Genomic DNA, 55,395 nt, shown 5'->3' on the forward strand with positions numbered 1-55,395 from the left:
CGTTAATATACTCCATCATCCCATACTGTATTGTACTCAAGCAGGAACCGCTATATAATTATCCCCATGTCATTCTTAGGGGCAACCTTCTTTGATCCTGATACATTACCAGTTGCTCTGAAAGTCGTATACCTGTTACCGTTTAGCTACGGCAGCATCGGACTGCGTGTAGTTGCTGATTTACCCTTGTCCCAGTTTCCTTCGTACAGCATACCGATTTTGCTGGTGATCGCGATCGCTCTTTCTCTGTGGGGTGGTTATAAATTCGCTCATCAACAAAATTAAAGCCTTGATCACAACCTGTGCTTTAACTGTTGGATTTTCTGTAAAACTTTTTCTTGATGCTGCGTAAGCTTGATCCATCGGGGTAGGCGACTGGCAAGACTGCCATTGTGCCAGCCTAATGTGTCATCTGGCAAACGTTCTCGCAACCTTGATTGAACATAGCTTTCCAGAAAGTTCAAATGTGCTTCATTATACGCCCAAAGCACCTGACCGCAACAAGAGGTTTGTAGCCACAGGGGCAAGCCAAAAAAATGGTCTAATATTCCATAGCTGGAATTCCTTTGAGCCATGTAATTGTTTTGCCACAATAACAGTGCAGGTTTTCCTTTGGCAGCATTTGACTGTTGTTTTGTATAGCTACAATGCTGACAGCTAATTCTTTTGATTGAACCCAGACTTGATTGCTCAGAGTTTACAGTTAATATTTTGGCAGTGCGTAGGCGCAGCCTGCCGTAGGCATCGCATTGTGGACAACGAACTAAAATTTCTTCCTCAAAATCAGAAAGCCGTTTGCCATAGTCTCTAAACCTTATAACCATTTCAGATACGCACTTATACCGTTTGTGCAACAAATTCCAGAATTTATGCTGATCCGCTCTGCTACAACAACTGACGTACCCGCAGTTTTACCAATGGTTGCCAAAATTTGTGCTTTGCATGAATCTTGGGATTCCGCTAAATATGGTTTTCTAACCCATCCAGAACAGCGTTATGAACAATGGTTGACGCGTTTAGCAAATAGCGAGCGCAGTATATTTCTAGTATCAGAAAATGAAGGGCAACTTGTAGCTTTTCTGGTGGCAACAGTTGAGCGAGAAATACCAATTTATCGGTTACAGGAATTTGCTTTTATTCATGATATCTGGGTTGAGCCGGAATATCGCCAAAAGGGAATCGCGCGGCAGATGGTAATGCTAAGTGTTGAACGCTTTCATCAGATGGGTGTCAAGCAAATCCGTTTAGATACAGCAGCTGCTAACGAGGCTTCACGGCGGTTATTTGCATCTTGTGGTTTTCGATTCAGCATTATTGAAATGCTGATTGAATTGAGTCATTAGTCATTAGTTATGAGCAAATGACTAATGAACGCCACTTGCTTTAACGGGGGGAACCCCCGCAACGCAGTGGCTCCTAATGACTAACTAGCTAACAGAGTTTTTTCTAGAGAAGTCCAACGGAAAGCGCGATCGCCACCTCTCTCAATGACTACTCTTACTCGTGGTTCTAGCTGAGGCAAATTCGTTAAATACTCAAGTTCCTCATTGGAAAGAATATGCCCTTCAATAATCCACAAGACCAGCCCCTTTGACTTTGGTGGTAGCTGTTCTAAATGAGAATTGAGAATTGGTGGCAGATAGTACACATAACCTACTGCGGCACCGCTACCATTACTTTTTTTGCCAAGATGAGGAGGTCTGACTCCATGAATTCTTGTGAGATACGCAGCTACGTCGCCCAGTCCCTTGGCAGTAATGTGGAGGGTGGTATAGCCAGCGGCGCGTAGTCGGCGCTGATATCGACCTTCATAACCCCCTTCCAGAGGTACATACACTCCAAGAGCGCCAAATTTTTCCAGATCGCGGATTAAACCGTTGCCAGTGGTAATTAGTGCCATAGATTTTCGTTTTATCCCACTTAGATATCTCTATTATTTACCCTGAATCGATAGATTAAGTTAAAGCATTTTCTTTGGGCATGGGGCATTGGGGATGAGGCATAGTTATTTTCCTTGTCCCCTTGTCCCCTTGTCTCCCCCCCAATCCCCATTCCCCAAAAATAACTCTATAAACTACTGGACAAACATAAATAAATAATTTATATTATTAGATTGTGACCAAACACGCAAATTAGGTGTCCTTTTTAGTGTGATTCTGAGGTAGTTTTAGCATCAAAAGCTGATGACTTAATCCAAATAGGATAATCTAACTCAGATTGATCATAGACTGGTAAACTAAGAAAGGTTTCAGGTCAACATTGGAGCTTATGGAAGAATAACCAAAGCTAATCCTAAGCTCCAGAGTACATTTACTCCTGTGCCTCTGAAAAAACGGGCAAAATCTTAAACAATAGTTTAAGGTGTTTAAGGAAGTAAAAACTGAGCAGCAATGTTGGTTTCATGGCATTACCTCAGTCTCAGTTAAGGGATACTGGGCGGTAAAAACCGCTTAAGTCCAACTGCAACACGGCAGTAGCCAACCTCCGGGAAGCCGCCCTTCGGGCGTGTACGAATCGGAAAACCCGCCGACAGCGCTGCCTCCAGAAAGTGCCAGAGCAATTGCTTGGACGAAAGCATTGCTGCACACAGCTTTAAGCTGTAGCGCCTTGCATTGATTCCAGAAGTTACTCCTTCCCAATGGGAAGGGACTTGTGGCTGTTCTGGTGATCTAGTGAGTGAATCTGTTTAGCTTCACCAAGCAGTACGGACACGGTTTGTTGTGTCCCAAAGCATTTGGAGCGGTTTATTTAAACCATTCCAAATTTCGCAGGCTAACCCAGCCTAAACTGATGCGTACAAAGCGTGTCCTCTAGAGTCCAATTCCAAGGTCAGCAAGTAGAAAGGAGAACCAGTTACTGTGTCTGTAGGTATTCTCGGCACCAAGCTGGGCATGACTCAAATATTTGACGAAGCAGGAGTAGCCATTCCTGTGACTGTCATTCAAGCAGGGCCATGCACCGTTACACAAGTTAAAACGAAACAAACCGACGGTTACTTTGCCATTCAAGTAGGTTATCGCGAAGTTAAACCAAAGGCACTGAACAGACCACTACTGGGTCATTTGGCAAAATCATCTGCCCCAGCATTGCGTCACTTAAATGAATATCACACCGAAAGTTCTGGTGATTATGCTTTAGGTCAACAGATTAAAGCAGATATTTTTAGTGCGGGTCAAATTGTCGATGTAGTCGGCACAAGCATCGGTCGCGGCTTTGCGGGAAACCAGAAGCGTAACAACTTTGGTCGCGGGCCAATGTCACACGGTTCCAAAAACCACAGAGCGCCCGGTTCTATTGGTGCTGGTACAACACCAGGTCGTGTCTATCCAGGTAAGCGGATGGCAGGGCGTTTAGGTGGGAAACGCATCACAATCCGCAAGCTGACCATAGTGAGAGTTGACCCAGAACGCAACTTATTGCTAATTAAGGGAGCCATTCCTGGTAAACCGGGTGCTCTAGTAAGTGTTGTGCCTGCAAACATAGTGGGATAGTCAAAAGTCATTAGTCAAAAGTCATTAGTCAAAAGTCATTGGCTAAGGACAAATGGCAAAAGACCAATGACGACAAATGACAAAGGACAGATAACAAAGATGGTTGAAAGCGTAGTTAAAAATTGGCAAGGAGAACAGGTCGGTGAGACGACCTTCGAGTTGCGCGTTGCCAAGGAACAAACAGCGTCTCATATTGTACACCGCGCCTTAGTACGGCAATTGACCAATGCTCGTCAAGGAAATGCCAGTACAAAAACTCGTTCTGAAGTTAGGGGTGGCGGCCGTAAACCTTGGCGGCAAAAAGGTACTGGTCGCGCTCGTGCAGGCTCTATTCGTTCACCACTGTGGCGTGGTGGTGGTGTCATCTTTGGGCCAAAACCCAGAGACTTCAACCTCAAGTTGAACCGCAAAGAGCGACGTTTAGCACTGCGGACAGCATTTGTAAGCCGCATTGACGACTTGATAGTAGTAGAAGAATTTAGCACCGAGCTATCTCGCCCGAAGACTAAAGATTTAGTCTCAGCGCTTGCCCGTTGGGGAGTAGTACCAGAAAGCAAGTCACTGTTAATTTTGTCTGAAATTGCGGATACAGATAACGTTTATTTGTCAGCCCGCAACATTGAAAATTTAAAACTAATTGCAGCCGACCAGTTAAATGTTTTTGATTTACTGCACGCTGACAAGATTGTAGTTACGGCATCAGCCCTAGAAAAAATTCAGGAGGTCTACAGTGCCTAGCTTTGACCCCCGCGACCTTGCCGACTTAGTGCGTCGCCCAATTGTCACCGAGAAAGCGACCATCTTGATGGAGCAGAACAAGTACACCTTTGAAGTAATTCCAAAGGCATCTAAGCCAGAAATCAAGGCTGCGATCGAAGACTTGTTTCAGGTCAAGGTTGTAAAAGTCAACACCATCCTACCACCGCGTAAAAAGCGGCGCGTTGGTAAATTTATTGGTTATAAACCCCAATATAAGCGAGCCATTGTCACCCTCGCACCTGGGGATGAAGACAAGATTAGACAAGTTCTATTCCCAGAAGTCTAGGAATTTTAGATTTTAGATTTTAGATTTTAGATTGAGGAGTTTACTGAATAAGTCCCAAAGATGGTCACAATTAGTTAAACACTCATTAAATCCAAAATCCAAAATTCAAAATCCAAAATTAAGTAAATCCAAAATCCAAAATCCAAAATAGATTATGGGTACTCGTTCTTATCGCCCTTATACCCCCAGCACTCGCCAAGTTACAATCTCTGACTTTGCGGAAATTACCAAAACCGAACCAGAGAAATCCCTAACTACCTCGAAGCATCGCGCCAAAGGTCGGAATAATCACGGACGGATTACTAGTCGTCGCCGGGGTGGCGGACACAAACAGCTTTACCGGATCATCGATTTTAAAAGGGATAAACATAATATTCCTGCCAAAGTCGCAGCGATTGAATACGATCCTAACCGCAATGCCCGAATTGCCCTTTTGTATTACCAAGATGGCGAAAAGCGGTACATCCTCCACCCCAACGGGTTAAAAGTTGGAACAATAGTTATTGCTGGGCCTGAGGCTCCCTTTGAAGATGGTAATGCCTTACCGCTCTGGAAGATTCCCTTGGGTACTAGTGTTCACAACCTAGAACTGACTCCTGGTAAAGGTGGTCAAATCGTGCGTGCTGCTGGTGCTAGCGCCCAAGTCGTGGCAAAAGAAGGTAATTATGTAACTCTGAAGTTGCCTTCAGGAGAAGTCCGCTTGATTCGACGCGAGTGCTACGCCACCATTGGGCAAGTAGGCAACACCGATGCAAGAAACCTGAGTGCAGGTAAAGCCGGACGAAATCGCTGGAAAGGTCGCCGTCCTAAGGTTAGAGGTAGCGTCATGAACCCAGTTGATCACCCACATGGTGGTGGTGAAGGTAGGGCACCTATCGGTAGATCTGGGCCTGTTACACCTTGGGGTAAACCCACATTGGGTGCGAAGACACGCAATCGCAAGAAACTCAGCAGCAAATTGATTGTGCGTCGTCGCCGTAAGTCTTCTAAACGCGGTCGCGGTGGTCGTGAATCATAGAATTTTAGATTTTGCGAAAAGTCGGAGCGGAGGTTTCCTCCGATCTGAACTTTTCAAGACAGATTTTGGATTTTAGATTGGGGTCTACTTGTGAACATTGAAAATTTGTGAAACTTGAAAAGACAGCTAATTATCCAAAATCCGAAATTCTAAATCCTAATTCCTAAATCCTAAATCCAAAATTGAACTATGGGTCGTTCTCTAAAAAAAGGTCCTTTTGTTGCGGATCATCTCCTAAAGAAAATTGAAAAGCTCAACGACAACAACAGAAAAGAAGTTATTAAAACTTGGTCACGAGCTTCGACAATTTTGCCCCTAATGGTAGGTCATACCATAGCTGTTCACAACGGACGCCAACACGTTCCAGTTTTTGTAAATGAACAGATGGTAGGACACAAATTGGGGGAATTTGCCCCAACACGCACCTACAGGGGTCACGGAAAAAGCGACAAAAAAGCAGGTAGGTAGTTATTAGTCATGAAGTCATTAGTCATTAGCTAAAGACAAGTGACAAATGACCAATGACAAATGACAAAATTGGAGAAAATTATGGCTAATGATACTACTGAAGTAAAGGCGATCGCCCGTTTTATCCGCATCTCGGCCTATAAAGTGCGTCGGGTACTCGATCAAATCCGGGGGCGATCGTACCGAGAAGCGCTAATTATTCTGGAATTCATGCCCTATCGCGCCACTGAACCCATATTGAAGGTTCTCAGAAGCGCTGCTGCCAATGCCGAACACAACGCTGGGTTAGATCGGACTCAACTAGTGATTACTAAAGCTTATGCCGATCAAGGGCCGCCGTTGAAGCGGTTCCAGCCAAGGGCGCAAGGTCGAGCTTACCAAATTCGCAAGCCGACGTGTCATATTACTGTGGCTGTTGCAGCCGCCCCAGAAAAATAAGCTTTTTTTACACGAATAAATTGCGTAAAGTAAGAAATTTTAGAGGAAGCATTCGTGGGACAGAAGATTCATCCAGTTGGTTTTCGCCTGGGTATTACACATGAACATCAATCCCGTTGGTTTGCTGTTCCTGATCGCTATCCAGAACTTCTCCAAGAAGATTACAAACTCCGTCAATACATAGAACAAAAGCTGGGTAGACAGGCTCAAAACAACGCCGGAATTTCCGAAGTACGGATTGAGCGCAAAGCCGACCAAATCGACTTAGAAGTACGCACAGCTAGACCAGGCGTAGTAGTTGGTCGTGGTGGACAAGGTATCGAATCCTTACGTACCGGACTTCAAGGACTGTTGGGTAGTAATCGCCAAATTCGGATTAACGTAGTTGAAGTTCAACGAGTTGATGCTGATGCCTACCTAATTGCCGAATACATTGCTCAACAATTGGAACGCCGGGTTTCCTTTCGGCGGGTAGTGCGACAGTCAATTCAACGTGCCCAACGCGCTGGTGTCCAAGGTATTAAAATCCAAGTCAGTGGTCGGCTCAACGGTGCAGAAATTGCCCGGACAGAGTGGACTCGTGAAGGTAGAGTACCTTTACATACCTTACGGGCTGACATTGACTACTCTTATTGCACGGCAAAAACTGTTTACGGTATCTTGGGCATCAAAGTATGGGTGTTTAAAGGAGAAATTATTCCTGGACAGGAAGAAACTCCGCTACCACCCGCAAGCCGCGATCGCGAACGCGATCCCCGTGATCGTGATCGTGAACCCCGTCGTCGTCAGCAACAACGTCGTCGCCAGCAATTTGAAGACCGTTCAAATGAAGGATAAATCGTCATTAGTCATTAGTCATTAGTAAATGGCAGATGACAAATGACAAATAGACAAGTGACAAATGACAAATGACAAACCATGTTAAGCCCTAGAAGAACTAAATTCCGCAAACAACAGCGCGGACGCATGCAGGGACTAGCCACTCGTGGCAGCACCCTCAACTTCGGTGATTTTGCACTCCAAGCGCAAGAACCTGCTTGGATTACCTCGCGGCAAATCGAGGCTTCTCGTCGGGCAATGACCCGTTATATTCGTCGGGGTGGACAAATCTGGATTCGGATTTTCCCTGATAAACCTGTAACCATGCGTCCTGCTGAAACCCGGATGGGTTCCGGTAAAGGTAATCCAGAATTTTGGGTAGCGGTAGTCAAACCAGGGCGAATTTTGTTTGAAATCGGTGGGGTTTCTGAAGAAATCGCCCGTGAAGCTATGCGCTTGGCTTCATTTAAACTGCCCATAAAAACTAAGTTTATTGTGCGCTCTCAACCACAGGAGCAGGAGTAGCTGATGCCTCTTCCCAAGATTTCAGAAGCTAGAGAATTAAGTGACGATAAGCTTTCCGAAGAAATTGTCGCGATCAAAAGACAACTATTTCAGTTGCGCTTGCAAAAAGCCACCAGACAACTAGAAAAGCCCCACCAGTTCCGGCAAATCCGACACCGCCTAGCCCAATTGCTGACAATAGAAACAGAACGCAAACGGGCAGCAAGTCAATCGGCTAAAGAAGAAAAGTAGGAGATTATGGCAGTCAAAGAACGAGTTGGCTTGGTAGTGAGCGATAAAATGCAAAAAACTGTGGTAGTAGCCATAGAAAACCGCGCTCCTCACCCCAAGTACGGCAAGATTGTAGTCAACACCCAACGATATAAAGTTCACGACGAAGAAAATAAGTGTAAAGTAGGCGATCGCGTTCGCATTCAGGAAACTAGACCCCTGAGTAAAACCAAGCGCTGGAAAATCACAGAAGTCCTGAACGTCAAACCCACTTAAACCTCATCGTTGTTAGAAACTAACAACATTCATTACAAGGGAGAATAATTGTGATTCAACCCCAGACTTACCTGAATGTCGCAGATAATAGCGGCGCCCGTAAACTAATGTGCATCCGCATCTTAGGTGGAGGCAACCGCCGTTATGGTTTTATTGGCGATAAAATTATCGCCGTTGTCAAAGATGCTGCACCTAACATGGCTGTAAAAAAGTCTGATGTCGTGGAAGCAGTAATTGTCCGAACTCGTAAAGCTGTATCTCGTGACAGCGGCATGAGTATTCGCTTTGATGATAACGCCGCTGTGATCATCAACAAAGACGGTAATCCCAGAGGCACACGGGTTTTTGGCCCAGTTGCACGGGAACTGCGCGATAAAAACTTTACTAAAATTGTTTCTCTGGCTCCGGAGGTGCTTTAATGGCAACCAAACAGGGTACGCCCAAAGTATTCCACAAAATGCACGTCAAAACTGGCGACACCGTACAAGTGATTGCTGGCAAAGACAAAGGAAAAGTTGGCGAAATTACTCAGGCACTTCCCCAACTGAGTAAAGTTATCGTCAAAGGTGTCAACATTAAAACCAAGCACGTCAAACCCCAGCAAGAAGGGGAATCAGGGCGAATTATTACCCAAGAATTCCCGATTCATAGCTCCAACGTGATGCTTTATTCCACCAAGCAAAACGTTGCCAGTCGTGTTTGTTATACCTTTACATCAGAAGGCAAAAAAGTCAGAAAACTCAAGAAAACTGGCGAGATTCTGGATAAATAGTTAGAAGTTAGGAATTAAGAGTTAGGAATTAAATTTAACTCATAACTCATAACTCATAACTCATAACTCATAACTTTGTTCCCTGACCAAGCCCAGGGATATCAGGACAAAAAAATTATGCCGACAACAAGACTCAAAAGCTTATATCAAGAGACAATCGTCCCCAAACTGATCAATCAGTTTCAATATACCAACGTTCATCAAGTACCGAAGTTGGTAAAGGTTACGATTAACCGAGGTTTGGGTGAAGCAGCTCAAAATGCGAAGTCACTAGAGGCATCCATTAACGAAATTGCCTTGGTAACAGGTCAAAAACCAGTGGTGACACGGGCGAAAAAGGCGATCGCTGGCTTTAAGATTCGTCAAGGTATGCCTGTGGGGATCATGGTTACTCTCAGAGCCGAACGGATGTATGCTTTTTTCGACCGACTAGTTAGCCTGTCATTACCCAGAATCCGAGATTTTCGTGGCGTTAGCCCTAAAAGCTTTGACGGACGCGGTAACTACACTCTAGGTGTAAGAGAACAGCTAATTTTTCCAGAAGTCGAATACGACAGCATCGATCAAGTCCGTGGGATGGATATTTCCATCATCACGACAGCAAGAAACGACGAAGAGGGACGCGCCTTACTTAAAGAATTAGGAATGCCCTTTCGCGATCAATAAGTTCATCTATAGAGGGAACGATGGCGGCTAACGACACAATTGCAGATATGCTGACGCGCATCCGCAATGCCAACCTGGCGCGGCATCAAACTACACAAGTGCCAGCTACAAAAATGACCCGGAGTATTGCCAAAGTACTACGGGAGGAAGGCTTTATTGCTGAAATTGAAGAAGCAGAAGAAGGGGTAAAACACAATCTGGTGATTTCCCTGAAATACAAGGGTAAAAACCGTCAGCCTCTGATCACCGCCTTAAAGCGAGTGAGTAAGCCTGGCTTACGTGTTTATTCCAACAGAAAAGAATTACCAAGGGTACTAGGTGGCATTGGCATTGCCATTATTTCTACATCCAGTGGGATTATGACTGACCGCGAAGCGCGGCGTCAGAACTTGGGTGGCGAAGTGCTTTGTTACGTTTGGTAGTCATTGGTCATTAGTCATTTGTCATTAGTCATTAGTGAAAGACAAAAGACAAAGGACAAAGGACAAATAACAAAGGACAAAAAGTCATGTCTCGTATTGGTAAACGTCCAATTACTATTCCCGCCAAAGTTCAAGTGGCGATCGATGGTACGAATATTGTGGTGAAAGGGCCGAAAGGAGAACTTTCTCGCACTCTCACAGCTAATGTCTCAGTCTCCCAAGAGGGAGAAATATTACAGGTAAATCGTCGGGATGAAACTCGTACCTCAAAGCAGCTGCACGGCTTGAGCCGCACTTTAGTTGCCAACATGGTCGAGGGAGTTTCCCAAGGTTTTCAGCGCCGTTTAGAAATTCAAGGTGTTGGTTACCGGGCACAACTTCAAGGGCGTAACCTAGTTTTAAATATGGGTTTCAGCCATCAGGTGCAAATTGTTCCCCCAGATGGAATTCAGTTTGCAGTAGAAGGTACCACTAACGTCATTGTCAGCGGCTATGACAAAGAAATCGTAGGCAACACAGCCGCAAAAATCCGTGCCGTTCGTCCACCAGAACCTTACAAAGGTAAAGGCATTCGCTATGCCGGTGAAGTGGTTAGACGGAAAGCTGGTAAGACTGGTAAGGGTGGTAAGAAGTAAAAATGAAACTTACTCGTAGAGAATCAAAAAACCGTCGCCATCGACGCGTTCGTGGCAAAGTTATTGGCTCCCCAGAACGTCCGCGTTTAGCGGTATTTCGTTCTAATGAGCATATTTATGCCCAGTTAATTGATGATACTCAGCATCAAACTATAGTGGCAGCATCGACTGTAGAACCAGAGTTGAAATCTAGTTTAACCTCATGTGCAAACCGCGACGCATCGGTGCAAGTTGGTAAGCTGATCGCAGTGCGATCGCTAGAAAAAGGCATCACCAAAGTAGTCTTTGATCGCGGTGGTAACTTATATCATGGTCGTGTCAAAGCACTAGCTGATGCAGCACGCGAAGCTGGTTTAGATTTCTAAAGTCATTGGTCATTAGTCATTAGTCATTGGATAAATGACAAAAGACAAATGACAACTGACCCTTCGGGTGACGCTCCTACGTCGCTATCGCTTCGCTAACGCCAGTTACTCATGCGGGAAACCCCCAAGACCGCACTGGCTCACAAATGACGTTCACCAGAGCATAAATTATGGCAACAGAGCGTAAAAGTAGAACAAAGCGTGCCAAAAAAGAAGAAACCACTTGGCAAGAGCGGGTAATCCAAATCCGACGCGTGAGTAAAGTGGTCAAAGGTGGTAAAAAACTCAGCTTCCGAGCGATCGTTGTCGTCGGTAACGAACGCGGTCAAGTTGGTGTCGGAGTAGGCAAAGCCTCAGATGTAATTGGCGCCGTCAAAAAAGGCGTAGCCGACGGCAAAAAACACCTCATTGATATCCCAATCACCAAATCCAACTCCATCCCCCATCCCATTGATGGTGTAGGTGGCGGTGCAAAGGTGATTATGCGTCCAGCCTCACCTGGTACTGGGGTAATTGCTGGTGGAGCTGTACGAACTGTGTTGGAATTGGCAGGAGTTCGTAACGTCTTAGCCAAGCAACTTGGCTCCAACAATCCGCTCAATAATGCTAGAGCCGCAGTCAATGCCTTATCTACACTGCGTACTCTTTCTGAGGTCGCCGAAGATCGCGGTATTCCTATTCAAAATCTCTACATCTAAGTGGTCATTTGTCTGTAGTCCCTAGTCCTTTGCTCTTAGCTATGACGACAAATGACCCTTTGGGTGATACTCCTACGTCGCTACTGCTTCTCTAAAAGACGTGCAAGGGACGCTAACGCCAGTTGCTCATGAGGTGAAACCCCCAGACGCTCGTAAGCGTTGCGTTAGGGACTGTGCGTAGCGTCTGACTCGCTCTTTGTGGCGCTATCGCTTTTAGCCTCTCCCCAACTCCAAAAGACGCTCCTTCGCGTTGGGAGAAGACCGCACTGGCTCACAAACGACAAATGACGCCACTTGCTACAAGCCGGGAAACCCGTCCAACGCAGTGGCTTACAAATGACAAACGACAAATGACAACTTGATAACTTATGAGACTCCATGATGTTAAGCCCCAAAAAGGCTCAAAGAAACGCAAGAAGCGTGTAGCTAGAGGTATTTCTGCCGGTCAAGGTGCTAGTGCTGGTCTAGGTATGCGAGGTCAAAAATCTCGTTCTGGTAGTGGTACTCGACCAGGTTTTGAAGGTGGTCAACAGCCATTGTACCGCCGCTTGCCTAAGCTGAAGGGCTTTCCGATTGTGAATCAGAAGATTTACACTACGATTAATGTAGAGAAGCTAGCCTCCCTTCCCGCTAATACGGAAGTAACTTTGACCTCCTTGAAAGCGGCAGGTATCCTGACTGCTGTCAAGGGACCATTGAAAATTTTAGGTAACGGGGAATTGAGCACTCCGCTCAAGGTACAAGCGGCAGCTTTCACAGGTACAGCTCGGAGCAAAATTGAGGCAGCTGGGGGGAGTTGTGAAGTCTTATGAGTGAGCCGGAACAGCGCACTTAAATGCAAGCCAACTCGCTGTCAGCGCCTGGTTCACTATAAAGGTAGCACTCTATGATCAGTCGAGATAAAGCCCCAACGGCTCAAGAAACTTTTATGCAGATGGCACAAGCAGCCGGGCTTAGAGGTAGGCTGCTTGTCACTGTCGGTATTTTAATTTTGGTTCGCCTGGGTATCTTTTTGCCCATACCAGGAATTAATCGAGAACGGTTTCATGAAGCCATTTCGGGAAATAATTCCGTATTCGGTTTATTGGATATATTTTCAGGACGCGGACTTTCAACTTTAGGCGTCTTTGCTTTAGGGATTTTGCCCTTCATTAATGCGTCTATTATTATCCAATTACTCACTGCGGCAATTCCATCTTTAGAAAATTTACAGAAAAATGAAGGCGAAGCGGGTCGGCGGAAAATATCGCAAATTACCCGCTATGTAACTGTATGTTGGGCAATTATTCAAAGTACAGCTTTCTCGGCATTATTCCTCCAGCAATTTGCCTTAAACCCAGGCCCAATCTTCGTTGCTGAAACGGCGATCGCTCTGACTGCTGGTTCCATGTTCGTAATGTGGGCATCAGAACTAATTACAGAACGTGGAATTGGAAATGGAGCATCCTTGTTGATTTTTGTCAACATTGTTGCGTCATTACCAAAAGCTTTAGGCGATACTATCGACTTGGTGCAAGTCGGCGGTCGGGAAACAGTTGGCCGCGTGATAGTACTGATCTTAGTTTTCCTGGCAACCATTGTTGGTATTGTGGTTGTGCAGGAAGGAATGCGCCGCATCCCGATTATTTCGGCTCGTCGCCAAGTAGGTCGTCGAGTTTTGGCAGAGCAACGTAGCTTTTTACCCTTGCGGCTAAATCAAGGCGGCGTAATGCCAATTATTTTTGCCGCGGCCATCCTCAGTTTGCCACTGCTGATAGCCAATTTCGCCAAGAATGCCGAATTGGCAAATATAATTAACACTTATCTCAGTCCAAGCGGTTCTAGCTCCTGGGTGTATGCTTTGGTCTACATGATTTCGATCATTTTCTTCAGCTACTTCTATTCTTCGTTGATTCTCAACCCAGTAGATGTGGCGCAGAACTTGAAGAAAATGGGTTCTAGTATTCCTGGCATTCGTCCCGGTAAGGCAACTAGCGAGTATATTGAGCGGGTGTCAAACCGACTCACTTTTTTGGGTGCGATCTTTTTGGGACTGGTTGCTATTATCCCAACCGGTGTGGAAAGTGCTTTAGGTGTACCCACCTTTAAAGGACTGGGTGCTACCTCTCTGTTAATTCTAGTTGGTGTGGCGATTGATACGGCAAGACAAATCCAAACTTACGTGATCTCTCAGCGCTATGAAGGAATGGTGAAACAATAGTGACGCGACTAATCTTCTTGGGACCGCCTGGAGCTGGTAAAGGAACACAAGCTCAAACGTTGGCTGAACACTTGAATATTCCCCATATTTCTACTGGTGAAATATTAAGACAAGCCATGAAAGAGCAAACTCATTTGGGAATCAAGGCTCAAAACTATGTAAATAGCGGTGAGTTAGTACCCGATCAGCTAGTGCAGGACTTGGTACAGGAGCGCCTCAGTCAACCAGATGCAAAAAATGGTTGGATTCTTGATGGTTTTCCCCGGAAAGTGACGCAAGCGGCTTTTTTAGAAGAATTGCTGCAAACAATACATCAGAGTGGCGAAAGGGTAGTCAATCTAGATGCACCTGATGAAGTTGTGATCGCACGTTTGCTAGCTAGAGGACGAAAAGATGATACCGAAGAGGTGATTCGTCGTCGATTAGAAGTGTACCGCTCTGAAACTGCACCCTTAATTGATTATTACGGCGATCGCCAAAAACTCCTAACAGTAAATGGCAATCAGTCCCAAGAAGATGTCACTGGTGAACTCCAAAAGGTAATCGCTTCCTGAAAAGCAAGGGGAGTAGAGAATTCACCACTCACCACTCCCCCTACCAAGAAGCAGATCAATTTTAGCTAAGATATATTAATAAACTGTTGATATTTTTCTTAAAATGTGTTTGTTTGCAGATGAAGTGCTGCAACTGAACAAAAGATTGTTGAGTTGAGGAAAAAACAAATTGTCTAAACAAGATTTGATTGAAATGGAAGGCACGGTTACAGAGTCTTTGCCCAATGCGATGTTTCGCGTTGACTTGGACAATGGCTTTAACGTGCTGGCACATATTTCCGGCAAGATTCGCCGCAATTATATCAAGATTTTGCCCGGCGATCGCGTCAAGGTAGAGTTAACCCCCTACGATTTGAGTAAAGGCAGAATTACCTATCGACTACGAAAGAAGTAAGTATATGTAGAGAATTATACCATAAAACCATTTTCTTGACTGTTTACTAGTCAATTAACTGGATTAATTTCCCTAGAAATGCTATGATTTTATATTTGGAGTCAAAGAATAAAAGGCATGAAAGTTAGAGCCTCAGTCAAGAAAATCTGTGAAAAATGTAACGTGATCAAACGTCGTGGTCGCGTCATGGTGATATGCGTGAACCCCAAGCACAAGCAACGTCAAGGATAACGCTCTTACCAACAGAGCCAGCTGTAACACGCATATCATCATTAAAACAAAACGAAAAGACGCGATTAATCACGTTTTTCTAACCAACAGTAATTGCGAGAACAATAGGGAGAGTTCATTGTGGCACGTATTGCCGGAGTAGACCTTCCACGCGATAAGCGCGTCGAGATCGGTCTGACTTACATCTACGGAATTGGGTTATCACGCTCTCAAGAAATTATAGCGGCTACTGGTGTGAACCCAGACACCCGCGTTAAGGACTTAAGTGATACCGATGTGACAGCCCTGCGAGGGGAAATAGAAAGCAACTATCAAGTTGAAGGCGACTTGCGGCGCTTGGAGTCTTTGAACATCAAGCGCTTAGTTGACATTGGTACCTACAGAGGGCGTCGTCATCGCATGGGCTTACCAGTCAGAGGCCAAAGAACTCGCACAAATGCCAGAACCCGTCGAGGAAGAAGGCAGACAGTGGCTGGGAAGAAGAAGGCTCCAGGGAAATAATTTTGCAACGCTTGCTAATCCGAGCAAGTTTTACCTTAAATCAACTAAACAAGTATGGCGAGACAACCAACTAAAAAATCCGGGAGCAAGAAGCAGAAACGGAATGTACCCAGTGGGATGGCCTACATCCAGTCTACTTTCAACAATAGCATTGTCACCATTACCGATCAAAATGGAGATGTCATCTCCTGGGCTAGTGCTGGTTCTAGCGGTTTTAAGGGAGCAAAAAAGGGAACTCCCTTTGCAGCGCAAACCGCAGCTGAAAGTGCAGCCCGTCGAGCTATTGATCAAGGAATGCGCCAAATTGAGGTAATGGTCAGTGGGCCAGGAGCAGGTAGAGAAACCGCTATCCGGGCACTTCAAGGAGCAGGACTGGAAATTACACTGATTCGGGATATTACCCCGATTCCTCACAATGGTTGTCGTCCACCCAAGCGCCGTCGAGTTTAAACACCAAGACTTGGGCAGTGAGGACGAAAAGTTACAGCCAGCAATGACCGCTTGGGCGTCTAACGTGCAAAGTGTCATTGGGTGAAAGCTTGGGCGACCAGAAGCGTGTCAGATTTTCCCGCCGGGAAAGCTGTTCAACTTCCGGCTACCCAAAATATATTAATCAATTTTGGATTTTAGATTTGCGATTTTAGATTGAACCCGACTACAAGGGTGCGGGGCTTCGTGGATTTTAAGTTGATGATTTAAAATTTGTTGTGCCTACAAGAGGCGGAGCATGAACCAAAGAAGCAGAATCCAAAATCCAAAATCCAAAATTGGCAATCAATTCAGGAGGCAATTGATTTGTCTGCTAGCAGCACCTTAGAAAAAGGGAGGCTCATCCGTGGCGCAGTTTCAAATTGAATGTGTAGAGTCGAATACCGAGGAAAGCCGGAACCATTACAGTAAATTTGTTTTGGAACCTCTAGATCGCGGTCAAGGAACAACTGTTGGCAACGCACTGCGGCGGGTTTTACTGTCTAATCTAGAAGGTACAGCAGTAACAGCAGTGCGGATTGCAGGCGTTTCACATGAGTTCGCCACAGTTCCGGGCGTGCGGGAAGATGTGCTGGAAATCCTCATGAAAATGAAGGAAGTTATCCTGAAAAACTATTCTTCGCAGCCCCAGATTGGTAGATTACTCGTTAGCGGTCCAACAACAATCACTGCGGCGCATTTTGATTTGCCCAGTGAAGTAGAAGTCATCGATCCGACCCAGTATGTAGCCACCATCGCTGAGGGTGGAAAGCTGGAAATGGAATTTCGGATCGAGAAAGGCAAAGGCTATCGCACCGTTGAGCGAGGACGTGAGGAAGCCACATCGTTGGATTTTCTCCAAATCGACTCGATATTTATGCCGGTGCGAAAAGTCAACTACAGTGTTGAAGAATCTCGTGGGGAAGGCTTGATTCCAAAAGACCGACTACTGTTGGAAGTTTGGACAAATGGTAGTATTTCCCCCCAGGAAGCACTATCTTCGGCCGCGGCAATCTTGGTAGATTTATTCAACCCGTTGAAAGACATCTCCCTAGAACCAACAGACACAGGTTCGGATATTCCAGACGACCCAACTGCCCAGATACCCATCGAAGAGTTACAACTTTCTGTGCGGGCATATAACTGTCTCAAACGGGCACAAGTTAACTCTGTGGCAGATTTGTTGGATTATACCCAAGAAGACCTCTTAGAAATTAAGAACTTTGGGCAGAAGTCAGCAGAAGAGGTTGTGGAAGCTTTGCAGCGACGCTTGGGTATCACCCTGCCAATGGAAAGAGGCTCTAAACACCCTTAAGAAAAACCGTTCATAATTCATAGTGCATAATTATGCGTCACCGTTGTCGCGTCAAAAAACTCAGTAAACCAGCCGATCAACGCCGTGCTTTACTGCGATCGCTCGCCACCGAGCTGATCCGTCATGGTAAGATCACCACCACTTTAATTAGAGCGAAAGTTCTCCGAAGTGAAGTGGAAAAAATGATTACCCTAGCCAAAAATGGCTCCTTATCAGCACGCCGGGAAGCTCTTGGCTATATCTTCGACAAACAACTGGTTCACGCTCTATTTGAGCAAGCTCCGACTCGATATGGTAGTCGTCAGGGCGGTTATACCCGCATCCTGCATACCGTACCGCGTCGGGGTGATAATGCAAAAATGGCAATAATTGAATTGGTTTAAGTCATTAGTGAGCCAGTGCGGTCTTCTCCCAAAGGGAGAGGCTAGCGCCAAGGGGGTTTCCCCCATGAGTAAGTGGCGTTAGCGAAGCGATAGCGACGTAGGAGCGTCACCCGAAGGGTCATTGACTCTTGACCAATGACAAAGGACGAAATCTGTATGTTAGAAAGCCACCAGCCTACACAAACTCATCGAGTAGCCTTGGTAATCCAATACCTGGGCACTCATTTTCATGGCTGGCAACGGCAAAAAAAACAGCGGACAGTCCAAGAAGAGATAGAAACAGCGCTCGCTACTATTCTTGGGCATCATGTGACACTACACGGTGCCGGACGAACCGATTCTGGAGTTCACGCTGCTGCTCAAGTAGCCCATTTTGAAGCAACGGGTTTAATTCCGCCTCACAAGTGGGCAACAATCCTAAATAGCTATCTGCCGTCAGATATATTAATCAGGGCTTCAGCTAGTGTAGATAACCGTTGGCACGCTCGCTTTAGTGCAGCCTATCGACGGTATCGCTACACAATATACACTGAAGATCGACTTAACTTGTTTGTAAGACCCTTCAGTTGGCATTATTATTATGCACCCCTGGATGAATCTTTAATTGAAGCTGCCCTGAAACCTCTCTTGGGAAAGCATCACTTAGCTGCTTTTCACCGTGCAGGCTCAAAGCGATCGCATTCTTGGGTAGAGGTGCAAGCAGCAGAGTGTCGTCGCAGTGGGCCATTTATCCATATTGAAATACAGGCAGATGGATTTTTGTATGGCATGGTACGGCTGTTGGTAGGGATGCTGGTACAAGTAGGTTCTGAACAACGAACACTTTCTAGCTTCACCGAACTCTGGAAAGAACAACGCCGGGAAGAAGTGAAATATGCCGCACCGCCTCAAGGCTTGTGCTTGTTGCGAGTCGGCTATCCAGATTTTCCCTTTCCAAAAGAGATTTGGTACGACAGCTTGCCAAAGTTCGTCACTAGTCAAGAGTCATTAGTCATTGGTCAGTATAGACGCGATTAATCGCGTCTATACAATGGTCATTAGTGAATAACAAAGGACAAAGGACAACTGACAAATGACAAAAGACAATTGACTAATGACAAATTAAAAATGACAAAGGACAAATGACAAATGACAACAAGTAAAACATACCTTCCTTCTCAAGCATCGCTTGAGCGTGAGTGGTACATAGTAGATGCCACCGATAAACGCCTCGGTCGCCTCGCCAGCGAAATCGCCCAGGTATTGAGAGGCAAAAAGAAACCCGAATATACACCCCACCTAGATACAGGTGACTTCGTAATCGTCATCAATGCCGAGAAAGTAGCAGTCACAGGCAAAAAGCGCACTCAAAAGCTTTACCGTCGCCATTCTGGTCGTCCTGGTGGGATGAAAACGGAAACTTTCGCTAAGTTGCAACAGCGCATACCAGAGCGGATTTTAGAACAAGCTGTTAAAGGTATGCTACCTAAAAATAGCCTGGGTAAGCAGTTGTTCACTAAGCTGAAAGTCTACGCTGGGCCCACACATCCCCATGATGCTCAAAAACCTAAAGAACTAAAAGTTAGTACAATTCCTGGAGAAGAAAATTAATGGTAGTAGCAGACGCCAATAGCGGTCGCGCCGTATACTGGGGTACTGGCCGTCGTAAGAACGCAGTAGCACGGGTACGCTTGGTTCCAGGCAGCGGTCAACTGACTGTGAACGGTAAAGATGGAAACTTGTATTTCCAATTTAACCCCAACTACCTGGGAGTCATCAAAGCACCCCTGGAAACTCTGGGATTAGAAAACGAATATGACATTTTGGTGAAAGCAGAAGGCGGCGGCTTGACCGGACAGGCTGATTCTGTGCGTTTGGGAGTTGCTCGTGCTTTGTGCCAGCTAGACCCAGACAACCGCCCACCTTTGAAAACCGAAGGTTATCTGACTCGTGATCCCAGAGCAAAAGAGCGGAAGAAATATGGTTTACATAAAGCTCGGAAAGCGCCTCAGTACTCTAAGCGTTAGGGAATTGGGCATTGGTGAAGAAGGTGATAGGTTACAGGGGACAGGTGATAGTTTTCTGTTAGCTGTAACCTGTTCCCTTCTCCCTTCTTCTAGCTGCAATTGAAACCTGAAAGTTATAATAGATATAGATTCAACACAAAAAAACAATGGCTAAATCTGATATTCACCCCAAGTGGTATCCAGACGCTAAAGTTTACTGCAACGGTCAAGTTGTTATGACCATTGGCTCTACCAAGCCAGAATTGCACGTAGATGTTTGGTCTGGAAATCACCCATTTTACACCGGCACTCAGAAGATTATTGACACCGAGGGTCGAGTAGAGCGCTTCCTCCGCAAGTACGGCATGAGCAGCACTCAAACATCTGGCGACGACCAAAACAAAAAGTAGCGGGTTGGCTCTGCTGTTAACGACGGCCCTGCATCAGCTGGGTCGATTTTGATTTATATGCTCGAGCCAATTTGTTATTTTTTTAAGGAGCGATCGCACTGGTCATGGCTGAATCATACTTACTGGACAAACTAAAATCCGTTGAACAAACCTTTAATGAATTAACACGTCGTCTTGGCGACCCCGATACCGCTAGCAATCCTGATGAATATCAAGAAATTGCTAAGTCTCGTTCTTCTTTGGAAGAGGTAGTTGATACTTATGAAATTTGGAAAACAGCCCAAGAAGACTTGATCGGAGCGCGTCAGGTTTACAAAGAATCTGCAAGTGACCCAGAGTTGCAAGAAATGGCAGCACTGGAAGTAAAGGAGCTTGAACAAAAAATAGAATATTTAGAGACTCGCTTAAAAGTCTTACTGCTACCACGCGACCCCAATGATGAAAAGAATATCATGTTGGAAATTCGCGCTGGTACTGGTGGCGATGAAGCAAGTATTTGGGCTGGCGATTTGATGCAGATGTACACCCGCTATGCTCAGACTCAAGGTTGGAAAGTTTCTCTAGTGAGCGAATCTCGAGGAGAAATGGGTGGCTGGAAAGAGGTCATTCTCGAAATTAAAGGTAATGACGTTTACAGCCAGTTAAAGTTTGAAGCTGGAGTGCATCGTGTGCAGCGCGTGCCGGCAACTGAATCTGGGGGACGAGTTCATACTTCCACAGCCACCGTGGCGATTATGCCAGAGGTGGATGATGTGGAAATTCACATTGACCCCAAAGATATTGAAATGACTACAGCTCGTTCTGGTGGTGCTGGTGGGCAAAACGTCAACAAGGTGGAAACAGCCGCCGACTTGATGCACAAACCGACAGGAATTCGGATTTTCTGTACAGAAGAACGCAGCCAGTTGCAAAACAAAGAACGGGCGATGCAAATTCTGCGGGCGAAGTTGTATGAGATGAAGTTACGCGAACAACAAGAGGCTGTAACTTCCATGCGGCGATCGCAGGTTGGTACTGGATCGCGATCGGAAAAAATTCGCACTTACAATTATAAAGATAACCGCGCTACTGATCATCGGTTAGGTCAGAATTATTCCCTTAACCCTGTTTTAGAAGGTGATTTAGAGACACTTATCCAATCTTGCATATCTCTAGACCAGCAAGAACGTCTCGCGGAGTTAGCGACTTCTGCCGCTAACTAATTTTTGCTGTTAAAAATACTGTAAAACCACTTGTTGCGCCGTTACTTTTAACACACACAGGTGGTTTTCTAATATCGCGTGGAGTGCATCTTCCATTTCACTGGGATAATTGTAATAGGCAAATTCATACTTCATGACGTAATTTAGCTTCGCCCATTCCTTCAGGTTTTGACAGGTATGAATTAGCTTTTCTGCTTCTTGTTGCCAACGCGCAAAAATCCGGTAGCTGTAAAAGCTGCTGCACACGTTACCTTGATTATCCCAGTAGGAAATACATACCTGATGCTTCAGGCGATGGATTTTTTTGATTTGTTTAACATCGTAGCCTTTAGCTTTCAAAGCTTCTTTGGCTTCAGCCTCCGAAATGTGCCACTGTTCTGGTTTAATTTTATTAGTGGCTATAAGGTTTTTACCTTTGCGGCGATATTGATTAACTTTGTATGGCTTGTGAAACATGATGCACCTTTGATATTATTTCTTCGCAGCAAAGTCTGGCTACTAGCACAAGCGCCGTAGCAAACTAAGTTTTTTGGATTGGTTAAAGATAGATGGGTTAGTCTACTAGCTTAATGCCTGTAGTTGCCGATTTACAACCAGAGATATAGTTTAGTACTGAAACACAAGGCTGTCAATATAAAAGTAAACTTGTATTATTGAAAGTAAACTTGTAAATACAGTTGGCTAGCCATATAAGCAGTGAAGATCGAAAGCAAACAAAAACTGATTGAAATCATTAAACTAGCTCGCGGTTCAATGAGTCAGCGAGCGTTTGGTAAGCTTTTGGGAGTATCTGCTACTGCTGTTCAGATGTGGGAAAAAGGTGTGAAGGTGCCAGATACAGAAAATTTGGCTCAAATCGCATCGAAAGCAGGCTACACAATGGAAGAATTAATCAGCTGCATAGATGGCAAGCCAATTCCAGAAACCTCAGATTTGAGTCTGATTCTGAGACAAATCCAGCATATGCCTCTGGGACAAGTGGCTCAAATTGTGCAAGCTGCGGCAGATAGATTGGCTGCTGTGGCTGAAGCATCCGGGGATGAAGCAAAAGCAAGTTGAATATTAAAATAATTCGTAATTCGTAATGACGCTCTCTACGAACGCGAATAGCGTGTCGCAGACAGACGCTAAAAGCGTAGCTTGTCCTCCGCAGGAGTACGCGGACTCGCTAACGCTGCGCTAACGTAATTCGTAATTAAGTTTTTTAAGAGCGATTTAGCGCAAAATCGGATCAAACTAGCTCGTGGTCTTTTGTTGTCAAGATTCAACTCTATGGACAAACTTTTTTTGTATGACCAAGACTTCTATGGCTGGACACAGCAGCAGGCTAAAGCGTTAGAGCAGAGGCTAGTTATGGAACTAGATTGGCAACACCTGCAAGAGGAAATTCAAGCTTTGGGCAGACAGGAGTATCGAGAACTCGTAAGTCATTTGAGTTTATTACTCGGCTATCTCTTGAAGTGGGAGTATCAACCCGAACAACGCGATCGCAGTTGGTTTTTAACAATTCGAGAACAGCGTCGCGCCATCCACAGACATCTGCGACAGAACCCCAGCTTAAAGTCTCGAATAGAAGAAGCCTTGTTAGATGGCTTTGAAGCGGGAGTGGATTTGGCGCTACGAGAAACTAACTTACCATTACGAGCTTTTCCAGAGCATTGCCCCTATTTATTTGATGATGCGATCGCAGACAATTTTCTGTGCGATACTCGTCAAGACTGGGAAGGATAATTCCTGCCATTTTTTTGACGCTCATTTTTTATATGGATACACGTTATATTTGTTAATAAATAATAGAAACTAGTTTTTCAAAATCTTGTAAATCACAGCTTTGCTGTTTTTGAACATCTTGAACATATATATTGTAGTACAGCTTATTTTCTTGAAATTTGAAGAAAGAGCCTACTATGGGTAACTGCTCACCTTTAAGTCTGAAAACTATTCTGTTAAGTTTATATTTTCCGTATTTATTAACAAGATAAACAAAGCTATCAAAACTTCCATTTACAGCTTTTTCAAATTCGAGTATATTTTTATCTAATTTATTAGAACTTTGCAAGATTAAAGCTGGTATATCTTCAAGATTATTGAGAGTATTACTCATAAATACTCCATCTTTTTTTATATAAGCAATAATTTGGTGATAATTGTATAAAATACCAATTTCTGAACAAGATTGTTTTAGGTATCTTTCAATCTGCTTCTCATGATTCCGTAAGTTTTCTTCTTCTCGCTTGACTTCCACAATCATTAGAGGAGGTAAATATGGTTTAAAATATTCATTTTCCGCAGTTTTATATAATTCTATATCATGATTATCAGATTCCACCCTTATATCAATTTTATTTGGGAATAGTCCACTTTGATTTACTAAAAAGTAGAGAAACAATTGCCTAATTTTTTCTTCTGGTCGTCCATCAAGAACAATTTCCCTCCTTCTAATCAAACACTTTGTATATTCTGCATAGTCTATCTTATATATATTTAGTTTTCTGGATATTTCTTCACTTAAGCTAGTCATAGATAGTCAGGTTGGTTTATAAACTGGTTATAGGGATGCAATAATATTGCATCTCTTAGTATTTACCATGCGATTTTAAATTGCTATCTGTCTATTTTTCTCCGAAAAAGCTTAATATTTTAGTAACTAATTCTGCCCAATACTCACCTGCTTTAATCTCTAAAAATGTATTGAGGCTTTGCTCACTTTCAAGTTCGTTCTTCAATGTCCTACATACATTCTTTGTATAGTTCTCACCTGGAAGCTGTACCTTGCCTTTCTCTTTAATTAAAGCCGTCCAGAATTCAGAATCTGCGCTTTGAGGTGATAATTTTCTTCTAGCTTCATATTGAACTTTGACACCTACTTCACTTATAAAATTGTCATAAAATGAGTTAAGTTGTATGACTAATTCAGGAATAAATGTTTTTAAAGATTCATTCGCAGATGTAAGCTCATTAAGGATATTTTCTAATTCCTGTTTTGGTTGTTTGGTAAACTTCTTCAGCATTTCATCTTCATTTCTTCCCTCAGCAAAAACCCTCATATCGTAATATATGTCTATATTTCTTGGCTCATAGTAACCGAAGTTTCTATGGATAGCATGTTTAGTGTTCCATGCCTTAGGATTGGTACGATAATGTTCAACATACTTAGTAACAAAACCTTTATCTGTACCTTGGTCTTTATAATTAAAACTTTGTACTCTTTTACTTAAATCCCGTAAATCCTTTATCTTCTGAATGGCATTTTCAATTGCCTTGATTTCTGCTTCGGTCAAAGCATCACCATTTTTTATTCTCGTAAAGTTTTCTTGGATATTCTTTATTTCACCCAATAAAATATTTCGTCTACGTTCTACTACACCGGCTATGGCTTCAATGAATTCATTTTTATCTGCCTGTACATTTTCATCACTGTAAATATCAGTATTTAGCTTGACTATATCATCACGGTAGTACCTAAAAGCATCATAGAACAAAATGTTTTCCAGGAAAAAATCTAGGTTTAAATTCCTAAATGTAGCTTGAACTTCTTCTTTTCTGATTTGAATTCCTGTATCCCAATCTCCATCACATCCATTCACTTTTTCAGGTTGATTTTTGTGAGGCAATACCAAAGTTATAAATCTATGATGAAAATCTTTGGATTTAGATGTAAGATGATAACCTATTAAATCCCTAATATTAGTTTCAGGAGCATCATTAAAGGGAGTGACAAAGAGACAGATAGTATCCTGATTTTCAATATATTTCTGCAAGTCTTTACGAATTGGATTTTCATCAAGTCCTTTAGTATCTACAACTGAATCGAACTGAGACAAGTTTGATCCAGATAAAACATCATAGCTCACATAAAGATATATTTTTCTCGGAATAGCAAATTCCTCAAGCTCAACATTATTGATGGCAGCAAAGGTATTTTTTATCCATTCTTGCTCATTTTTTTGATTATTAAATTCAATCTTATTCGTAGTTCTAGATTCAAGCTTTGCATTATTCAAAGCAAGTTTTTTTAATTCATCTAATCCTAGCTTATCAAATTCTTCCTTAGCTATATCTATTTCAATTTTCTTTTTTTCTCCATCATTAATTGTTTTATAGTGTAACTTCATTTTTGTAACATTCCTAATAGCCCTTTCAATTTCTTTAGAAATAATTATCTTCTGATCTGCTTGAGGATTGTCTTTATTTGCAATATGTTCGCAAAACTCAAAAATAAGATTTTCCATTTCGTCAACTGCATAAGGCTCTATCTCTATGTAAGTTTTTTCCGCAGCTTTGATAATTACTTCACATATAGTAGTTTTACCTCCTCCCGTTGATAGTAATTCTTTAGTTTCGGTTATATTCCGAGGTTTACCAGCAATAGTTTTGGAAACATTGAAGTCGCTTATTAAGTTAAAAATATGGCAAATAGCTGTGGTCTTTCCTTGACCAATAGTACCTATAAAAGCAATTTTATATTTTTCTATACTAAGAATTTTATCTATTTCATCTAATCGCTCTAACTTGGATTTCAGGTTATTGATGCAAATATGATTAGATATATTAATTTCCGAATGACCTGATATTTTTTTAATTTCTTTCCTCAAATTTTGTTTCAAGGATGCAATTTCTTCTTGCCACGTTATCGTCAACATACTGTTTACCCTTTTTCGATGCTTACTTACTTGATATTTACAGTATGCCCATTATGGTTGAATATCTAACAAAAGCCTCATAAAACCACCAAACGCGCCTATGGCAAGCCTTTAGTCACTTGGATATGAGCAGAGCGATCGCTAATTTTGGCTGAGTTAGAGGTTCTGGTAGAAATACATAACGGCTGCACAAACTAAGTCCGCCTGCATGGACTCCAGCAAGTTGAAACCCACGGAGGTGGGTTTTGTCTGTATAGCTGCGATTTCTAATCGCCAGGGCTAGGATATTTTTACTGGCAGTTAAGGAATAAATGGTTTTAAAATGGTGCAATCTTAAATGATTTATGGGTGCAGCTATGTCGCTACGCAATGAGCCTTTAGATTGGCAAGTTGAATCAAATGATCCTTATATACCAGTTTATCATCAAGGTGATTTGGTGGGATTTTTTAAACCAGATTATGCCAGTGAAGTTATTAAGTTTTTAAATGAGCAAGTAGTTTTAAAGAAAGCCTTAAAAATGGCTTGTACTGATTTAATTAAAAAAATGGGCGGCGATCCGAATAAAGTCAATTATTTAATGGGTAAATATATAATAACTAGTGAGCGTCCCAAGCATGGAACTAGAGCGATCGCTATTCTACTTACTGATCGACAAAAAGAACTTGACTTGAGTAACCAGGAGTTTACTAAATTCTGCGATAGCTTTAAATTATCCCCCGATGAACTGAATAATATTTATGCTGGAGAAGCATTTGATGATAGTTTGTTAGCGCCCATATCACGTATATTAGGGATTGCAAAAGAGCGGTTGCTGGAAGTGCGGGATGGTTCTGAAGAACAAAGTAACATATAAACAGCAAATTAAAATATTCAAATGATATAAAATAGTGAAAACAGACATCATCTTTTATCGGCTGTTTTAAGAATTCCCTGATATCTTTTTTGAACTTATTGGTAATCCTCCAGAATCAGCTAGCCTCTATCAATTTTCATCAGTTGAAATCAAACAAACAGGCTTCAGAATCGATGGTGTATTTCTGCCTACACAAGGAAGCGAGAACCAGATTTACTTTGTGGAAGTGCAATTTCAAGCTGATGGGGAAATTTATTCACGGCTAATTGCAGAAATATGTTTATACCTCCGTCAGAATCAACCATTAAATGACTGGGGTGCTGTGGTTTTATACCCAAACAGGAATATAGATACAGGCGATATCAAACATTACCGTGAGTTTTTCACAAGTGGGCGCGTCAGGCGCATTTATTTGGATGAATTAGGTGAGGCTGCATCGCTTCCAATTGGCATTGCAACTGCTAAATTAGTAATTGCAACCGATGATATAGCGATCGCACAAGCAAGAGAGTTAATAGACAGAACCAAGTCAGAGATAAGCTCACCACCAAAACAGCAGCAATTATTACAATTTATAGAGACTATTTTGGCTTACAAATTTCCCACAATAACTAGGGAGGAGATGGAGCAAATGTTTGGATTAAGCGAGTTAAAGCAAACCAGATTTTATCAGGAAGCTTTTCAGGAAGGTCTTGAACAAGGCATTGAACGAGGCATTAAACAAGGCATTGAACAAGGCATTGAACAAGGTGAGCTTAAAGGTAAACTAAAAGCAGTACCAGGAATGTTGGCAGCAGGGTTGACTGTAGAACAAGTAGCAGAAGCGTTAGATTTGAGTGTCGAAGAAGTCAGACAAGCCGCGCAGTAGGATTCTTCTGATCAAGGAGTAGAGGAATTGGTGGACTACAACATAGGAACTATGAGTTTCAAAGATACAAAAGTTTATCAAGAAGCATTTGAAGAAGGGCGTTTGGAAGGTTTAATGCAATCAGTACCTCGTCTATTAGATTTAGTTTTAACTATTGAGCAAGTTGCGGAGGGATTAGGTTTAACCATAAACCAAGTTCAAAACGCAAAAGCTTATCATGATGCCATGCAAGAAGGAGAGCGTAGAGCCAAATTAAAATTAATACCCACCTTATTAAAATTGGGGGTGACTGTGGAACAAGTGGCAGAGGCATTTAGTTTCAGTGTCGAAGAAGTCAAACAAGTAGCACAAACTCAGCCTTGAGGGGGATGTGGTAAATTTTATGGGTGGCTCAAGTCAAATTTGGTTTGTGGCTTCCAGACTTGATCACGACGAATTTATAGTTAATTTTTGTTAATATTAGAGGCGGTGTTAGTACTTCGTCCTCAACCACCCACTCCCTACCTGAGAGAAACTTAATGCTGCGACTAGAACATATAAGTAAAATTTATCCCACAGGCGAAGTTCTCAAAGATATCAACTGGGAAGTTAAACCAGGCGATCGCATTGGCTTAGTCGGTGTCAACGGTGCTGGAAAATCCACCCAACTCAAAATCATTTCTGGGGAAATTGAACCCACCGCCGGCGAAATTATCCGTCCTAATAGCTTACACATAGCCTACCTCAACCAAGAGTTTGAAGTAGACCCCACCCGCACCGTTAGAGAAGAATTTTGGACTGTCTTCAAAGAAGCCAACGAAGTACAGTTATCTCTGGCGCATGTGCCACAAGAGATGGAAACGGCTACCCCAGAGGAACTGGATCGACTGATCGACAAGTTAGATCGCTTGCAGCGCAAATTTGAAGCCTTGGATGGTTACAACTTAGATGCACGCATCGGAAAAATCTTACCAGAGATGGGGTTTGGGCTAGAAGATGGCGATCGCCTCGTCAGCGCTTTCAGTGGTGGTTGGCAAATGCGGATGAGTTTAGGTAAAATCCTCCTGCAAAAACCCGACTTGTTGCTGCTGGATGAACCGACTAACCACCTGGATTTAGAAACCATTGAGTGGTTGGAAAATTACCTCAGAGGGCTGATTACGCCGATGGTAATAGTTTCCCATGACCGGGAGTTCCTTGACCGCCTCTGCACCCAAATTGTGGAAACTGAACGTGGCGTTTCCAGTAGTTACCAAGGTAACTACTCGGCATATTTGTCACAAAAAGCCGAAAGTCAATTAGCACAACTTAGCGCTTACGAACGCCAACAGAAAGAATTAGAGAAACAACAAACCTTTGTTGATAGATTTCGTGCCAGTGCTACTCGCAGTACCCAGGCAAAAAGCCGGGAAAAGCAACTCGACAAAATCGAGCGCATTGAAGCACCCGTTGGTGGTATGAGAACTCTACACTTCCGTTTTCCCCCTGCACCCCGCAGTGGACGCGAGGTAGTGGAAATTAAAGATTTAACTCATCTTTATGGTGATAAAATCCTGTTTTTGGCAGCAAATCTCCTGATTGAAAGGGGCGATCGCATTGCATTTCTTGGCCCCAACGGTGCAGGAAAATCTACCCTTTTACGCGTGATTATGGGTATGGAACCACCCACAGAAGGTAGCGTTAAATTAGGCGATCACAACGTTCTTCCGGGTTACTTTGAGCAAAATCAAGCTGAAGCCTTGGATTTGAAGAAAACTGTCATGGAAACTATCCATGATGAAGTTCCTGACTGGGATAATCAAGAAGTCCGCACGCTTTTGGGACGCTTCTTATTTAGTGGTGACACAGTATTTAAGGCAGTTGGGGCATTAAGTGGAGGAGAAAAAGCTCGTCTGGCGTTGGCAAAAATGCTCTTACGTCCCGCGAACTTACTAATTTTAGATGAGCCGACAAACCACCTAGATATTCCAGCTAAAGAAATGCTGGAAGAAGCGCTCAAAAATTATGATGGTACGGCAATTGTAGTTTCCCACGATCGCTATTTTATTTCTGAGGTAGCGAACAAAATCGTCGAAATTCGTGATGGTGAATTCCGCGTTTACTTAGGAGATTATCATTACTATCTCCAGAAAATTGCCGAAGAAAAAGAACAGGCAAAGTTAGCTGCGATCGCTGCGGAAAAAGCTGCGAAGAAAGCTGCAAAAGCTTCCACGAAAAGGAAATGAGGGATTGGGTAATGCCTTAGTAGTAGTGCACAAGCGCTACTACTAAGTAATCACTCCTTATTAGCGTTCAAAAAGATCACAGGAAAATTACTAAAAGTTAAAAATATTTCAAAAAACTGCAAGTCCCTCATAAAACAAGTTAATAAGCAAAAATTCACTTGCGGCGTGGATTAGCAGTGGTATCATTCGGGTATTACAAACAGTAAAGGGCAATTTTACTATGACCAAAGCACCTGTTGCTCCTGTGGTGCTAGTCATTTTAGACGGATGGGGCTACTGCGAGGAAACGCGAGGAAACGCTATTGTTGCTGCTAAAACTCCCATCGTGGACAGTTTATGGGCAGCTTACCCGCATACCCTCATCCACACATCAGGAAAAGCCGTAGGGTTGCCAGAAGGTCAAATGGGCAACTCGGAAGTTGGTCATTTGAACATTGGTGCTGGGCGAGTTGTACCGCAAGAACTGGTACGCATCTCTGATGCGGTCGAAGACGGTTCTATTGCCTTAAACCCAGCACTCGTCAAAATTTGCCAGGAAGTTCGTTCTCGGAATAGCAAGCTGCATCTAGTCGGGCTTTGTTCTGAGGGAGGGGTACATTCGCATATCACCCATCTATTCGGACTACTTGACTTAGCCAAGAAAGAGCGAATTCCAGAAGTTTGTATCCACGCCATCACCGATGGTCGTGACACCGCCCCAACTGACGGTGTAAGAGCAATCACACTGCTGCAAGATTATATAGACCGCACAGGAATTGGGCGCATAGTCACCCTCAGCGGTCGCTACTACGCGATGGATCGCGATCACCGCTGGGATCGGGTCAAACGCGCCTATGATGTGATGACTCAAGATAGTGTTGGTAATGGTCTCAAAGCTGTGGAAGTCTTGAAAGCATCTTACGCCGAAGGGGTAAAAGACGAATTTATCAACCCAATTAGAATTGCTCCCGGCGCAATAGAACCAGGGGACGGGGTGATATTTTTCAACTTCCGCCCCGATCGCTCTAGACAACTGACTCAAGCTTTGGTCAGTCCCACATTTAACGGTTTTGAAAGAGAGCAAATCACACCGCTATCTTTTGTCACCTTTACGCAGTATGATTCAGACTTACCCGTGGCTGTAGCCTTTGAGCCTCAGAATCTCAGTAACATTCTGGGAGAAGTCATAGCCAATCATAGTCTAAATCAGTTCCGCACCGCCGAAACAGAAAAATACGCCCACGTCACCTATTTCTTTAATGGGGGTCTGGAGGAACCTTTTGCTGGAGAAGATCGAGAACTAGTAAGCAGCCCGATGGTAGCGACTTACGATCACGCCCCAGCGATGTCAGCAGTAGCAGTTACAGATGTAGCGATCGCCGCGATTCAAAAGGGCATATATTCTCTAGTTGTGATTAACTATGCCAACCCAGACATGGTTGGGCATACTGGTCAAATCGACGCTACCATTACAGCAGTTGAAACAGTTGATCGCTGTTTGGGACGCTTGTTAGAGAGCGTTATCAAAGCCGGGGGTACAACAATTATTACTGCCGATCACGGTAACGCTGAGTATATGGTAGATGATGGGGGTAATCCCTGGACAGCTCATACCACTAACCCAGTCCCCTTGATCTTGGTGGAAGGAGAGAAAGTCAAAATCCCTGGATATGGTACAAATGTCGAACTGCGAAGCGATGGCAAGCTATCCGACATCGCCCCCACAATTCTAGAGATTTTACAGCTGCCTCAGCCACCAGAAATGACAGGGCGATCGCTCTTAAAAACAGCAGAATATGAGCTGCAACGCAGTCGCACCCCCGTGCAAGTAGGGCTGTAAAAGAGTTAGGAGTTAATAGTGAGGAGTTAATAATTAAGAGTTAATAGTGATCAATTAAAACTTTCCTAACTTTTAACTCCTGTACAGACGCGATTAATCGCGTCTCTACTCCCAACTCCCAACTCCTCTTTTTTGAAACTTTTTATAAATGAGATTCCTCCCATGACAGTTAATAATATCGTGCAAGGCATTTGGGCATTTTCTGCCACTGGTTTGATTATCTTAGTTTTACTGCATAGCCCCAAAGGCGATGGCATTGGAGCCATTGGCGGACAAGCCCAGCTATTTAGCAGCGCCAAAAGTGCAGAAAACACTTTAAACCGAATTACTTGGGCATTGACAGTAATTTTTCTCGGTTTAACAGTAGTTTTAAGTGCTGGTTGGCTGCCTAAATAAGGATAGGTAAATGGGGAAAAGAACCCAACACCAGATAGTTAACACCCTAATAAATTTAATTTCACGACGGTTAATTACAGCTCTTGCCTTGTTTATTGGCACAGGGCTATTAATCATTCTTACTAATCTCCAGTCGAGTGATGCGTTTACAATAATACCAAAATATGAATATTCAAGTTTAATAATTTCTCTCCCCACTTCATCTCCCCCAAAACTCCATCCCTTACCGCCCACACTCGCAGAGTGGCAAGATAGCACTAACAGTGGTGACTACTTTTCCCAAGTCAGAACAACCCAAGTTGGTTATTTAGTCTGGTCACAATTTCCTGTTCGAGTTTACGTAGAACCACCAAAAACCGTCAGCGAAAAACAAGCTCAAGCATGGGTTAACAATGTTTTGCAGGGTGTACAGGAGTGGAGTATTTATTTACCTTTAACAATAGTCGAACAGCCAGAAATTGCTGATATTACGATTGTGCGAAAAGCGCCACCTCTACAAATTTCTCCTGGTAGTAATATACCCCGTGCGCGATCGGCACAAACTACTTACGAGTTATACACCAGCAACAAAGTTTTATCCCACCGCTTCACCATCTTGTTAAGTCCCAGTCAAACAGGTGAGTATATCCAAGCAGCAGCCCGTCACGAATTCGGTCATGCGCTAGGAATTTGGGGTCATAGTCCGCTACAAACTGATGCTTTATACTTTTCTCAAGTTCGTAACCCGTCGCCTATTTCTCCCAGAGATGTAAATACTCTAAAGCGGGTTTATGAACAGCCAACTACTTTAGGATGGTCTTTAATAGATAATTCAAAGATTAATTAATTGATTGATAGGTAGACTATACAAAAATTTGGGCTGAGGGTAGTTTCACCCAAAGAATTCTTGCAAATAGTAGGAGAAATCCCATGACTAACTTAAATGTACAGCTAGCCGAATCTTTATATAAACAAATTGAAGTTTTAGCAGCAAGAGAAAATATTTCCATTGAACAACTTGCAACCATTGCCTTATCTGCACAAGTTTCCGCATGGATGACCAAAGGCTATTTGGAAGAAAAAGCCAAAAGCGGTAGTTGGGAAAAATTTCAGCAAGTTTTGAATAAAGTGCCTAACGTAGAACCAGAAGAATATGATAAATTGTAATGACTTAATTTTATGATGTTGCTGAATTAAAATATGAATATGTGTCGTGTAAAGAATCAGAGATTAAGGCAACCAATTTTTATCCAAAATTTGCTCTAAGGTATAAGGACATAATTCAGGTAAATTGGTTAAATTTGTTTTAGCCTTAACATAATCTAAGGCATTGCTATAAATTATGCTGAAATTCTCTTCTAAATGATTGCGTAAATTGGCACTTAAATCTTCATTTAGCTGGTTCCGAAAACTAATAATTTCAGCAGCCCAATGATTAGCATTTCTTGGCTTTTCTAAATCCCAATATTGAGAAAGTAATAAATGTCTAATAATTTGTTCCAATAAACTTCTTACTCGCCTTTTTTCCTTCTTAGCCAAATCTTCCAATTCTTCTATTAAGTTTTCATAGTCAACGTCTGCTAATTGTCGATTTTTGAGACATTTAATAGTCTCCTCTAACCATTGCAGGTAATTGGATTCATATAATGTTTTTATGTCGATGATTGCAGTCATTTGTTGATTTTGTAGCTTTAATTTACTGTTATTTATTATTTCATGTTAACTAATTCAGGACTAGACGTATGTTCGGCAGCACTTTCCATCTTCTAGCTGCTCTAAGTCAGGGATATTTTTCAACTTTATCTGACTTGCATCATACTTCATTTCGTTAACTCTAGATGGTTGGTAAAACTGGTAAGAGAATTCTTAGTCAGGTATCTGTATTTTGCCCGATCGCACTCATTGCCATCTAATAATTTACAGTGCGATCGCACTTATTCTCTTTCCCTACGCTCTACGACTTAGCGGTAGAGGTCGCTGTGCTAAAACTTCTTTATAAAGTTCTTCCAGCAGAGTAATATTTTTACTAAGGGTATAGCGGTCTAATACACGCTGTCTAGCTTTTTGCCCCAGTAAGGTTGTTAACTCTGGATGGTCTTGGAAGACTGGCAAAAGGGTTCTTAATTGCGATCGCGCTGTTTTTGTATTAATAACTACACCTGCGCCCTTTTCCAATACTTCTCCATCTGCACCCACATCTGTTGCCAAACAAGCTAGTCCACATGACATTGCTTCTAACAGAGATAGGGACAAACCCTCTACCAATGAAGGTAAAACAAATACATCTGCGCCCCGCAAAATTTCGATGCGCCGGTCTTCATCAGCGACAAATCCTAACCAGGTAATGCCGTATTCTGAACCAAAAAACGGCTCTAAAGAAGACTTCAAAGGGCCATCGCCAACAATCAATAACTTAGTACCAGGTTCCATTGCCGACTGCTTCCAAGCCCGGAGGAGGGCTTCGACATTTTTCTCTGGTGCTATCCGACCCTGATAAACAAACAAGCGTTCAGCTTTAAATTCTGTTTTGACTTGAGAAAGTCCTGGAGAATACTTAGCGGTATCAACACCGTTGGGAATTACAGCAATATTTTCTTTCCTTACACCCATCCCTGCCAATAATTCTCGCTGAATTTGAGAAAATACAATCACGCGATCGTAATTAACTAAAAAAGGTGCGTAGAGCTGATAAGCCAAAAGTTGTGTACCCGATATCAGTTTTGCCCCTTTACCAGCAAAAGGTGTATGAAAGGTGGCAACTAGGGGCAACCTCAGTTCCTCACAGATTTCCGGTAGAAAAAAGTCTAGAGGAGATAGCGTCAAGGAAGCATGGACTATATCTGGCTTGATTTTCCGCAACGAATCGGTTAAAACTTTGGTCGCTTTAAAAGTGGGAATTGTGTAAACCTGGGACTTGTAAATGAAAGGGAGAGAAACCTCTCGAAGATTTGGCCAGTTGTCAGGTTCCGACTCTTCCTGGGCGAAGTGAAGAAAGCTAACTTGATGTCCCCTATCTAGCAAGGAATTTGTAATTTCTCGACTGTAGGTGACATTGCCGCAAAAGGGCGATTTTTTTCCAATCCAGGCTATACGCATTCTTTATTTAGCTGTAAGAAAAGCGGGTTTGATTTATTATCTTGTGTGTCCCTTGTGATTTTTATATCTAGCTATACTTGCTGGTTTTTTTATTTATTACATCCCACCACAATCTAGTTTAAAAACCCTATTTTAAGGTGATTAAACCAGTGGATTTATGGCTTTATTTATTCTACTTATAAGCTGTTAATTTCTGATATTTAAACAACTTATTCTGACTAATGTCAGATTGATATCCCGCAAGTATGTGATAAATTTTCACTGACGACAGTTTACCATGAACACAAAAGCTTTAAAGAAATTAGTAATTACTTCAAGGTAATGAATAATAACTCCTGTTAGCTAATAACTACTTATGTGAGTTATACCAGGTTAATATACCTCCTGAAAAGACGATCGCTGCTAATCCCAAAAAAACTACCTGTAATCCCAGAAAGGTTTCTGCTACACCAGCTAATGCCAAAGGTAAGGAGAGGGCAATATTAATTACATTGTTCTGCAAGCCAAAAACTTTACCACGCATTTCTGGAGGTGTTTCTGTTTGGATCGCTGTTTGCATGGGAATTCCTACTAGCGCTCCAAAGATACCTAATAGCGCCACCAGTAACAAGACTAGCCACAGTTGGGTTGTAAATACTGATAGACCAATCAGGGATGCTGCCATGCCCATAGAACCATACAGGCTTAGTTGGGTATAGGAGAAGCGTTGACCAAATTGACCGAGAATTGTTGCTCCCGCAGCGATGCCAACACCGCCGGCTGCTAGTAAAAAGCCGAACTGGGAGGCTTTCATGTTGGGAATTATTTCTGCCATGCGAACGGCTAGAACAGTTAATGCTGCAAAGACAGAAAACAAGATAATCAGCTGAAGCAAAGCATTGCGGATGCGATGATTTGCTTTGAGGTAGCCGAAACCATCCCGCAAGTCAGAGAATACGTGAGGGAATTCTGTATCGGGGTCGTGGTGTTTTTCCTTGGTTGCCAGGAGGAATAAAATTAGTCCAGCGATCGCATAACTGCCACCTACTAAAAATTCTTTGCCCAAACTACCACTACCACCAATTTGCAACCAAAGTCCATCGGCGATCGCTAACAATGGTTCCCCAACGGCAAACCCCACAATCACTGATGCCATCATCGTTGTCGTGTAAAGCGAATTTGCCGAGAGTAAATGCTGTTCTTCTACGATCAAAGGAATTGCCGCCTGTTCTGCCGGTGCAAAAAACTGCGTCAGAGTTGAAACTAAAAAAGTTACACAGAGGATGATTATAAAACCTACTGGCAGCACTCCTATGGGTTGCAAATCATGAGTCAACCACACCAGGAAGGGAATTGATAAAACCAGGATGCCGCGCCAAACATTTGTTGCCACCAGCACAGCCTTTTTCGACCAGCGATCGACAAACACGCCAGCAACGGAACCAAACAATACTGCTGGAATAGTAAAAGCCATCATCAAGACTGATACCCAACCACTAATACTCTGATTACTAGCCTGAAACTGAGTATTAATCAAAGCAATCATCAGCACCAAATAAACTTTATCTGCTAGTTGGGAAAAAACTTGACCGCCCCAAAGAGCCAGGAAATTAGGGTTTTTTAATACAGGCCAAAACCCCTGCTGTGTTACGTTTCCCGAAACAATTTTTCCACCTGAACCAGACCCATCTAATTTCGGTGGTTCTTTTTCTGGAATAGTGGCTGCTGGCAAATTCTGCCCATTGCGTAGGTCTTGCCCGCCGTAGGCATCGCCGTTGCTATCTACCTCAGCAGTGGTTAATTTGTCCTCAGATGGTGTTTCTAATTGACTTGAAACATCAGTTTTTGGGATCTCCTCTGTCCAACTTTGATCGTTTTTAGAAGCGTCTTTTGGGGACATTTCTTGTCCATTCATTTGACTAGGTGTACACTTGGAAATGGCACTCAAGTGATTCTTAACTGTAGGATCTAATGCCCGATTCTCTTTTTTGACAAGGCTTGGTGACAAAGGCAGGATTTTTTTATCCAAATCAGACGGTTGCATCATGGTTGGCAGCAAAATAAGAGTCGATCAAGGTAGCAGAGCGAATAGGGCGACCTAATTGATACTGGGCATACTGGCGCAAAATCTGCTCAACAGATAACCAGTCATGATCTCTAGCACTATCAATTTGCATTATCTCTGGTTGTGACAGATGTTGAAGCAAAGCCAGTTCAATAGCACCCAGACGACTAGAAATCACAGGTATTTCTTGCCGATGCACAACAACTGTTTGGGCATTGGGGAGCCAGTGCGTTGCGGAGGTTCCCTCCGTTGTTCGCGCAGCGTCTCCGACAGGAGAGGCAACTGGCGTCATTGGGAATGGGACATGGGGCATTGGGAATTGGTCTGTTGCCATCTCCCTCATCTCCCTCATCTCCCTATCCCCCTCTCTTCGTAAACGTTCCCAAGCTTCTAAGTAAACCGTTCCACCCGCAGGGATGCTAAATCCTACCTGCCAGTTGGGGTCTGTAAAGTCTGGCTTCAGGGAGCGCCCAGATAGGCAGCAGACTTGCACTTGCGGTGTCAGTCCTGCTAAGGCTAAAAGGTGAAACACTCCATGAGCCAGATGAGCCAAAACACCAGATGGATTTGCACTAGACACCGCCTCCAACCGATGGAGATGTTCATTGAACAACTCATAAAGTTCTTCTTGGGGTTGTTCGCTCAAAGCTAGACACAGAACTATTTCTGCTAAATACTGGCCAGCAGCCAATTTTCCCAAATCTTTAGCTAAACCAGGATAAGTTTTTAACGTCTGTGCTTGAGTAATCTTATCAAGCGATCGCCCTTTGGCAATCAATAGTTCATTCACAACGAACATACCGCTCCTACCGCCCAGGCTGGAGTGGTGCTTACGTGCTCCTGGAGCTACTGCTCGAATTAGACCGAATTCTCGTGTCAAAATCGTCACTATTTTATCTGATTCTCCCAACACCTGGGTTTTAAGATTAATTCCGGTTGCTTTGTAGGTTCTACTCATTAGTCATTGGTCAATAGTCATTGGTCATTAGGTTAGGACAAAAACAGAAGTCTGATCAGAGGTTTGGGATGATCAGAACTTCAGGGACAAATGACATAGACGCGCCCGCAACTTACCGCAGGGTAGGACGAGAAACAAATGACTATTCACCCTTTCCCAGGTTATCGCGCTGGCGGAGCAAATCCATACCGCGAGATGTGCCTAATCTAGTAGCACCCGCTACGATTAAGTCTAGGGCTTGATTGATAGTGTGGATACCACCTGAAGCTTTAATTCCCACTCTTTCTTTTGCCAATTCTTGTAAAAGTCGCACATCTGCCACTGTTGCACCACCATTCCAACCAGTACTAGTTTTTAAGAATGCTGCTCCTGCCTCCATAGCTATTTCAGCAGCTATTTTTTTCTCCGCATCTGTCAACAGGTTAGTTTCCAAAATTACCTTGACTGTTTGTCCAGTCTCTTCACAAATTTCGGCAATCTCCCGGTGGACTTCTTCAGTTTTGCCAGCTTTCAACCAGCCCAAGTTCATGACTACATCCAACTCAGTGGCCCCACTATCCGCCGCTTCTTGAGCTTCGTACAGTTTCACGGCTGAAGTCGTTGCACCAGAAGGAAAACCAATCACCGTACAGACTTTGGGGTTTTTACCGTGGAGGAGTTCTACTGCTTGCTTAACATTAGTGGGGAATAGACAAACCGCCGCAAAGTTGAATCTATATGCTTCTTCACACCATTGCTCAACCTGCTCTGGAGTAGCCGTTGGCATTAACAGGGAGTGATCGATGAATGGCGCAATATCAATGTCTGGATAGTCTGCTGCCATCGTGTCTTCTGCCAGTAATTGATTATTAAACTTTATAAAAAACTAAAACATTTCTTATATATATATTAAACCATATTTATTACGAGTTTATCCTGAAAACAAGCTGCTAACTCGTCTTGGATGTCGGCTTTGTAGATGTCGCGGAATTATTGTAAGTATTTAAGTTGACATTAGGCAATAATAAGGTGAGGAATATCAACAGGATTGGTCACGCCAGTTCCTAAGAAGTTAATAATAGTTTTAGCTAACGCCTTCGATGCCAAATATGGGACACCGTTACCAATAGTCTTAAACATATTCGTGAGCGACATATTCGCTGGAAGTACGAAATTTGCAGGCAAAGATTGTATGGCTAAAGCTTCGGCCACAGATATTCGCCGGATTTTATAGGGATGCAAATGTACTTCATTATTCCCATAGCAAGCTGTCGGAGAGTAACGCCATCTGTGAAGACGCTTAAAAGACTTTTTAGAAACATCTCCTTCATCAATAGCAGCAAATCTTCTAATACCTGCCCTTGGTTGAAAACAGTTTTCAGCATTCGGATGCTTCAGCACATTATTTTTTCTAAACCAGTATTCTACAGTGAGTTCTTGAGGGATGCCATCAGGACAAGGCTTTATGGAATTTTCTTGGAATGGTTCGTACTTTTGCCAAGGATAAGCAAAAACCTTTTTTTGAGGATATAAAATCTGATTGTCCCAAGGAAAATATCTCTCAGGTAGTAACTTTTCACTACCGACTTTTATTCCTATATCGTTGATAAAATTATTTCGGAAACCAATGAGAATAATTCTTTCTCTATCCTGGGGTACACCATATTCGATAGCATTAATTAACCGCTCTGTTAATATATATCCTGCTTTCAGTAATTGTTGCTTGAGCGATTCAAAAAATAAACGGTGCTTTGTCGTTCTCCACAACCCCTTAACGTTCTCAAATAAAAAGAAATCTGGAAGATTGCGGCAAATTAATTCAACATAAGAAGCGGAAAGCTTGCCATTATCTCCTAAACGCCCTCTATTTTTCCCGCCAATAGAAAAATCAGGACAGGGAGGCCCGCCAATGAAGCCCACAATATTATTAGATTTGCGGCAGTCTTGTACTAACTCCCGGAGGTGTTGTGTTTGTAAACTTTCGAGAAGTTGGGTTACGTTTCCTGCGTCTTTGTCATAATACCCGTATTCTGGCAACGGTAGATTGAGAACCTGCCGGGAATAGCGGTATGCAGCCATGAATGAGGAAAAAATTTCATTGACGTAAACAATATTAAAACCGCTAGTTTCAAAACCTAAATCTAGGAAACCTGAGCCAGCAAAAAAGGAGAAGATACAAGGGCGATCGCTCATTCAATACCTAAGTAAGTGGGCGTGAATAATTAAAGGTTTGCAGTAAGATAGGGAGCCGCTTACTACGAGCCAATTTAATTAATTTTAGATTGCGTAACATAGTTTAATTTATTCTTTCCCACTTACTTAGTATGGTGGAACAGTCTTAATTTATATCGGAAAGCTTAGGGTTTATACTTACGCACTAGTTCAGATATGTACACTTTAAATACCACTTAAATAGTCAAAAAAATTCACAGTATTCCTAAGTATTTAATATCAAAGTTTACTCAATCTTTAAGGAAAATACCTGACAGAAAAACAGTCTGAAGCGACAATTAGATATAGGAGTTTCCAAGCTCCAAATTATGTTTAAGACAAATATTTGTCATTAAATAAAAAACCGGGGTACTTCAGACTAATTTTTATGCGAATTTTAATTTACTCCTACAACTACTATCCAGAGCCAATTGGTATTGCCCCACTGATGACTGAACTAGCAGAGGGACTAGTCAAGCGTGGGCATCAAGTGCGCGTAGTCACCGCTATGCCCAACTACCCTGAGCGTCAAATTTACCAGGAATATCGGGGCAAGTGGTATCTCAACGAATACAAAAATGGCGTTCAAATTCAACGCAGTTACGTTTGGATTCGTCCCCAACCCAACCTATTAGATCGGGTGTTACTGGATGCTAGTTTCGTTGTCACTAGTTTTGTACCCGCTCTCATCGGTTGGCGTCCAGATGTTATTCTCTCAACATCGCCATCCTTGCCAAGCTGTGTACCAGTTGCTCTTTTAGGATGGTTACGTGCTTGTCCTGTGATCTTAAATCTACAAGATATTTTACCAGAAGCAGCCGTCCACGTCGGTCTAATCAAAAATAAATTGCTCATCCAGTTGTTTACATTATTGGAAAAATTTGCTTACCATAGTGCCAGCAAAATTAGCGTTATCGCTGATGGGTTTGTGGACAATTTGCGATCTAAGGGCGTAGAAGCTGACAAAATTGTGCAAATTCCCAACTGGGTTGATGTAAATTTTATCCGCCCTTTGCCTAAAGAAAATAACCCTTTCCGGGCAGCACATAATCTCAATGGCAAATTTGTAGTACTTTATTCTGGTAACATTGCCCTAACCCAAGGCTTAGAAAGCGTCGTCAAAGCTGCTTCTGTGTTGCGCCATATCCCAGATATTGTTTTTGTGATCGTTGGAGAGGCAAAAGGTTTACAGCGATTGCAACAGGAATGTCTAGACTGGGGCGCAGATAATGTTTTGCTACTGCCATTTCAACCGCGCAAATATTTGCCACAAATGTTAGCAGCTGCCGATGTTGGCTTGGTGGTGCAAAAGAAAAATATTGTATCCTTCAATATGCCGTCAAAAATTCAAGTGCTACTTGCCAGTGGAGCGGCTTTAATTGCCTCTGTCCCTGACAATGGTACAGCAGCAAAAGCCATCAGGCAAAGTGGCGGCGGAGTTATCGTTCCTCCAGAAGATCCCCAAGCTTTAGCAATGGCAATTTTAGATTTGTACCAAAACCCCGAAAAAGTCAAAACTCTGGGTTATAAAAGTCGCCAATATGCCGTCGAAAACTATGCTTTTGAGCAAGCTTTAAATCAGTATGAGTCATTGTGTTACTCATTGACGGCAAATCGGGGAGCAATTCAGTCAACAATAGTTACAAAACAAGAAGTTTAATCTCCGGCACTAGAGTTAGATTACATACCCGCGCCTTCAGTGCGATTATACTTAATTCTACCCTCAGTATCTAAGTCAAAATGGATTTGAGGGTAATTTATTATACTTAAACAATACAGTAATAGACCAATACGCTTGGGTAAAGGAAATGTATCTGTTGAAGAAGTCTGAGCCGTTCGCGGAGCGTCTGGTTGGTGCAGCCTCCAGTAGAGAAGAGAGGCTCCCGACGATCGCGGACTCACTAACCCCCGCTCAGAACTTCTCCTGTCAAAGACGCTACGCGAACGCAAGGGAGCATCACACTTTTGGTAGACCAGGCATGAATCTGCTGTGTTGTATTGTAGTTTTTAGTAGATAGCCTAAAACATAGATGTGGCGTTACCTGTAAATTATTAGTGCTGGATGGGGGAAATAACTATCCAGTTTAAAAAGGTAACAAAAGCTTAATTTACATGCTTTGTTTGCTCATGCCTCGTTGCACTAGCTTTAGAATATTATGCTGTTTAATTAGTCTGCGTTTATTTTCGCCAGAAATTCTTATTGAAAAGCTATTGGTTGATTTATCGCTGCACAATAACCATCCGCAACTGCACAAAAGCTGATGTCGAAATCTAAACAGCCAATTATCAAACTAGTACAGCACGGCATAAATAAACCACCGATTCCAAATCAATGAAACGCTTACGGTGCATTAATTTTGAATTTTGAATGCAAGAATTTTGAATTCCGCCTTGTGGTACTAGCCCCATAGACTCCTGTTTTTTTGTTAGTATTCAAAAAAACCTATTGACACATTTGTCAGATCAATTGTTTGTTGTTTGTAAGTAAATGTAAACAATTGTTTCAAAAGAAAGAAAGCACCTGAGGTTTAATGACTGATTATTTCCAAGGAAATTTCCCATTACAATCTGTCCCACTGACGAAGAGTGTGGTAAAGAGCCACGCCCAAACCGAAGAAGCGAGCGGAGTATTAGCTGCAACGATAGCAGAAGCGGCGTCAGATCGTAAAGCAGGTGAGATTATATTGCTCAAAGTAGCAGAGGTATCTTACCTAGCTGATTACTTTGTGATGATGACTGGCTATTCTAGGGTACAAGTAAGGGCGATCGCTCAAGCAATTGAAGGCAAAGTCGAAAGTGAGTTGCAGCGACGTCCGATAAGGACAGAAGGAAAACTCGAAGGGAGTTGGGTACTACAAGACTACGGTGATGTGATCGTTCACATCATGATGCCCAAAGAACGGGAGTTTTATAATTTAGAAGCGTTCTGGATTCATGCAGAGCGTATTTCCCTTCCAGAATCTGATGAGGGTGAGGGTAAGCCAACATGATTAGGTCTTCGGTTTCAAATTGCCCAGTTCCCACAGACCAACAACCTCTGAATGAGTACGAAGAGTTAAAAGCTTCCTGGCTGTTTCGTGATAGCACTTTAGATTGGCGCGAGTATATCACGAAAATTGTTTGGATATGGGGTTTATCTTGGCTCTTCGCAGGGCCTATAGCTGCGGGAAGTTTTCCCCCTCACAAGTATATTGCACATTTTATGCTCTGTGGTGCAGCAGGAGCGAGTGTCGGAGTAGTGCTGGCACTGGTAAGGTTGTACTTAGGCTGGTTCTACGTGTGCGATCGCCTTTGTAGTCCCACAGTATTTTATGAAGAGTCAGGCTGGTACGACGGCCAAACTTGGACGAAGCCACAGGAAGTCCTCAACCGCGATCGCTTGATTGTTGCATACGAAATCAAACCTATTCTGCGACGGTTACAATTTACCTTTGCTGGCTTGGCGGGAATGTACGTTATTGGTACTATAGTTTGGCATTTGTTTTAAAAGTTAGGAGTCAGGAGTTAGGAGTGATTAGTTAATAATTCATAACTCTTAACCGGAGGCAAAGCGTCTCCGGCTGTACTCCTAACTCCTAACTAAAAAAAGGTGATAAATATAAACCCATGACAATGGGAAAACGAACTCAAGCCGCAGCACTGGAAGTCCGGTTGCTGCGGGAAGGTATTATTGAATCCAGGCATATAGTCCAAGCTGTTGTATGCGACGAACGAGGACGGGTTCTAACCGTTGCCGGAAATTCTGAAACTGCTGCATTTATCCGTTCAGCCCTCAAACCATTTCAGGCACTCGCAGTCACCACTACAGGTACACTGGAACGCTATGACCTCAGCGATCGCGACTTAGCAATTATTACAAGTTCCCACAAAGGAACAATAGAGCAAGTCCGACAGGTATTTAACATCCTTTGGCGGGCTGATCTTGACCCAACTGTACTCCAGTGTCCGATTCCTGAAGGTAAGCGGAGTCCTCTGGAATACAATTGCTCTGGTAAACATGCAGGCATGTTAGCTGTTTGTCAACAACGCCATTGGCCCTTGAATAACTACTTGGATCGCAAGCACCCAATACAGCAATTAATTTTGGGCAAAGTAGCAGAGTTGCTGCGAATGCCAGCTGAGGAATTTATCAGCGCTCATGATGACTGTGGCGCACCGACTTATTTGATGCAACTCGGTCATATGGCCTCTTTGTATGCGCTGTTAGCCTCTAGTACCAATTTGGATCTGGAGCGCATTGTCCGTGCTATGACTCATCACCCCGCGATGGTAGCAGGAGATGGAGAATTTGATACGGAACTGATGCGCTTAACTCCAGGGGAACTGGTCAGTAAAGCTGGTGCCGAAGGAGTGCAGTGCATTGGTAGACTCGGTGAAGGCATGGGATTGGCAATCAAAGTCATGGATGGGGCAAAACGGGCAAAATATGCCGTTGCTATTCACTTACTCCAGCAAATGGGTTGGATTAGTCCCAGCGCCGCCGAAAGCCTCTGTGAAAAGTTTGTTACCTTGGGAAAATACAAGCGTTTAGAAGTAATTGGAGAATTATCATTTTTGTAGTTGCCAAACTCTTGACTATAGGTTATGCTATAAAAGTCAAGAGCGACGCGGGATAGAGCAGCCTGGTAGCTCGTCGGGCTCATAACCCGAAGGTCAGTGGTTCAAATCCACTTCCCGCCACCAAATAAAAGATAAAACAAAACCCCCCAATATTTAAATATTGGGGGGTTTTGTTTTATTTTGATCTATTCTGGAAGAAATAGCCATCCAAAAAGCGCGGAGACTCATGGTTGTGAAGTTGCAGCGACCAATTTTAGTGGGAGGATTGGGACTGTCCTTTTCTCTGTGGATGTTACAAAGTTGGCATCATTCAATAATGCAGGTGGGTGAATTTAGTTTATTGAGTGCCCTAGCTGTAGGCGGTGGTTTGTGGTTATTCCGACAAAATCGCCCGAAAGACAGTTTAGAGCAGCTAGATGGTATGCTCGTAAATCGGGCGACTGTAGAAGGTGCGATCGCTAAAGCTGAAACTGTTATTAACCAACTGGCACAAGAAGCAGAAAACCATCGGGCGTTAGAGACACTCAGAGAACGAGTAGGCCAATTGTTGTTGGAATTAGACAGGCAAGAAATTAAAGTTGCTGTGACTGGCGGTAAATCCGTAGGTAAAAGCACTTTAATTCAAGTGCTAAAGCAAAATGTAGAGACACGAAATTTTGTGTCTTTAGAAGAAACAGCACCTTTATTTAGAGAAGCGGGAGACAATTCAGATACAGATGTTTTAGCCGAAGTGGCAAAATCAGATTTTGTTCTGTTCCTGACTAACGGTGATTTGACAGACTCAGAATTTCAAGCCTTACAGCAGCTAAAAGCAGCAAATCAGCCCACAATCCTGGTTTTAAACAAACAAGACCAGTATTTAGCCGATGAAAGCGCTAGCATTTTGCTGTCATTGAAACAGCGAATGCAGGGAAATGTAGTTGCAACTGCGGCCTCTCCCATTTCCATCAAAGTCCGAAAGCATGAGGCTGATGGTTCTGTGCAAGAGTGGATGGAACAACCAGCACCAAATATCCAGCAGTTGAGGGGGCAGTTGGGTGAATTGGTACAGCAGGGACGACAACGCCTGATCTGGGTAACAACCATGAGAAAAGCTGGGTTGTTGAAAGCTGAGGCGAAAAACTGGTTGAATGGAACTAGACGCGATCGCGCCACCCCAATTATTGAACAATATCAATGGATAGCTGCTGCTGCTGCCTTTGCTAACCCAGTCCCAGCCCTTGATATCTTGGCGACTGCGGCAATTAATGCTCAGATGGTAATGGATTTGGGTAATATTTATCAGCAGAAATTTTCCTTGGAACAGGCGCAAACCGTAGCTGGAACAATGGGAAGTTTAATGCTGAAATTGGGTTTAGTTGAACTTTCTACAAAAGCGATTAGTACTGTTCTGAAAAGTAATGCCATTACCTTTGTTGCTGGTGGTGTAGTGCAGGGAGTAAGTGCAGCTTATCTGACTAGAGTAGCAGGGTTAAGCCTAGTTGAATATTTCCAACAGCAGGAAATAGCTATAGATTCTGGAACTGGTTTAAATTTGGAGAATTTGCGGCAAACTTTGCAAAAGGTGTTTGGGCAAAATCAGCAAATTGGTTTTTTGCAGGGGTTTGTTAAGCAAGGTATGAAGCGTTTGTTGCCAGAAGTACAGCAGGTAGAAGTAGTTGGTGTTGAGAAGTTTGTAGGTTAAGTTTACGCAGAGGCGCAGAGTTTTTCTTTGCGCCTTTGCATTAGGCTAAAAAATATGATAATTGTTGCGACTCCTGTTTTGAGGATAGGTAAATCATGAAAACGCCTTATCTTACAAATCCAGAAGGTGTTTTTAACAAAGATTTGTTAGAAACTATTGACATAAATGAGCTTCAAAACCTAGTTATTCAAACTAGACACAGGTTGGAAGAACGTATTAGTTCCCAATCTCCAGCCACTTCAATGTTTGTACAAATAACTCATTTGGCAGCTTCAGCTGAAGCGGCTAACGACTTATCAATAAAATCTCATAAATTCCAAGAAGCAAGTAATCTAGCTTTCAAACTTGCACAAGAGTATCAGGAAAATAACCTAAATACAGTTTTTGAATTATTAAAAAATTATTCATATTTATTACAAATAAATAAAAAGTTTTCTCTGGCGTTATATTACTTAAATTTAGCCAAGGAAGCTAAAACTAACAATAAGAAAGCAACACAATACAAAAACTATACTGAAGCCTTCAAATTACTCACAGAAGTTGTCACAAATTATTGGAAGCGTTGCCCGACCTACGTCCGTTGGATGCTAGATATTTCAGCTAACAAACTGCTTGTAGATCAAGAACTGGGGCAAAAAAAAGTATTGTCTGAAATGAAGTTTTGGTTTCAGATGCTTTTACCTTCAATCAAAAGTTGTAAAAACTTAGTTGCTAATTACAAAAAGGCAAAAAAAGAGTACATACGTTCTGTATTAATTAACGTAGAAATATATCCAGATTTATATCTTCCTTCAGCAGAAAATATTAATTCTATTAAAGAATATGGTTTAACTCTCGATGATGTTCTTTCCGTACATAAATATGCATACCGGGATACGAAATTTCCTCAATTACAAGCCGTTCTATATGAAGCGATAGAAGAAACTATACAAATGATGAAAATGGGTGTAGATATTAGCGATCCATTAGTAATTACACCTGTGGGATGGATAGCACAAAAATACCCAGAAATTTCTAAATATTGTAATCAAATTCTCACAGAATTAGTAGAAAAGCAATTCAGTAATCCTTTGTTAGAAAATGAGGATCAAACAATGACAGGTGAGTTTTAACAAAACAATATATCAAGCATGAACTGGGAAGAATTAAAAAGTGAGGGAGATGTTGCAGTCAAAAAGGTTTGTGATGGATTAGAAAAAAGAGGTATTAATGTGGGAAAGTCGATTATGAGTCAGTTTGGTATTGATGAAGACATTCCCGTGTATGATAGTTTAGGTAATAAACTGTTTTGGATATCTGTAAAAAGCGTGCCTGGAAACACTACAGATCCTAAGAAATTGCCACCAGGTTATAAAGGATGGATGTGTGGCGAAGTAGAAAGTAAACAGTGGATATATCCACCTAAAGTAATTATTTGGTATTGTTTAAAGTCTAATGTAGCTTGGGGAGCAATAACACCAAAACGTCCTAGTACTGAGTGGTTTATTTATCCTGATAGGTATGGCATCATCAAAGATCAGCGTAAAAGTTATCTATCAGGTGAAATTTATTACATTTATCCATCTTATTGTGTGCCAGTTGAAAGAATCATCAATAAAGACCAAGTTATTGAATATATTAAACAATTATCCAGTCTTTAATTTAGAATGCGCGATCGCTGTTGTATTTTCTCCTTTTTTGCTGGCTCAGGGTTCCTAGATTTAGGTTTTGAAACCAGCGATTTTAACATTGTTTATGTCCAAGAAATATTCTCACAATTCATGCCAGCATATTGCCATTTACACGGGGTTCACTTTTTACTTTTTACCTGTTAAGCAGAGAATGATAGTTGTGTGGTGCTATAAGTAAACCTAAAATTTACCCAAGCCTATTTTTAGGCTTGGGTGTATTTAAGAATTATCGTGATTGCGAGTTACCAAAAAATTGTGAATAAGGGTAGTTAGCTAAACAGCACCACTGTTTCTATTAAATAGAATAGCTATAGTTTTGAAAATTAGCTTTAAATCGTACACCAAACTCCAATTTTTTTGATACTGCAAATCCAGGCGAATTACATCTTCAAAACTACGGACTGTAGAACGTCCATTTACTTGCCATTCGCCAGTCATACCGGGTTTAACATCGAAACGTTGCCACTCCGGTACTTCGTAGCGTTCCACTTCATCAGGCGTGGGTGGTCGGGTGCCTACTAAACTCATTTCTCCTTTGAGGACGTTCCAAAATTGGGGTAGTTCATCGAAACTTGTTCGCCGTAAAAAGCGCCCTACCTTGGTAATTCTGGGGTCATTCTCATTCTTGAAAAAAGCACCTTGCACTTGATTTTTAACTTCGGATTTCTTCGCTTCCGCATCCACACACATGGAGCGGAATTTCCAAATTTTAAACCGCTTCCCCATCCAACCACAACGGGTTTGACTAAAGAAAATGGGCCCAGGATCATTAATTTGAATAGCGATCGCAATCGGAATAAACAAAACTCCTGTAATTAATAAACCGATCACTGACCCTACAATGTCTAATAACCGTTTCATCCAAGATGCCACAGAAGGGTGAGTAGTTGGTAACTGCTTTTCTTTACGGGAAGTTGTCTTGCGATTATCTACTAAGTCTTCTTGTTCTATTAGCGACCCATCGACCACAAGCTCTAGGGGAAAAATCTGATCCAATCCCGTGAGTTTTAGAACTGCCATTACCTGAGGTGTTACATTCCGTAGTGTTAATGTAATCCCTTTCGCCTGGGCGTATTTAAAATTACTTACCAGGGCACCTAAACCACTACTATCCATAAAAGTAGTTTGGTGAAAGTCAATGATGATTTGCTTGGGATGTGAATTCGGCTGGATTAAGCCTTGGCACGCTTGCTTAAAGCCTAAAGCCTCTAGCACGCTCAACCGCGTGGGCATCTGCACTATAGCCGTGTCGTTTAGGGAATTAACTGGGAAATCGACCTCTGTCGGTTGGCTAGTCATGAAGCTCTGCACTTTCGTTGCCATGTATAATGTAATCTGTCAAACATTATTTTGTCCGAGAAAATTACTTAACCTAATATTGGAATCAGTAGTAATAAGGACTAATTGCTATTTACTGGGGCTGAGATTGGAGATCGCCAGCGACGATTCACAATAGAACAAGAAGCCAAAAAACATCCTTGCTGTTGTGCCGACGCAGCGCGATCGCGTTGCTCTGATCAAATGATTGCTAAAACTACGCTTACACCTACTGCACGCCTGATTGAGGTCTTTTCTGCCATTCAAGGGGAAGGACTGAATGTAGGGACACGTCAGATTTTTATTCGTTTTGCTTTGTGTGATTTGCGCTGTCACTTTTGTGATAGTGCCCAGACTTGGAATGCACCTGCGACTTGTCGGATAGAGCGATCGCCTGGATTGCGCGACTTTGAAATCCACTCTAACCCTGTCCCATTACCAATATTAATGGAATGGGTGGAACGACAAAATCTACCTTGTCTACACGATAGCATTAGCTTAACTGGGGGTGAACCACTTCTTCATGCCCCATTTTTAACCCAGTTTCTACCCGAAGTGCGAGCCATAACTGGTCTACCTATATACTTAGAAACTGGCGGGCATCGCCCAGAACAACTAGCGATGATTCTCCCCTACTTAGACTCTGTGGGTATGGATTTCAAATTGCCCAGTGTTAGCGGCGAAAGTCATTGGCAAGAACATAGTAAATTTCTCCAATTATGTCATGATTCATATTTAAATGTTTTTGTCAAGATAATTGTGTCTCAAAACACAGATCCCGCCGAGTTGGAACGTTCAGCTTTGCTGGTGGCAGAGGTTAGTCCAGATATCTCAGTATTTTTACAACCTGTTACGCCTTTGGCAGCATCTGAACAATTTTCCCCAATACCTGTGCTTGCGCCTTCGAGCGATCAAGTTTTGACGTGGCAAGCTTTGATGAAGGGGTTTGTCAAGCAAGTGCGCGTGATCCCCCAAACGCATAAAATGCTGAATCAGCTTTGAGGAGTGAGGAGTTTCAAGTTTGAAGTTCACTCATAATTCATAACTCCTGTACAGACGCGATTAATCGCGTCTCTCCTAACTCCTAACTAATTACAGTGCGCCCTCATCTGTAGTTTTGGATTTAGCTTTTGCCTTATTGGCACTGCGTTTGAGGGCAGAGAGCCTTGCTTCGTATCTCGACCGTTGGCGCTTACTAGGAGTATTGTCAATCAGGGTTTTCAAGGCGCTACCAAGACTCTTGTAGGCATTGGGGAGGCTATAACCAAAACGAGTTGCCAAGGCGATCGCTTTCTCATCAGCATTGAGCAATTCTTTTAGTTGCTTTTCCCCACTATTCTTTTGGTACAGTCGCCAGCCTGACACACCACAGAGCGACAAAGCTAACACCAGCAGCAATGCATCTTGTACCCACAATTCGCCGACAGCACCACCTAAACCGATGGCTAGTGCTGCCATTTCCCAACCATCTTTAGGAATTGTGTCATTTTGAACGCGAGCAACTTCATGCCAGAACAACAGATTACGCTGATCCATTGCGAGGGCATCCCATTTCACCAAGTCAATTTGAATTTCTACCTGGTCTTTACCAATTTCTTCGCAACGAACCAGGGGTGGATTGACCTCAGTTGTGCCTTCAACCGTGACCCAGCTCTGTAATTCTGGCGGTAATAAGCCTTTCAACCGCCGTAGTTCACTCATTTCCGCTTTGGCAGAGGAGGTTGCATAGGATGTCATAATATCCAGCCCCAGAAAATTTCAGTATATAGTGAGGGTATCACTTTGGAGTATAGCTATTTAAGTGATGATCCGGCTCACTCGCCCTTAAAAGTTCCTCGCTTTTTTCGCGCTTCCATTGCTTTTTCCAGCAAATCTAGCAATCCTGGGGCTTCTTCTTGGATACTGAGTAACAATCTTTCCCCAAGTTCCATATTCCCCGGATCAATACCTGTTGTCATCACTTCTTTCAGGCGAGGTATTGCTATGCCATCCACAATCTGAATTAACCCACTCAGACAACGGTGAAATTGTTTTTCTGTGAGAATCGAGTCTTCTAGAGGAAACTCAATAATGGCACGGATTTCGCCATCGGATGGGTCATACTCCCATTGCAACATTTTGGTTTCCCAGGAAATGGCAAGCATTGTCTGTAAGATAGCTCCCTTGTGAGGATGGTCTTGAATTCCTGCCAGAACTTGAGGGGCAAATACCCGAAAAAATTTTCCCTCTTCATCCAGCTGGACAACTATTAGGAAATCTTCTAGATTATCAGCCTCCACACCTGTTATAATTCGGTCTTCTTCATCATCCAAACGGTAGTCCCAACCAAGGTTATCTAAATAGTTGGCAATCTGTTTGAGGTTAGCTCCCATAAAAGCCTCATAAGGAACGTGGAGCAGCTGTTAACAGACCTAGTTTAACCTGCTAGGGGAGTTGTTTAGGTTGGTGTGGCTACAAGCGATCGCATAGAAGTATGCAATTAGGGTATTGGGCATGGGGCATTGGGCATTGAAGAGCCGGAAAAATAGATGATCGTTCGGCGCTGTGAATGATATTTTCTTTTATGACTCTTGTTCATTATTAAAGAAGCAAAAATCACTATTTTTCAAATATTAGCCAGTGAAGGATATAGTACTAACTCGCTAAAATTTTAATATTTTCTTCTAGGTTGAATGGATGTATTACTAATTGAACCTCACACGACTAAAGTCGCGTGATTCCTGCTTCAACGATCTCCGCCTGAATTGCTCCAGGACTTACAAGTTCTTCACAGGCGTTTAAAGCCTCCGGGATACCCACGGCGGCTACGCCAGGTGCTTTATGCCGGGAAACCCGTCCACCGCACTGGCTCATTAATCTCAAGCCCTCACCCAATATGTTCAAAGCTGCATTATTGTCTCTCAAATTATAACTATTACAACCAGGGCAAGACCATTCACGCAGCTTTAAATCTTTGACTAGTGGGTTAATAAAACCACAATGGTTGCAAGTCTGAGATGAGGGGTAAAATATACCAACTTTCTGCACAATTCTGTCATGCCACAAAGCCTTGTATTCTAACATAGTAACGAACTTAGTCCAACTGGTATCAGAAATACTTATTGCCAATTTGCGATTCTTCACCATGTTGGCAACTCGCAAATCTTCGATACAGATAATACTGTTTTCTTTGATTAAACGAGTTGAGAGCTTGTGCAAAAAGTCATCTCTCAGATTTGTAATTCGAACGCAAGAACGAGCCAGCTTGATTTTCGCTTTGACTCGATTACTACTACCTTTTACAGTGCGGGATAGTTTTTTGTGTGCTTTACGTAATTTCCTTTTTTGAGTCCGGTAATATTTGGGATTATCTACAATTTCACCATTGCTTGTAACGAGATAAGATTTAATTCCCAAGTCTAAGCCAATATTTTGAGTAACTTGAGAGTGTTTCTCTATCTCTGTTTCACACAAAATACTAGCAATATATTTACCTGATGAAGTACGAATTAGCGTGACATTTACCAGCTTCCCTTCAATATTTTGTGATTTGTGGAACCTTACCCACCCTAACTTAGGAAGTTTTAAACGATTCTCTATTAACTGAATATTCCCGTTGGTCAGGTTAGTTTTGTAAGACTGCTTGCATCCATGCTTCTTTTTGAATTTAGGGAAGCCGACACCTTTCTTGCCTTTGGTTTTCTGATTATCAGAGAAGAAGTTTTTGTATGCTGTCTCTAAATTCTTGAGTGAGTTCTGCAAGGCAAACTTATCTACCTCTTTGAGCCATTCAATCTCTTTTTTAAGCAGAGTTAACTGCTGGCTGCAAGCATTGTAGTTTAGGTTTTTTTGTTCAGTACTATATAACTCTTTTCTTAATGCCAAAAAGCGGTTGTACACAAATCTTGCACAACCGATAGTCTTGTTAATTAAGACTTCTTGACTGTGTGTCACGATCAGAGTAACTTTAAACGCTTTTTGGATGGTCGGCAACTTTTTGCAATTATTAGGATAGACCTTAATTTTAACACGAAGTCACGCTCAATATAGAACGCCTAACTCATGACTGGAAGTCACGAGTGTGCGGCTTGAAGAAATCAAAAACCCGCCCCAGTCAGGACTACGAAGCCCAACAATTCCCCCCGGTTTCAAAACTCGCCACACTTCCCGTAACGCCTGCGCTGGTTCTTGGAGATGCTCAAACAGCGCATGAGAAAAGATTGCATCAAATGAGTTATCCCAGAAGGGTAGAGCATATATATTTCCCTCCAGAAAATTAGCATTACTAACACCTTGAGTAAAAGCACTTTCAGCAGCTATGCGAATTTGAGAGGCTTCTCGATCAATACCTGTAAGCGTACCAGGAGCGATCGCTTTTGCTAAACCTAAAGCGATCGTCCCAGGTCCGCAACCACAATCTAACAATTTCATCCCTGGACGTAAATAAGGCTTGAAAAACGCACCATGAGTATCTAAGCTGCGTTTTGCCATGAAATTCGTCGCATTGCTTGAATAGCCTGGAGTATACTTTTCCTGCATTGCTCTGATTCCCTGCGATATTTGTATAAGTATCATAAGCAGGTACTTTTCAGATGTCCAATATATATTTAAATAAAATTGAAACTTATAAAATATCAAAAAAATGGAATTGCGACACCTGCGCTACTTTATTGCTGTCGCTGAAGAACTGCACTTCAGTAGAGCCGCCGAGCGATTGCACATTGCTCAACCGCCCTTAAGCCAGCAAATTCAGCAACTAGAAACACAATTGGGAGTAGAACTGTTTCAGCGTAAAACCAAACGACAGGTGCAGTTAACGGAAGCTGGACAAGTATTTTTGCAAGAAGCTTATCAACTTTTAGCTCAACTGAAAAAGGCAATTGAGCTAACCCAAAAAACAGGAAGAGGTGAAAAGGGACAATTGCGAATCGGGTTTACCAGTTTGGTAACTTACGATTTGCTTCCTGTAATTTTGCGACGGTTTCGAGAACAATTTCCAGAAGTAGAGTTGATTTTGCAGGAATTAACCACAACTCAGCAGGAGCAAGCACTACAAGAACGTCGCATTCATGTAGGCTTTGCCCATCCACCGTTAGAAGACAATACACTCAATCAAGAGTGCATTCAGCGAGAAGCTTTAATTGTGGCTATGTTAGAAACTCATCCCTTAGCTGAACAAGAAAAGATTTCAGTGCGATCGCTAGTAAACGAAAACTTTATCATGTTCCCTCGCCATTTGGGGCCCGGACTTTACGACCAAATCGTAAGTCTTTGCCAGCAAGGAAATTTCAGCCCAAAAGTGACTCAAGAAGCGATTCAGATGCAGACAATTATCGGATTGGTTTCAGCGGGAATGGGGATTGCGATCGCACCGTCTTCATTGCAAAATCTTCAGAGAGTTGGTGTAGTTTATCGCGCTGTAGAGGAGAAAACACCATTAGTAGAAACGGCTGTAGTGTGGCGGGAAGAAGATATGACACCTGTACTAAGGGAATTTCTGCAAGTTGTCATGAGTATCTGTGGTTAATTGATTAGTTGTCTCCACGCCATGTAAAAATAATTTGTTCATCAGCTTGCCTAAACTCAATATTAAATTTATCAAATACAACTTCTCTTCCTAGAAGTAATTGTTCTCCACCTGTA

General features: G+C 42.7%; 69 protein-coding genes, 1 tRNA gene and 2 pseudogenes (1 of these 72 only partly in view). 54 read left to right on the forward strand and 18 right to left on the reverse strand.

Annotated elements, in window-relative coordinates; all coding sequences use genetic code 11:
- Window positions 1-45 precede the first annotated feature (45 nt).
- A pseudogene (locus tag HWQ23_RS32785) lies at window positions 46-285 on the forward strand (ABC transporter permease); the annotation flags it as partial.
- Between the two features lie 8 nt (window positions 286-293).
- On the opposite strand, the gene HWQ23_RS32790 reads toward HWQ23_RS32785, so the two are convergent.
- A complete protein-coding gene (locus HWQ23_RS32790) occupies window positions 294-824 on the reverse strand; it encodes a hypothetical protein (RefSeq protein ID WP_292838024.1) in 531 nt (176 codons plus the stop codon).
- Window positions 825-848: 24 nt separating this feature from the next.
- Between HWQ23_RS32790 and HWQ23_RS32795 the strand changes: the two genes are divergently transcribed.
- On the forward strand, window positions 849-1,343 hold the full coding sequence (locus HWQ23_RS32795) for a GNAT family N-acetyltransferase (RefSeq protein ID WP_292838026.1): 495 nt from the start codon (window positions 849-851) through the stop codon (window positions 1,341-1,343).
- Window positions 1,344-1,423: 80 nt separating this feature from the next.
- Here HWQ23_RS32795 and ndhN read toward each other — a convergent pair whose 3' ends face one another.
- Window positions 1,424-1,900: an NAD(P)H-quinone oxidoreductase subunit N gene (gene ndhN, locus HWQ23_RS32800; protein ID WP_292838028.1), complete on the reverse strand. Its 477-nt coding sequence runs from the start codon at window positions 1,898-1,900 to the stop codon at window positions 1,424-1,426.
- Between the two features lie 958 nt (window positions 1,901-2,858).
- On the opposite strand from ndhN, the gene rplC reads away from it, so the two are divergent.
- From rplC to prfA, 31 genes are all read left to right on the forward strand, one after another.
- Complete coding sequence (gene rplC / locus HWQ23_RS32805) at window positions 2,859-3,491, forward strand: 50S ribosomal protein L3 (protein ID WP_292838030.1); 633 nt, start codon at window positions 2,859-2,861, stop codon at window positions 3,489-3,491.
- 99 nt (window positions 3,492-3,590) lie between these two features.
- Entirely contained in the window at window positions 3,591-4,229 is a 639-nt protein-coding gene (gene rplD / locus HWQ23_RS32810; RefSeq protein ID WP_292838183.1) for a 50S ribosomal protein L4, read from the forward strand.
- Window positions 4,222-4,536: a 50S ribosomal protein L23 gene (locus HWQ23_RS32815; protein WP_292838032.1), complete on the forward strand. Its 315-nt coding sequence runs from the start codon at window positions 4,222-4,224 to the stop codon at window positions 4,534-4,536. Before rplD ends, HWQ23_RS32815 begins: the two co-directional genes overlap by 8 nt.
- A gap of 154 nt (window positions 4,537-4,690) precedes the next feature.
- Complete coding sequence (gene rplB, locus HWQ23_RS32820; protein ID WP_292838034.1) at window positions 4,691-5,554, forward strand: 50S ribosomal protein L2; 864 nt, start codon at window positions 4,691-4,693, stop codon at window positions 5,552-5,554.
- A 189-nt stretch (window positions 5,555-5,743) separates the two neighbouring features.
- Window positions 5,744-6,022, forward strand: a complete 279-nt coding sequence (gene rpsS, locus HWQ23_RS32825; RefSeq protein ID WP_012410721.1) for a 30S ribosomal protein S19 — start codon at window positions 5,744-5,746, stop codon at window positions 6,020-6,022.
- 81 nt (window positions 6,023-6,103) lie between these two features.
- Window positions 6,104-6,460 carry a 50S ribosomal protein L22 gene (gene rplV, locus HWQ23_RS32830; protein ID WP_292838036.1) on the forward strand — a complete coding sequence of 119 codons (357 nt, stop codon included), beginning with the start codon at window positions 6,104-6,106 and terminating at the stop codon, window positions 6,458-6,460.
- A 54-nt stretch (window positions 6,461-6,514) separates the two neighbouring features.
- On the forward strand, window positions 6,515-7,297 hold the full coding sequence (gene rpsC / locus HWQ23_RS32835; RefSeq protein ID WP_292774911.1) for a 30S ribosomal protein S3: 783 nt from the start codon (window positions 6,515-6,517) through the stop codon (window positions 7,295-7,297).
- Window positions 7,298-7,378: 81 nt separating this feature from the next.
- The gene (rplP, locus tag HWQ23_RS32840) at window positions 7,379-7,804 is read left to right on the forward strand and encodes a 50S ribosomal protein L16 (RefSeq protein WP_292838038.1); all 426 of its coding nucleotides are present in this window, start codon (window positions 7,379-7,381) and stop codon (window positions 7,802-7,804) included.
- Window positions 7,805-7,807: 3 nt separating this feature from the next.
- Complete coding sequence (gene rpmC / locus HWQ23_RS32845; protein ID WP_292838040.1) at window positions 7,808-8,035, forward strand: 50S ribosomal protein L29; 228 nt, start codon at window positions 7,808-7,810, stop codon at window positions 8,033-8,035.
- Between the two features lie 6 nt (window positions 8,036-8,041).
- Window positions 8,042-8,290: a 30S ribosomal protein S17 gene (rpsQ, locus tag HWQ23_RS32850; RefSeq protein ID WP_100901244.1), complete on the forward strand. Its 249-nt coding sequence runs from the start codon at window positions 8,042-8,044 to the stop codon at window positions 8,288-8,290.
- Between the two features lie 50 nt (window positions 8,291-8,340).
- On the forward strand, window positions 8,341-8,709 hold the full coding sequence (rplN, locus tag HWQ23_RS32855) for a 50S ribosomal protein L14 (protein WP_292838042.1): 369 nt from the start codon (window positions 8,341-8,343) through the stop codon (window positions 8,707-8,709).
- Window positions 8,709-9,062, forward strand: coding sequence for a 50S ribosomal protein L24 (rplX, locus tag HWQ23_RS32860; protein WP_196518358.1), 354 nt, complete (start codon window positions 8,709-8,711; stop codon window positions 9,060-9,062). The genes rplN and rplX overlap by 1 nt, the downstream gene beginning before the upstream one ends.
- Window positions 9,063-9,179: 117 nt before the next feature.
- Window positions 9,180-9,728 carry a 50S ribosomal protein L5 gene (gene rplE, locus HWQ23_RS32865; RefSeq protein ID WP_292838044.1) on the forward strand — a complete coding sequence of 183 codons (549 nt, stop codon included), beginning with the start codon at window positions 9,180-9,182 and terminating at the stop codon, window positions 9,726-9,728.
- A gap of 20 nt (window positions 9,729-9,748) precedes the next feature.
- A complete protein-coding gene (gene rpsH, locus HWQ23_RS32870) occupies window positions 9,749-10,150 on the forward strand; it encodes a 30S ribosomal protein S8 (protein WP_012410712.1) in 402 nt (133 codons plus the stop codon).
- 86 nt (window positions 10,151-10,236) lie between these two features.
- Entirely contained in the window at window positions 10,237-10,785 is a 549-nt protein-coding gene (rplF, locus tag HWQ23_RS32875) for a 50S ribosomal protein L6 (RefSeq protein WP_292838046.1), read from the forward strand.
- Between the two features lie 2 nt (window positions 10,786-10,787).
- Window positions 10,788-11,150, forward strand: a complete 363-nt coding sequence (gene rplR / locus HWQ23_RS32880; RefSeq protein ID WP_292838048.1) for a 50S ribosomal protein L18 — start codon at window positions 10,788-10,790, stop codon at window positions 11,148-11,150.
- A gap of 170 nt (window positions 11,151-11,320) precedes the next feature.
- Window positions 11,321-11,848, forward strand: coding sequence for a 30S ribosomal protein S5 (gene rpsE / locus HWQ23_RS32885; RefSeq protein WP_094328453.1), 528 nt, complete (start codon window positions 11,321-11,323; stop codon window positions 11,846-11,848).
- A gap of 368 nt (window positions 11,849-12,216) precedes the next feature.
- Window positions 12,217-12,660 (forward strand): 50S ribosomal protein L15, encoded by a 444-nt coding sequence (gene rplO / locus HWQ23_RS32890; RefSeq protein ID WP_292838050.1) that lies wholly within the window; start codon window positions 12,217-12,219, stop codon window positions 12,658-12,660.
- A 74-nt stretch (window positions 12,661-12,734) separates the two neighbouring features.
- Window positions 12,735-14,048: a preprotein translocase subunit SecY gene (secY, locus tag HWQ23_RS32895; RefSeq protein WP_292838052.1), complete on the forward strand. Its 1,314-nt coding sequence runs from the start codon at window positions 12,735-12,737 to the stop codon at window positions 14,046-14,048.
- Window positions 14,048-14,602, forward strand: a complete 555-nt coding sequence (locus HWQ23_RS32900) for an adenylate kinase (protein WP_292838054.1) — start codon at window positions 14,048-14,050, stop codon at window positions 14,600-14,602. The genes secY and HWQ23_RS32900 overlap by 1 nt, the downstream gene beginning before the upstream one ends.
- Before the next feature lie 169 nt (window positions 14,603-14,771).
- Window positions 14,772-14,996: a translation initiation factor IF-1 gene (gene infA, locus HWQ23_RS32905; protein ID WP_006196724.1), complete on the forward strand. Its 225-nt coding sequence runs from the start codon at window positions 14,772-14,774 to the stop codon at window positions 14,994-14,996.
- 117 nt (window positions 14,997-15,113) lie between these two features.
- On the forward strand, window positions 15,114-15,227 hold the full coding sequence (gene rpmJ, locus HWQ23_RS32910) for a 50S ribosomal protein L36 (protein WP_015129703.1): 114 nt from the start codon (window positions 15,114-15,116) through the stop codon (window positions 15,225-15,227).
- 120 nt (window positions 15,228-15,347) lie between these two features.
- Window positions 15,348-15,728: a 30S ribosomal protein S13 gene (gene rpsM / locus HWQ23_RS32915; protein ID WP_292838056.1), complete on the forward strand. Its 381-nt coding sequence runs from the start codon at window positions 15,348-15,350 to the stop codon at window positions 15,726-15,728.
- Between the two features lie 54 nt (window positions 15,729-15,782).
- Window positions 15,783-16,178, forward strand: a complete 396-nt coding sequence (rpsK, locus tag HWQ23_RS32920) for a 30S ribosomal protein S11 (protein WP_012410703.1) — start codon at window positions 15,783-15,785, stop codon at window positions 16,176-16,178.
- A gap of 385 nt (window positions 16,179-16,563) precedes the next feature.
- On the forward strand, window positions 16,564-17,511 hold the full coding sequence (locus HWQ23_RS32925; RefSeq protein WP_292838058.1) for a DNA-directed RNA polymerase subunit alpha: 948 nt from the start codon (window positions 16,564-16,566) through the stop codon (window positions 17,509-17,511).
- Between the two features lie 32 nt (window positions 17,512-17,543).
- On the forward strand, window positions 17,544-17,894 hold the full coding sequence (rplQ, locus tag HWQ23_RS32930; protein ID WP_292838060.1) for a 50S ribosomal protein L17: 351 nt from the start codon (window positions 17,544-17,546) through the stop codon (window positions 17,892-17,894).
- Window positions 17,895-18,050: 156 nt separating this feature from the next.
- Window positions 18,051-18,911: a tRNA pseudouridine(38-40) synthase TruA gene (truA, locus tag HWQ23_RS32935; protein ID WP_292838062.1), complete on the forward strand. Its 861-nt coding sequence runs from the start codon at window positions 18,051-18,053 to the stop codon at window positions 18,909-18,911.
- Window positions 18,912-19,022: 111 nt separating this feature from the next.
- On the forward strand, window positions 19,023-19,484 hold the full coding sequence (gene rplM / locus HWQ23_RS32940) for a 50S ribosomal protein L13 (protein WP_229497708.1): 462 nt from the start codon (window positions 19,023-19,025) through the stop codon (window positions 19,482-19,484).
- Window positions 19,484-19,900, forward strand: coding sequence for a 30S ribosomal protein S9 (gene rpsI, locus HWQ23_RS32945; protein ID WP_229554269.1), 417 nt, complete (start codon window positions 19,484-19,486; stop codon window positions 19,898-19,900). The genes rplM and rpsI overlap by 1 nt, the downstream gene beginning before the upstream one ends.
- 146 nt (window positions 19,901-20,046) lie before the next feature.
- The gene (rpmE, locus tag HWQ23_RS32950) at window positions 20,047-20,289 is read left to right on the forward strand and encodes a 50S ribosomal protein L31 (RefSeq protein ID WP_292759704.1); all 243 of its coding nucleotides are present in this window, start codon (window positions 20,047-20,049) and stop codon (window positions 20,287-20,289) included.
- Between the two features lie 104 nt (window positions 20,290-20,393).
- The gene (prfA, locus tag HWQ23_RS32955) at window positions 20,394-21,491 is read left to right on the forward strand and encodes a peptide chain release factor 1 (RefSeq protein WP_292838064.1); all 1,098 of its coding nucleotides are present in this window, start codon (window positions 20,394-20,396) and stop codon (window positions 21,489-21,491) included.
- Window positions 21,492-21,500: 9 nt separating this feature from the next.
- Here the strand turns inward: prfA and HWQ23_RS32960 are convergent, their stop codons facing one another.
- On the reverse strand, window positions 21,501-21,947 hold the full coding sequence (locus HWQ23_RS32960; protein WP_292838066.1) for a hypothetical protein: 447 nt from the start codon (window positions 21,945-21,947) through the stop codon (window positions 21,501-21,503).
- 240 nt (window positions 21,948-22,187) lie between these two features.
- On the opposite strand from HWQ23_RS32960, the gene HWQ23_RS32965 reads away from it, so the two are divergent.
- Together HWQ23_RS32965 and HWQ23_RS32970 are read left to right on the forward strand one after the other, a co-directional pair.
- Complete coding sequence (locus HWQ23_RS32965; protein WP_292838068.1) at window positions 22,188-22,550, forward strand: helix-turn-helix domain-containing protein; 363 nt, start codon at window positions 22,188-22,190, stop codon at window positions 22,548-22,550.
- A gap of 213 nt (window positions 22,551-22,763) precedes the next feature.
- The gene (locus HWQ23_RS32970) at window positions 22,764-23,222 is read left to right on the forward strand and encodes a DUF29 domain-containing protein (protein WP_292838070.1); all 459 of its coding nucleotides are present in this window, start codon (window positions 22,764-22,766) and stop codon (window positions 23,220-23,222) included.
- Between the two features lie 52 nt (window positions 23,223-23,274).
- Here HWQ23_RS32970 and HWQ23_RS32975 read toward each other — a convergent pair whose 3' ends face one another.
- The 3 genes from HWQ23_RS32975 to HWQ23_RS32985 form a co-directional block, all read right to left on the reverse strand.
- Window positions 23,275-24,012 (reverse strand): type I restriction enzyme HsdR N-terminal domain-containing protein, encoded by a 738-nt coding sequence (locus HWQ23_RS32975; RefSeq protein ID WP_292799357.1) that lies wholly within the window; start codon window positions 24,010-24,012, stop codon window positions 23,275-23,277.
- 91 nt (window positions 24,013-24,103) lie between these two features.
- Window positions 24,104-26,134 carry a hypothetical protein gene (locus HWQ23_RS32980; protein ID WP_292838072.1) on the reverse strand — a complete coding sequence of 677 codons (2,031 nt, stop codon included), beginning with the start codon at window positions 26,132-26,134 and terminating at the stop codon, window positions 24,104-24,106.
- 115 nt (window positions 26,135-26,249) lie between these two features.
- Window positions 26,250-26,465 (reverse strand): hypothetical protein, encoded by a 216-nt coding sequence (locus tag HWQ23_RS32985; RefSeq protein ID WP_292838074.1) that lies wholly within the window; start codon window positions 26,463-26,465, stop codon window positions 26,250-26,252.
- A gap of 13 nt (window positions 26,466-26,478) precedes the next feature.
- Here HWQ23_RS32985 and HWQ23_RS32990 point away from each other — a divergent pair, with 13 nt between their 5' ends.
- The 8 genes from HWQ23_RS32990 (at window position 26,479) to HWQ23_RS33025 (ending at window position 33,421) form a co-directional block, all read left to right on the forward strand.
- Entirely contained in the window at window positions 26,479-26,988 is a 510-nt protein-coding gene (locus tag HWQ23_RS32990) for a hypothetical protein (RefSeq protein WP_365743522.1), read from the forward strand.
- An 82-nt stretch (window positions 26,989-27,070) separates the two neighbouring features.
- Window positions 27,071-27,856, forward strand: coding sequence for an Rpn family recombination-promoting nuclease/putative transposase (locus HWQ23_RS32995; protein ID WP_292838187.1), 786 nt, complete (start codon window positions 27,071-27,073; stop codon window positions 27,854-27,856).
- 30 nt (window positions 27,857-27,886) lie between these two features.
- Window positions 27,887-28,219, forward strand: a complete 333-nt coding sequence (locus HWQ23_RS33000) for an RpnC/YadD family protein (protein WP_292838075.1) — start codon at window positions 27,887-27,889, stop codon at window positions 28,217-28,219.
- A 155-nt stretch (window positions 28,220-28,374) separates the two neighbouring features.
- A complete protein-coding gene (locus HWQ23_RS33005) occupies window positions 28,375-30,060 on the forward strand; it encodes an ABC-F family ATP-binding cassette domain-containing protein (protein ID WP_292838077.1) in 1,686 nt (561 codons plus the stop codon).
- 220 nt (window positions 30,061-30,280) lie between these two features.
- Complete coding sequence (gpmI, locus tag HWQ23_RS33010) at window positions 30,281-31,879, forward strand: 2,3-bisphosphoglycerate-independent phosphoglycerate mutase (protein WP_292838079.1); 1,599 nt, start codon at window positions 30,281-30,283, stop codon at window positions 31,877-31,879.
- A gap of 162 nt (window positions 31,880-32,041) precedes the next feature.
- Complete coding sequence (gene secG, locus HWQ23_RS33015; RefSeq protein WP_292838081.1) at window positions 32,042-32,275, forward strand: preprotein translocase subunit SecG; 234 nt, start codon at window positions 32,042-32,044, stop codon at window positions 32,273-32,275.
- 10 nt (window positions 32,276-32,285) lie between these two features.
- Window positions 32,286-33,101: a peptidase gene (locus HWQ23_RS33020; RefSeq protein ID WP_292838082.1), complete on the forward strand. Its 816-nt coding sequence runs from the start codon at window positions 32,286-32,288 to the stop codon at window positions 33,099-33,101.
- An 83-nt stretch (window positions 33,102-33,184) separates the two neighbouring features.
- A complete protein-coding gene (locus HWQ23_RS33025) occupies window positions 33,185-33,421 on the forward strand; it encodes a hypothetical protein (protein WP_292838084.1) in 237 nt (78 codons plus the stop codon).
- Window positions 33,422-33,484: 63 nt separating this feature from the next.
- On the opposite strand, the gene HWQ23_RS33030 is transcribed toward HWQ23_RS33025, so the two are convergent.
- From HWQ23_RS33030 to HWQ23_RS33055, 6 genes are all read right to left on the reverse strand, one after another.
- A complete protein-coding gene (locus HWQ23_RS33030) occupies window positions 33,485-33,928 on the reverse strand; it encodes a DUF29 domain-containing protein (protein WP_292838086.1) in 444 nt (147 codons plus the stop codon).
- Between the two features lie 273 nt (window positions 33,929-34,201).
- The gene (locus HWQ23_RS33035; protein ID WP_292838088.1) at window positions 34,202-35,350 is read right to left on the reverse strand and encodes a glycosyltransferase family 4 protein; all 1,149 of its coding nucleotides are present in this window, start codon (window positions 35,348-35,350) and stop codon (window positions 34,202-34,204) included.
- Between the two features lie 349 nt (window positions 35,351-35,699).
- Complete coding sequence (locus tag HWQ23_RS33040) at window positions 35,700-37,373, reverse strand: MFS transporter (protein ID WP_292838189.1); 1,674 nt, start codon at window positions 37,371-37,373, stop codon at window positions 35,700-35,702.
- The gene (gene recO, locus HWQ23_RS33045; RefSeq protein ID WP_292838090.1) at window positions 37,360-38,352 is read right to left on the reverse strand and encodes a DNA repair protein RecO; all 993 of its coding nucleotides are present in this window, start codon (window positions 38,350-38,352) and stop codon (window positions 37,360-37,362) included. Before recO ends, HWQ23_RS33040 begins: the two co-directional genes overlap by 14 nt.
- A 142-nt stretch (window positions 38,353-38,494) precedes the next feature.
- Window positions 38,495-39,175 (reverse strand): deoxyribose-phosphate aldolase, encoded by a 681-nt coding sequence (deoC, locus tag HWQ23_RS33050; protein WP_292838092.1) that lies wholly within the window; start codon window positions 39,173-39,175, stop codon window positions 38,495-38,497.
- Window positions 39,176-39,345: 170 nt separating this feature from the next.
- Window positions 39,346-40,524 (reverse strand): DNA cytosine methyltransferase, encoded by a 1,179-nt coding sequence (locus HWQ23_RS33055; protein ID WP_292838094.1) that lies wholly within the window; start codon window positions 40,522-40,524, stop codon window positions 39,346-39,348.
- A gap of 406 nt (window positions 40,525-40,930) precedes the next feature.
- Here HWQ23_RS33055 and HWQ23_RS33060 point away from each other — a divergent pair, with 406 nt between their 5' ends.
- The 9 genes and pseudogenes from HWQ23_RS33060 to HWQ23_RS33100 form a co-directional block, all read left to right on the forward strand.
- The gene (locus HWQ23_RS33060; protein WP_292838096.1) at window positions 40,931-42,202 is read left to right on the forward strand and encodes a glycosyltransferase family 4 protein; all 1,272 of its coding nucleotides are present in this window, start codon (window positions 40,931-40,933) and stop codon (window positions 42,200-42,202) included.
- A gap of 871 nt (window positions 42,203-43,073) precedes the next feature.
- Complete coding sequence (rsfS, locus tag HWQ23_RS33065) at window positions 43,074-43,532, forward strand: ribosome silencing factor (protein ID WP_292838098.1); 459 nt, start codon at window positions 43,074-43,076, stop codon at window positions 43,530-43,532.
- The gene (locus tag HWQ23_RS33070) at window positions 43,529-44,029 is read left to right on the forward strand and encodes a CGLD27 family protein (protein WP_292838100.1); all 501 of its coding nucleotides are present in this window, start codon (window positions 43,529-43,531) and stop codon (window positions 44,027-44,029) included. Before rsfS ends, HWQ23_RS33070 begins: the two co-directional genes overlap by 4 nt.
- Window positions 44,030-44,148: 119 nt before the next feature.
- On the forward strand, window positions 44,149-45,102 hold the full coding sequence (locus tag HWQ23_RS33075; protein ID WP_292838102.1) for an asparaginase: 954 nt from the start codon (window positions 44,149-44,151) through the stop codon (window positions 45,100-45,102).
- Window positions 45,103-45,148: 46 nt separating this feature from the next.
- Window positions 45,149-45,225: transfer RNA gene (locus HWQ23_RS33080), tRNA-Met, on the forward strand.
- A gap of 103 nt (window positions 45,226-45,328) precedes the next feature.
- Complete coding sequence (locus HWQ23_RS33085; protein ID WP_292838104.1) at window positions 45,329-46,786, forward strand: YcjF family protein; 1,458 nt, start codon at window positions 45,329-45,331, stop codon at window positions 46,784-46,786.
- 95 nt (window positions 46,787-46,881) lie between these two features.
- Window positions 46,882-47,898, forward strand: coding sequence for a hypothetical protein (locus tag HWQ23_RS33090; RefSeq protein WP_292838106.1), 1,017 nt, complete (start codon window positions 46,882-46,884; stop codon window positions 47,896-47,898).
- Between the two features lie 18 nt (window positions 47,899-47,916).
- Complete coding sequence (locus HWQ23_RS33095) at window positions 47,917-48,426, forward strand: hypothetical protein (protein WP_292838108.1); 510 nt, start codon at window positions 47,917-47,919, stop codon at window positions 48,424-48,426.
- 6 nt (window positions 48,427-48,432) lie between these two features.
- Window positions 48,433-48,558 (forward strand): annotated as a pseudogene (locus tag HWQ23_RS33100) (modification methylase NmeDIP); the annotation flags it as partial.
- A 171-nt stretch (window positions 48,559-48,729) separates the two neighbouring features.
- On the opposite strand, the gene HWQ23_RS33105 reads toward HWQ23_RS33100, so the two are convergent.
- Window positions 48,730-49,779: an anti-sigma factor antagonist gene (locus HWQ23_RS33105; RefSeq protein ID WP_292838110.1), complete on the reverse strand. Its 1,050-nt coding sequence runs from the start codon at window positions 49,777-49,779 to the stop codon at window positions 48,730-48,732.
- Between the two features lie 198 nt (window positions 49,780-49,977).
- On the opposite strand from HWQ23_RS33105, the gene HWQ23_RS33110 reads away from it, so the two are divergent.
- Window positions 49,978-50,775: a 7-carboxy-7-deazaguanine synthase QueE gene (locus HWQ23_RS33110; RefSeq protein ID WP_292838190.1), complete on the forward strand. Its 798-nt coding sequence runs from the start codon at window positions 49,978-49,980 to the stop codon at window positions 50,773-50,775.
- A gap of 90 nt (window positions 50,776-50,865) precedes the next feature.
- Here the strand turns inward: HWQ23_RS33110 and HWQ23_RS33115 are convergent, their stop codons facing one another.
- The 4 genes from HWQ23_RS33115 to HWQ23_RS33130 all read right to left on the reverse strand — a co-directional run bounded on the left by HWQ23_RS33115 (window position 50,866) and on the right by HWQ23_RS33130 (window position 54,291).
- Window positions 50,866-51,510, reverse strand: coding sequence for a DUF3318 domain-containing protein (locus tag HWQ23_RS33115; RefSeq protein WP_292838112.1), 645 nt, complete (start codon window positions 51,508-51,510; stop codon window positions 50,866-50,868).
- Window positions 51,511-51,587: 77 nt separating this feature from the next.
- A complete protein-coding gene (locus HWQ23_RS33120) occupies window positions 51,588-52,145 on the reverse strand; it encodes a hypothetical protein (protein WP_292838114.1) in 558 nt (185 codons plus the stop codon).
- A 331-nt stretch (window positions 52,146-52,476) separates the two neighbouring features.
- Window positions 52,477-53,745, reverse strand: a complete 1,269-nt coding sequence (gene tnpB / locus HWQ23_RS33125) for an IS200/IS605 family element RNA-guided endonuclease TnpB (RefSeq protein ID WP_292838116.1) — start codon at window positions 53,743-53,745, stop codon at window positions 52,477-52,479.
- A gap of 48 nt (window positions 53,746-53,793) precedes the next feature.
- Window positions 53,794-54,291 carry a class I SAM-dependent methyltransferase gene (locus HWQ23_RS33130; RefSeq protein WP_292838118.1) on the reverse strand — a complete coding sequence of 166 codons (498 nt, stop codon included), beginning with the start codon at window positions 54,289-54,291 and terminating at the stop codon, window positions 53,794-53,796.
- 103 nt (window positions 54,292-54,394) lie between these two features.
- Between HWQ23_RS33130 and HWQ23_RS33135 the strand changes: the two genes are divergently transcribed.
- Window positions 54,395-55,279 (forward strand): LysR family transcriptional regulator, encoded by an 885-nt coding sequence (locus HWQ23_RS33135; protein WP_292838120.1) that lies wholly within the window; start codon window positions 54,395-54,397, stop codon window positions 55,277-55,279.
- Window positions 55,280-55,283: 4 nt separating this feature from the next.
- Here the strand turns inward: HWQ23_RS33135 and HWQ23_RS33140 are convergent, their stop codons facing one another.
- A protein-coding gene (locus tag HWQ23_RS33140; protein WP_292838122.1) for a retropepsin-like domain-containing protein crosses the window boundary here: on the reverse strand, window positions 55,284-55,395 show its 3' portion. Its footprint extends 515 nt past the window's final position; the window shows 112 of its 627 coding nt (coding positions 516-627); the start codon falls outside the window, past its right edge; its stop codon occupies window positions 55,284-55,286.

It is taken from the genome of Nostoc sp. JL33 (assembly GCF_017114985.1).
GTDB lineage: Bacteria > Cyanobacteriota > Cyanobacteriia > Cyanobacteriales > Nostocaceae > Nostoc.

Bases quoted from the DNA above. Each gene is read 5' to 3' on its own strand.
- HWQ23_RS32790 (WP_292838024.1), bottom strand. From the start codon at position 824: ATGGTTATAAGGTTTAGAGACTATGGCAAACGGCTTTCTGATTTTGAG.
- ndhN (WP_292838028.1), bottom strand. From the start codon at position 1,900: ATGGCACTAATTACCACTGGCAACGGTTTAATCCGCGATCTGGAAAAA.
- rplD (WP_292838183.1), top strand. From the start codon at position 3,591: ATGGTTGAAAGCGTAGTTAAAAATTGGCAAGGAGAACAGGTCGGTGAG.
- rplB (WP_292838034.1), top strand. From the start codon at position 4,691: ATGGGTACTCGTTCTTATCGCCCTTATACCCCCAGCACTCGCCAAGTT.
- rpsS (WP_012410721.1), top strand. From the start codon at position 5,744: ATGGGTCGTTCTCTAAAAAAAGGTCCTTTTGTTGCGGATCATCTCCTA.
- rplV (WP_292838036.1), top strand. From the start codon at position 6,104: ATGGCTAATGATACTACTGAAGTAAAGGCGATCGCCCGTTTTATCCGC.
- rplP (WP_292838038.1), top strand. From the start codon at position 7,379: ATGTTAAGCCCTAGAAGAACTAAATTCCGCAAACAACAGCGCGGACGC.
- rpmC (WP_292838040.1), top strand. From the start codon at position 7,808: ATGCCTCTTCCCAAGATTTCAGAAGCTAGAGAATTAAGTGACGATAAG.
- rpsQ (WP_100901244.1), top strand. From the start codon at position 8,042: ATGGCAGTCAAAGAACGAGTTGGCTTGGTAGTGAGCGATAAAATGCAA.
- rplX (WP_196518358.1), top strand. From the start codon at position 8,709: ATGGCAACCAAACAGGGTACGCCCAAAGTATTCCACAAAATGCACGTC.
- rplE (WP_292838044.1), top strand. From the start codon at position 9,180: ATGCCGACAACAAGACTCAAAAGCTTATATCAAGAGACAATCGTCCCC.
- rpsH (WP_012410712.1), top strand. From the start codon at position 9,749: ATGGCGGCTAACGACACAATTGCAGATATGCTGACGCGCATCCGCAAT.
- rplF (WP_292838046.1), top strand. From the start codon at position 10,237: ATGTCTCGTATTGGTAAACGTCCAATTACTATTCCCGCCAAAGTTCAA.
- rplR (WP_292838048.1), top strand. From the start codon at position 10,788: ATGAAACTTACTCGTAGAGAATCAAAAAACCGTCGCCATCGACGCGTT.
- rpsE (WP_094328453.1), top strand. From the start codon at position 11,321: ATGGCAACAGAGCGTAAAAGTAGAACAAAGCGTGCCAAAAAAGAAGAA.
- rplO (WP_292838050.1), top strand. From the start codon at position 12,217: ATGAGACTCCATGATGTTAAGCCCCAAAAAGGCTCAAAGAAACGCAAG.
- secY (WP_292838052.1), top strand. From the start codon at position 12,735: ATGATCAGTCGAGATAAAGCCCCAACGGCTCAAGAAACTTTTATGCAG.
- rpmJ (WP_015129703.1), top strand. From the start codon at position 15,114: ATGAAAGTTAGAGCCTCAGTCAAGAAAATCTGTGAAAAATGTAACGTG.
- rpsK (WP_012410703.1), top strand. From the start codon at position 15,783: ATGGCGAGACAACCAACTAAAAAATCCGGGAGCAAGAAGCAGAAACGG.
- rplQ (WP_292838060.1), top strand. From the start codon at position 17,544: ATGCGTCACCGTTGTCGCGTCAAAAAACTCAGTAAACCAGCCGATCAA.
- truA (WP_292838062.1), top strand. From the start codon at position 18,051: ATGTTAGAAAGCCACCAGCCTACACAAACTCATCGAGTAGCCTTGGTA.
- rplM (WP_229497708.1), top strand. From the start codon at position 19,023: ATGACAACAAGTAAAACATACCTTCCTTCTCAAGCATCGCTTGAGCGT.
- rpsI (WP_229554269.1), top strand. From the start codon at position 19,484: ATGGTAGTAGCAGACGCCAATAGCGGTCGCGCCGTATACTGGGGTACT.
- rpmE (WP_292759704.1), top strand. From the start codon at position 20,047: ATGGCTAAATCTGATATTCACCCCAAGTGGTATCCAGACGCTAAAGTT.
- prfA (WP_292838064.1), top strand. From the start codon at position 20,394: ATGGCTGAATCATACTTACTGGACAAACTAAAATCCGTTGAACAAACC.
- HWQ23_RS32960 (WP_292838066.1), bottom strand. From the start codon at position 21,947: ATGTTTCACAAGCCATACAAAGTTAATCAATATCGCCGCAAAGGTAAA.
- HWQ23_RS32970 (WP_292838070.1), top strand. From the start codon at position 22,764: ATGGACAAACTTTTTTTGTATGACCAAGACTTCTATGGCTGGACACAG.
- HWQ23_RS32975 (WP_292799357.1), bottom strand. From the start codon at position 24,012: ATGACTAGCTTAAGTGAAGAAATATCCAGAAAACTAAATATATATAAG.
- HWQ23_RS32980 (WP_292838072.1), bottom strand. From the start codon at position 26,134: ATGTTGACGATAACGTGGCAAGAAGAAATTGCATCCTTGAAACAAAAT.
- HWQ23_RS32990 (WP_365743522.1), top strand. From the start codon at position 26,479: ATGGGTGCAGCTATGTCGCTACGCAATGAGCCTTTAGATTGGCAAGTT.
- HWQ23_RS33005 (WP_292838077.1), top strand. From the start codon at position 28,375: ATGCTGCGACTAGAACATATAAGTAAAATTTATCCCACAGGCGAAGTT.
- gpmI (WP_292838079.1), top strand. From the start codon at position 30,281: ATGACCAAAGCACCTGTTGCTCCTGTGGTGCTAGTCATTTTAGACGGA.
- secG (WP_292838081.1), top strand. From the start codon at position 32,042: ATGACAGTTAATAATATCGTGCAAGGCATTTGGGCATTTTCTGCCACT.
- HWQ23_RS33020 (WP_292838082.1), top strand. From the start codon at position 32,286: ATGGGGAAAAGAACCCAACACCAGATAGTTAACACCCTAATAAATTTA.
- HWQ23_RS33025 (WP_292838084.1), top strand. From the start codon at position 33,185: ATGACTAACTTAAATGTACAGCTAGCCGAATCTTTATATAAACAAATT.
- HWQ23_RS33030 (WP_292838086.1), bottom strand. From the start codon at position 33,928: ATGACTGCAATCATCGACATAAAAACATTATATGAATCCAATTACCTG.
- HWQ23_RS33035 (WP_292838088.1), bottom strand. From the start codon at position 35,350: ATGCGTATAGCCTGGATTGGAAAAAAATCGCCCTTTTGCGGCAATGTC.
- HWQ23_RS33040 (WP_292838189.1), bottom strand. From the start codon at position 37,373: ATGCAACCGTCTGATTTGGATAAAAAAATCCTGCCTTTGTCACCAAGC.
- recO (WP_292838090.1), bottom strand. From the start codon at position 38,352: ATGAGTAGAACCTACAAAGCAACCGGAATTAATCTTAAAACCCAGGTG.
- deoC (WP_292838092.1), bottom strand. From the start codon at position 39,175: ATGGCAGCAGACTATCCAGACATTGATATTGCGCCATTCATCGATCAC.
- HWQ23_RS33055 (WP_292838094.1), bottom strand. From the start codon at position 40,524: ATGAGCGATCGCCCTTGTATCTTCTCCTTTTTTGCTGGCTCAGGTTTC.
- HWQ23_RS33060 (WP_292838096.1), top strand. From the start codon at position 40,931: ATGCGAATTTTAATTTACTCCTACAACTACTATCCAGAGCCAATTGGT.
- rsfS (WP_292838098.1), top strand. From the start codon at position 43,074: ATGACTGATTATTTCCAAGGAAATTTCCCATTACAATCTGTCCCACTG.
- HWQ23_RS33070 (WP_292838100.1), top strand. From the start codon at position 43,529: ATGATTAGGTCTTCGGTTTCAAATTGCCCAGTTCCCACAGACCAACAA.
- HWQ23_RS33075 (WP_292838102.1), top strand. From the start codon at position 44,149: ATGACAATGGGAAAACGAACTCAAGCCGCAGCACTGGAAGTCCGGTTG.
- HWQ23_RS33085 (WP_292838104.1), top strand. From the start codon at position 45,329: ATGGTTGTGAAGTTGCAGCGACCAATTTTAGTGGGAGGATTGGGACTG.
- HWQ23_RS33090 (WP_292838106.1), top strand. From the start codon at position 46,882: ATGAAAACGCCTTATCTTACAAATCCAGAAGGTGTTTTTAACAAAGAT.
- HWQ23_RS33095 (WP_292838108.1), top strand. From the start codon at position 47,917: ATGAACTGGGAAGAATTAAAAAGTGAGGGAGATGTTGCAGTCAAAAAG.
- HWQ23_RS33105 (WP_292838110.1), bottom strand. From the start codon at position 49,779: ATGGCAACGAAAGTGCAGAGCTTCATGACTAGCCAACCGACAGAGGTC.
- HWQ23_RS33110 (WP_292838190.1), top strand. From the start codon at position 49,978: ATGATTGCTAAAACTACGCTTACACCTACTGCACGCCTGATTGAGGTC.
- HWQ23_RS33115 (WP_292838112.1), bottom strand. From the start codon at position 51,510: ATGACATCCTATGCAACCTCCTCTGCCAAAGCGGAAATGAGTGAACTA.
- HWQ23_RS33120 (WP_292838114.1), bottom strand. From the start codon at position 52,145: ATGGGAGCTAACCTCAAACAGATTGCCAACTATTTAGATAACCTTGGT.
- HWQ23_RS33130 (WP_292838118.1), bottom strand. From the start codon at position 54,291: ATGCAGGAAAAGTATACTCCAGGCTATTCAAGCAATGCGACGAATTTC.
- HWQ23_RS33135 (WP_292838120.1), top strand. From the start codon at position 54,395: ATGGAATTGCGACACCTGCGCTACTTTATTGCTGTCGCTGAAGAACTG.